The 54,166-nt window shown below is 64.0% G+C and carries 62 protein-coding genes and 1 tRNA gene (2 of these 63 cut by a window edge); 45 read left to right on the forward strand and 18 right to left on the reverse strand.

Annotated features, from left to right (window positions below):
* The 4 genes in view from KTQ36_RS05050 to KTQ36_RS05065 are tightly spaced (at most 59 nt apart) and all read left to right on the forward strand, a layout consistent with a single transcriptional unit that may run on beyond the window.
* On the forward strand, positions 1-556 hold the 3' portion of the coding sequence (locus KTQ36_RS05050; protein WP_218632628.1) for a metallophosphoesterase family protein. 335 nt of this gene lie to the left of the window's left edge; 556 of the gene's 891 nt are visible here — the last part of the coding sequence; its start codon lies beyond the left edge, outside the window; its stop codon occupies positions 554-556.
* Between the two features lie 51 nt (positions 557-607).
* Positions 608-1,453, forward strand: coding sequence for a carboxylating nicotinate-nucleotide diphosphorylase (gene nadC / locus KTQ36_RS05055; protein ID WP_218632629.1), 846 nt, complete (start codon positions 608-610; stop codon positions 1,451-1,453).
* 59 nt (positions 1,454-1,512) lie between these two features.
* Positions 1,513-2,919: an NAD(P)H-dependent flavin oxidoreductase gene (locus tag KTQ36_RS05060; protein ID WP_218632630.1), complete on the forward strand. Its 1,407-nt coding sequence runs from the start codon at positions 1,513-1,515 to the stop codon at positions 2,917-2,919.
* Positions 2,919-3,407 carry an SH3 domain-containing protein gene (locus KTQ36_RS05065; protein ID WP_218632631.1) on the forward strand — a complete coding sequence of 163 codons (489 nt, stop codon included), beginning with the start codon at positions 2,919-2,921 and terminating at the stop codon, positions 3,405-3,407. The genes KTQ36_RS05060 and KTQ36_RS05065 overlap by 1 nt, the downstream gene beginning before the upstream one ends.
* 52 nt (positions 3,408-3,459) lie before the next feature.
* Here KTQ36_RS05065 and KTQ36_RS05070 read toward each other — a convergent pair whose 3' ends face one another.
* The 4 genes from KTQ36_RS05070 to KTQ36_RS05085 form a co-directional block, all read right to left on the reverse strand.
* A complete protein-coding gene (locus tag KTQ36_RS05070) occupies positions 3,460-3,864 on the reverse strand; it encodes a hypothetical protein (protein WP_218632632.1) in 405 nt (134 codons plus the stop codon).
* Between the two features lie 92 nt (positions 3,865-3,956).
* Positions 3,957-4,382 (reverse strand): hypothetical protein, encoded by a 426-nt coding sequence (locus KTQ36_RS05075; protein ID WP_218632633.1) that lies wholly within the window; start codon positions 4,380-4,382, stop codon positions 3,957-3,959.
* Positions 4,383-4,495: 113 nt separating this feature from the next.
* Positions 4,496-4,915, reverse strand: a complete 420-nt coding sequence (locus KTQ36_RS05080; protein ID WP_218632634.1) for a hypothetical protein — start codon at positions 4,913-4,915, stop codon at positions 4,496-4,498.
* A 58-nt stretch (positions 4,916-4,973) separates the two neighbouring features.
* Entirely contained in the window at positions 4,974-6,155 is a 1,182-nt protein-coding gene (locus tag KTQ36_RS05085) for a thiolase family protein (RefSeq protein WP_218632635.1), read from the reverse strand.
* Between the two features lie 140 nt (positions 6,156-6,295).
* Between KTQ36_RS05085 and KTQ36_RS05090 the strand changes: the two genes are divergently transcribed.
* The 12 genes from KTQ36_RS05090 (at position 6,296) to cysQ (ending at position 17,477) form a co-directional block, all read left to right on the forward strand.
* The gene (locus KTQ36_RS05090) at positions 6,296-6,730 is read left to right on the forward strand and encodes a c-type cytochrome (RefSeq protein WP_218632636.1); all 435 of its coding nucleotides are present in this window, start codon (positions 6,296-6,298) and stop codon (positions 6,728-6,730) included.
* An 83-nt stretch (positions 6,731-6,813) separates the two neighbouring features.
* Entirely contained in the window at positions 6,814-7,965 is a 1,152-nt protein-coding gene (locus tag KTQ36_RS05095) for an acyl-CoA dehydrogenase family protein (protein WP_218633838.1), read from the forward strand.
* Between the two features lies 1 nt (position 7,966).
* A complete protein-coding gene (locus tag KTQ36_RS05100; protein WP_218632637.1) occupies positions 7,967-8,245 on the forward strand; it encodes a hypothetical protein in 279 nt (92 codons plus the stop codon).
* Positions 8,246-8,285: 40 nt separating this feature from the next.
* A complete protein-coding gene (locus KTQ36_RS05105) occupies positions 8,286-9,161 on the forward strand; it encodes a c-type cytochrome (RefSeq protein WP_218632638.1) in 876 nt (291 codons plus the stop codon).
* Positions 9,162-9,163: 2 nt separating this feature from the next.
* A complete protein-coding gene (locus KTQ36_RS05110; RefSeq protein WP_218632639.1) occupies positions 9,164-10,021 on the forward strand; it encodes a cytochrome c4 in 858 nt (285 codons plus the stop codon).
* A 39-nt stretch (positions 10,022-10,060) separates the two neighbouring features.
* Positions 10,061-11,665, forward strand: coding sequence for a carboxyl transferase domain-containing protein (locus tag KTQ36_RS05115; protein WP_218632640.1), 1,605 nt, complete (start codon positions 10,061-10,063; stop codon positions 11,663-11,665).
* A 38-nt stretch (positions 11,666-11,703) separates the two neighbouring features.
* Complete coding sequence (locus tag KTQ36_RS05120) at positions 11,704-12,297, forward strand: hypothetical protein (RefSeq protein ID WP_218632641.1); 594 nt, start codon at positions 11,704-11,706, stop codon at positions 12,295-12,297.
* 130 nt (positions 12,298-12,427) lie between these two features.
* On the forward strand, positions 12,428-13,414 hold the full coding sequence (gene bioB / locus KTQ36_RS05125) for a biotin synthase BioB (RefSeq protein WP_218632642.1): 987 nt from the start codon (positions 12,428-12,430) through the stop codon (positions 13,412-13,414).
* A gap of 32 nt (positions 13,415-13,446) precedes the next feature.
* The gene (locus KTQ36_RS05130) at positions 13,447-13,980 is read left to right on the forward strand and encodes a hypothetical protein (protein WP_218632643.1); all 534 of its coding nucleotides are present in this window, start codon (positions 13,447-13,449) and stop codon (positions 13,978-13,980) included.
* 39 nt (positions 13,981-14,019) lie between these two features.
* Entirely contained in the window at positions 14,020-15,876 is a 1,857-nt protein-coding gene (locus KTQ36_RS05135; protein ID WP_218632644.1) for an acetyl-CoA carboxylase biotin carboxylase subunit, read from the forward strand.
* 2 nt (positions 15,877-15,878) lie between these two features.
* Positions 15,879-16,658, forward strand: a complete 780-nt coding sequence (locus KTQ36_RS05140; protein WP_218632645.1) for an SDR family oxidoreductase — start codon at positions 15,879-15,881, stop codon at positions 16,656-16,658.
* 3 nt (positions 16,659-16,661) lie between these two features.
* Complete coding sequence (gene cysQ, locus KTQ36_RS05145; protein WP_218632646.1) at positions 16,662-17,477, forward strand: 3'(2'),5'-bisphosphate nucleotidase CysQ; 816 nt, start codon at positions 16,662-16,664, stop codon at positions 17,475-17,477.
* Here cysQ and KTQ36_RS05150 read toward each other — a convergent pair.
* Positions 17,452-17,745, reverse strand: a complete 294-nt coding sequence (locus KTQ36_RS05150) for a hypothetical protein (protein ID WP_218632647.1) — start codon at positions 17,743-17,745, stop codon at positions 17,452-17,454. The genes cysQ and KTQ36_RS05150 overlap by 26 nt on opposite strands.
* Before the next feature lie 158 nt (positions 17,746-17,903).
* Here KTQ36_RS05150 and KTQ36_RS05155 point away from each other — a divergent pair, with 158 nt between their 5' ends.
* The 4 genes from KTQ36_RS05155 to KTQ36_RS05170 all read left to right on the forward strand — a co-directional run bounded on the left by KTQ36_RS05155 (position 17,904) and on the right by KTQ36_RS05170 (position 20,127).
* The gene (locus KTQ36_RS05155; RefSeq protein WP_345777669.1) at positions 17,904-18,827 is read left to right on the forward strand and encodes a winged helix DNA-binding protein; all 924 of its coding nucleotides are present in this window, start codon (positions 17,904-17,906) and stop codon (positions 18,825-18,827) included.
* Positions 18,828-18,902: 75 nt separating this feature from the next.
* Positions 18,903-19,448, forward strand: coding sequence for a DUF2165 family protein (locus tag KTQ36_RS05160; protein ID WP_218632648.1), 546 nt, complete (start codon positions 18,903-18,905; stop codon positions 19,446-19,448).
* A 30-nt stretch (positions 19,449-19,478) separates the two neighbouring features.
* A tRNA-Val gene (locus KTQ36_RS05165) sits at positions 19,479-19,554 on the forward strand.
* Positions 19,555-19,605: 51 nt separating this feature from the next.
* Entirely contained in the window at positions 19,606-20,127 is a 522-nt protein-coding gene (locus KTQ36_RS05170) for a DUF421 domain-containing protein (protein WP_218632649.1), read from the forward strand.
* Here KTQ36_RS05170 and KTQ36_RS05175 read toward each other — a convergent pair.
* On the reverse strand, positions 20,124-20,687 hold the full coding sequence (locus tag KTQ36_RS05175) for a helix-turn-helix domain-containing protein (protein WP_218632650.1): 564 nt from the start codon (positions 20,685-20,687) through the stop codon (positions 20,124-20,126). The genes KTQ36_RS05170 and KTQ36_RS05175 overlap by 4 nt on opposite strands.
* A 105-nt stretch (positions 20,688-20,792) precedes the next feature.
* On the opposite strand from KTQ36_RS05175, the gene KTQ36_RS05180 reads away from it, so the two are divergent.
* Complete coding sequence (locus KTQ36_RS05180) at positions 20,793-21,275, forward strand: DUF6456 domain-containing protein (RefSeq protein WP_218632651.1); 483 nt, start codon at positions 20,793-20,795, stop codon at positions 21,273-21,275.
* Between the two features lie 3 nt (positions 21,276-21,278).
* Here the strand turns inward: KTQ36_RS05180 and KTQ36_RS05185 are convergent, their stop codons facing one another.
* From KTQ36_RS05185 to rpsF, 4 genes are all read right to left on the reverse strand, one after another.
* Complete coding sequence (locus KTQ36_RS05185; RefSeq protein WP_218632652.1) at positions 21,279-21,500, reverse strand: hypothetical protein; 222 nt, start codon at positions 21,498-21,500, stop codon at positions 21,279-21,281.
* A gap of 111 nt (positions 21,501-21,611) precedes the next feature.
* Entirely contained in the window at positions 21,612-22,358 is a 747-nt protein-coding gene (gene rplI / locus KTQ36_RS05190) for a 50S ribosomal protein L9 (protein WP_218632653.1), read from the reverse strand.
* Between the two features lie 11 nt (positions 22,359-22,369).
* Complete coding sequence (rpsR, locus tag KTQ36_RS05195; protein ID WP_218632654.1) at positions 22,370-22,594, reverse strand: 30S ribosomal protein S18; 225 nt, start codon at positions 22,592-22,594, stop codon at positions 22,370-22,372.
* Positions 22,594-22,947, reverse strand: a complete 354-nt coding sequence (rpsF, locus tag KTQ36_RS05200) for a 30S ribosomal protein S6 (RefSeq protein WP_218632655.1) — start codon at positions 22,945-22,947, stop codon at positions 22,594-22,596. Before rpsF ends, rpsR begins: the two co-directional genes overlap by 1 nt.
* A gap of 216 nt (positions 22,948-23,163) precedes the next feature.
* Here rpsF and KTQ36_RS05205 point away from each other — a divergent pair, with 216 nt between their 5' ends.
* The 7 genes from KTQ36_RS05205 to KTQ36_RS05235 all read left to right on the forward strand — a co-directional run bounded on the left by KTQ36_RS05205 (position 23,164) and on the right by KTQ36_RS05235 (position 30,876).
* Entirely contained in the window at positions 23,164-23,784 is a 621-nt protein-coding gene (locus KTQ36_RS05205) for a glycosyl-4,4'-diaponeurosporenoate acyltransferase CrtO family protein (protein ID WP_218632656.1), read from the forward strand.
* The gene (locus tag KTQ36_RS05210; protein WP_425600728.1) at positions 23,768-24,913 is read left to right on the forward strand and encodes an aromatic ring-hydroxylating oxygenase subunit alpha; all 1,146 of its coding nucleotides are present in this window, start codon (positions 23,768-23,770) and stop codon (positions 24,911-24,913) included. Before KTQ36_RS05205 ends, KTQ36_RS05210 begins: the two co-directional genes overlap by 17 nt.
* Positions 24,914-24,970: 57 nt before the next feature.
* Positions 24,971-25,894 carry an ACP S-malonyltransferase gene (gene fabD / locus KTQ36_RS05215; RefSeq protein ID WP_218632658.1) on the forward strand — a complete coding sequence of 308 codons (924 nt, stop codon included), beginning with the start codon at positions 24,971-24,973 and terminating at the stop codon, positions 25,892-25,894.
* A complete protein-coding gene (fabG, locus tag KTQ36_RS05220) occupies positions 25,894-26,631 on the forward strand; it encodes a 3-oxoacyl-[acyl-carrier-protein] reductase (RefSeq protein WP_218632659.1) in 738 nt (245 codons plus the stop codon). The genes fabD and fabG overlap by 1 nt, the downstream gene beginning before the upstream one ends.
* A 171-nt stretch (positions 26,632-26,802) precedes the next feature.
* Positions 26,803-28,740: a molecular chaperone DnaK gene (dnaK, locus tag KTQ36_RS05225; RefSeq protein WP_218632660.1), complete on the forward strand. Its 1,938-nt coding sequence runs from the start codon at positions 26,803-26,805 to the stop codon at positions 28,738-28,740.
* 71 nt (positions 28,741-28,811) lie between these two features.
* Entirely contained in the window at positions 28,812-29,948 is a 1,137-nt protein-coding gene (gene dnaJ / locus KTQ36_RS05230) for a molecular chaperone DnaJ (RefSeq protein ID WP_218632661.1), read from the forward strand.
* Positions 29,949-30,000: 52 nt separating this feature from the next.
* The gene (locus KTQ36_RS05235) at positions 30,001-30,876 is read left to right on the forward strand and encodes an MBL fold metallo-hydrolase (RefSeq protein WP_218632662.1); all 876 of its coding nucleotides are present in this window, start codon (positions 30,001-30,003) and stop codon (positions 30,874-30,876) included.
* On the opposite strand, the gene KTQ36_RS05240 is transcribed toward KTQ36_RS05235, so the two are convergent.
* The 3 genes from KTQ36_RS05240 to purB are packed head-to-tail and all read right to left on the reverse strand — an operon-like array spanning position 30,866 to position 35,307.
* The gene (locus KTQ36_RS05240) at positions 30,866-33,454 is read right to left on the reverse strand and encodes an HWE histidine kinase domain-containing protein (protein WP_218632663.1); all 2,589 of its coding nucleotides are present in this window, start codon (positions 33,452-33,454) and stop codon (positions 30,866-30,868) included. The two genes, KTQ36_RS05235 and KTQ36_RS05240, sit on opposite strands and share 11 nt — an antisense overlap.
* Positions 33,455-33,472: 18 nt before the next feature.
* Positions 33,473-33,991 (reverse strand): biliverdin-producing heme oxygenase, encoded by a 519-nt coding sequence (locus tag KTQ36_RS05245; protein WP_218632664.1) that lies wholly within the window; start codon positions 33,989-33,991, stop codon positions 33,473-33,475.
* On the reverse strand, positions 33,988-35,307 hold the full coding sequence (gene purB, locus KTQ36_RS05250) for an adenylosuccinate lyase (RefSeq protein WP_218632665.1): 1,320 nt from the start codon (positions 35,305-35,307) through the stop codon (positions 33,988-33,990). Before purB ends, KTQ36_RS05245 begins: the two co-directional genes overlap by 4 nt.
* Positions 35,308-35,490: 183 nt before the next feature.
* On the opposite strand from purB, the gene KTQ36_RS05255 reads away from it, so the two are divergent.
* Positions 35,491-35,916 carry a copper chaperone PCu(A)C gene (locus KTQ36_RS05255; RefSeq protein ID WP_218632666.1) on the forward strand — a complete coding sequence of 142 codons (426 nt, stop codon included), beginning with the start codon at positions 35,491-35,493 and terminating at the stop codon, positions 35,914-35,916.
* 10 nt (positions 35,917-35,926) lie between these two features.
* On the opposite strand, the gene radC is transcribed toward KTQ36_RS05255, so the two are convergent.
* Entirely contained in the window at positions 35,927-36,634 is a 708-nt protein-coding gene (gene radC / locus KTQ36_RS05260) for a RadC family protein (protein ID WP_218632667.1), read from the reverse strand.
* 89 nt (positions 36,635-36,723) lie between these two features.
* On the opposite strand from radC, the gene KTQ36_RS05265 reads away from it, so the two are divergent.
* The 3 genes from KTQ36_RS05265 to KTQ36_RS05275 are packed head-to-tail and all read left to right on the forward strand — an operon-like array spanning position 36,724 to position 40,483.
* Positions 36,724-39,879: an intermembrane phospholipid transport protein YdbH family protein gene (locus KTQ36_RS05265; protein WP_218632668.1), complete on the forward strand. Its 3,156-nt coding sequence runs from the start codon at positions 36,724-36,726 to the stop codon at positions 39,877-39,879.
* Complete coding sequence (locus KTQ36_RS05270; protein ID WP_218632669.1) at positions 39,876-40,112, forward strand: YnbE family lipoprotein; 237 nt, start codon at positions 39,876-39,878, stop codon at positions 40,110-40,112. The genes KTQ36_RS05265 and KTQ36_RS05270 overlap by 4 nt, the downstream gene beginning before the upstream one ends.
* A complete protein-coding gene (locus KTQ36_RS05275) occupies positions 40,112-40,483 on the forward strand; it encodes a YdbL family probable chaperone protein (RefSeq protein ID WP_218632670.1) in 372 nt (123 codons plus the stop codon). The genes KTQ36_RS05270 and KTQ36_RS05275 overlap by 1 nt, the downstream gene beginning before the upstream one ends.
* Here the strand turns inward: KTQ36_RS05275 and KTQ36_RS05280 are convergent.
* Positions 40,459-41,262 (reverse strand): PdaC/SigV domain-containing protein, encoded by an 804-nt coding sequence (locus KTQ36_RS05280; protein WP_218632671.1) that lies wholly within the window; start codon positions 41,260-41,262, stop codon positions 40,459-40,461. The two genes, KTQ36_RS05275 and KTQ36_RS05280, sit on opposite strands and share 25 nt — an antisense overlap.
* Before the next feature lie 155 nt (positions 41,263-41,417).
* On the opposite strand from KTQ36_RS05280, the gene KTQ36_RS05285 reads away from it, so the two are divergent.
* From KTQ36_RS05285 to KTQ36_RS05305, 5 genes are read left to right on the forward strand one after another with little or no spacing between them, the layout of a single operon-like run.
* Positions 41,418-41,738, forward strand: a complete 321-nt coding sequence (locus KTQ36_RS05285; RefSeq protein WP_218632672.1) for an AtpZ/AtpI family protein — start codon at positions 41,418-41,420, stop codon at positions 41,736-41,738.
* 25 nt (positions 41,739-41,763) lie between these two features.
* Positions 41,764-42,549, forward strand: coding sequence for a F0F1 ATP synthase subunit A (locus KTQ36_RS05290; RefSeq protein ID WP_218632673.1), 786 nt, complete (start codon positions 41,764-41,766; stop codon positions 42,547-42,549).
* 30 nt (positions 42,550-42,579) lie between these two features.
* Entirely contained in the window at positions 42,580-42,807 is a 228-nt protein-coding gene (locus KTQ36_RS05295) for a F0F1 ATP synthase subunit C (RefSeq protein WP_085217225.1), read from the forward strand.
* Between the two features lie 28 nt (positions 42,808-42,835).
* The gene (locus tag KTQ36_RS05300) at positions 42,836-43,330 is read left to right on the forward strand and encodes a F0F1 ATP synthase subunit B family protein (RefSeq protein ID WP_218632674.1); all 495 of its coding nucleotides are present in this window, start codon (positions 42,836-42,838) and stop codon (positions 43,328-43,330) included.
* A complete protein-coding gene (locus tag KTQ36_RS05305) occupies positions 43,323-43,868 on the forward strand; it encodes a F0F1 ATP synthase subunit B family protein (protein WP_218632675.1) in 546 nt (181 codons plus the stop codon). The genes KTQ36_RS05300 and KTQ36_RS05305 overlap by 8 nt, the downstream gene beginning before the upstream one ends.
* A gap of 97 nt (positions 43,869-43,965) precedes the next feature.
* Here the strand turns inward: KTQ36_RS05305 and KTQ36_RS05310 are convergent, their stop codons facing one another.
* Together KTQ36_RS05310 and paaZ are read right to left on the reverse strand one after the other, a co-directional pair.
* Entirely contained in the window at positions 43,966-44,397 is a 432-nt protein-coding gene (locus tag KTQ36_RS05310; protein WP_218632676.1) for a CBS domain-containing protein, read from the reverse strand.
* Between the two features lie 71 nt (positions 44,398-44,468).
* Positions 44,469-46,487, reverse strand: a complete 2,019-nt coding sequence (gene paaZ / locus KTQ36_RS05315; RefSeq protein ID WP_218632677.1) for a phenylacetic acid degradation bifunctional protein PaaZ — start codon at positions 46,485-46,487, stop codon at positions 44,469-44,471.
* Between the two features lie 143 nt (positions 46,488-46,630).
* On the opposite strand from paaZ, the gene KTQ36_RS05320 reads away from it, so the two are divergent.
* Positions 46,631-47,098: a PilZ domain-containing protein gene (locus tag KTQ36_RS05320; RefSeq protein WP_218632678.1), complete on the forward strand. Its 468-nt coding sequence runs from the start codon at positions 46,631-46,633 to the stop codon at positions 47,096-47,098.
* Positions 47,099-47,104: 6 nt separating this feature from the next.
* Here the strand turns inward: KTQ36_RS05320 and paaG are convergent, their stop codons facing one another.
* The gene (gene paaG, locus KTQ36_RS05325; protein ID WP_218632679.1) at positions 47,105-47,884 is read right to left on the reverse strand and encodes a 2-(1,2-epoxy-1,2-dihydrophenyl)acetyl-CoA isomerase PaaG; all 780 of its coding nucleotides are present in this window, start codon (positions 47,882-47,884) and stop codon (positions 47,105-47,107) included.
* A 110-nt stretch (positions 47,885-47,994) separates the two neighbouring features.
* On the opposite strand from paaG, the gene KTQ36_RS05330 reads away from it, so the two are divergent.
* The 7 genes from KTQ36_RS05330 to KTQ36_RS05360 form a co-directional block, all read left to right on the forward strand.
* A complete protein-coding gene (locus KTQ36_RS05330; RefSeq protein WP_218632680.1) occupies positions 47,995-48,504 on the forward strand; it encodes a DUF4402 domain-containing protein in 510 nt (169 codons plus the stop codon).
* A gap of 48 nt (positions 48,505-48,552) precedes the next feature.
* Entirely contained in the window at positions 48,553-49,560 is a 1,008-nt protein-coding gene (gene paaA, locus KTQ36_RS05335; RefSeq protein WP_218632681.1) for a 1,2-phenylacetyl-CoA epoxidase subunit PaaA, read from the forward strand.
* 54 nt (positions 49,561-49,614) lie between these two features.
* Entirely contained in the window at positions 49,615-49,896 is a 282-nt protein-coding gene (gene paaB / locus KTQ36_RS05340; protein WP_218632682.1) for a 1,2-phenylacetyl-CoA epoxidase subunit PaaB, read from the forward strand.
* Positions 49,896-50,747 carry a 1,2-phenylacetyl-CoA epoxidase subunit PaaC gene (gene paaC / locus KTQ36_RS05345; protein WP_218632683.1) on the forward strand — a complete coding sequence of 284 codons (852 nt, stop codon included), beginning with the start codon at positions 49,896-49,898 and terminating at the stop codon, positions 50,745-50,747. Before paaB ends, paaC begins: the two co-directional genes overlap by 1 nt.
* Before the next feature lies 1 nt (position 50,748).
* On the forward strand, positions 50,749-51,825 hold the full coding sequence (locus KTQ36_RS05350; protein WP_218632684.1) for a ferredoxin--NADP reductase: 1,077 nt from the start codon (positions 50,749-50,751) through the stop codon (positions 51,823-51,825).
* 78 nt (positions 51,826-51,903) lie between these two features.
* Complete coding sequence (locus tag KTQ36_RS05355; protein WP_255554283.1) at positions 51,904-53,070, forward strand: amino acid aminotransferase; 1,167 nt, start codon at positions 51,904-51,906, stop codon at positions 53,068-53,070.
* Positions 53,063-54,166: the 5' portion of an alpha-ketoacid dehydrogenase subunit alpha/beta gene (locus tag KTQ36_RS05360; protein ID WP_218632686.1), read on the forward strand. The gene runs 945 nt beyond the window's last position; 1,104 of the gene's 2,049 nt are visible here — the first part of the coding sequence; it begins with the start codon at positions 53,063-53,065; the stop codon falls past the right edge of the window. Before KTQ36_RS05355 ends, KTQ36_RS05360 begins: the two co-directional genes overlap by 8 nt.

A 54,166-nucleotide genomic window follows, 5' to 3' on the forward strand; every position in this document is an offset into this window, starting at 1 on the left:
CGGCATGGCGATGCTCGGCCTTAACACCGCACGCGGCTTGGTGATCAAGAATGGCGAGATCGACGCCGAGCAGATCGCGCACATGAAGGAAAAGTTTGCCGGTGCTTCCGACGATGCCCTGCGCGTGCTCGTGGTCCACCACCCGATGTTCGAGTTGCCGCGCGGCGACGAGCGATCGGACGCGATCAAGAACCAGGAGGCAGCGGTCTCCGCGACCGACGATGCCGGGGTCGACCTGATCCTGTCGGGCCATAACCACACCAGTTCGGTCCACCGCACCCTCGACCTGCCCAAGGGCGATGGCAGCGCGCTCGTGATCCAGGCGGGTACGGCCTTCTCGACCCGCATTCGCACCGAACCGCCAAGCTTCAACATCATCCGCGCCAACCGCTTCGATTGCAGCGTGAAGGTGCTCGGCTGGGACGGCGACCATTATGTCGATCGGCGCCAGCACCGCTTCGTGCGCGACGATGACGAGGCGCACTGGCAGCCGACCGATGCCAGCGCCGCCGAAGTCATCGCCAACGTTGCCAAGGCGTCGGAGAATGCGGACTAGGCAAAGACGCCTGCTGTCATTATCGCCCGATAGGACAGGGATAGTGACCGCATGATCGAACATTTCGACCTCGACGCCTATGTGCGCGAAACGCTCGCCGAGGATCTCGGCGTAGGCGGCGATGTCACGTCCAATTCGACCATCGAGAAGGACGCCGTCTTCGAAGCGGTGATGGACGCGCGCGAGCCGATGGTGATCGCAGGCATCGAAGTCGCTGCCGCCTTCTTTATCGCGCTCGACAAGGACGTGCAGATCGACCTGCTCGTCGCCGATGGCGACCAGGTCGAAGCTGGTGCGGACCTGATGCGACTGAAGGGCAAGGCGCGCGCGATGCTCGCGGCGGAACGCTCGGCGCTCAACACGCTGCAATTCCTGTGCGGGATCGCGACGCTGGCTCGACGCTACGCCGACGAGATTTCGGGGACGGGCGCGACCGTGCTCGACACGCGCAAGACCGTGCCGGGCCTGCGCGCGCTCAGCAAGTATGCCAGCCGCATGGGCGGGGCGGAAAATCATCGCCTGCGCATGGATGACGGACTGCTGATCAAGGACAACCACATCGCCGTGAATGGAGGCGATATCGCCAGGACCGTGGCTGCCGCCAAGGCCAAGGATCACGGGCTGCAGGTGCAGGTCGAGGTCGACCGGATCGACCAGATCGAGCCCGCGCTGGGTGCGGGCGCGGACCGCCTGCTGCTCGATAACATGCCGCCCGACGTGCTGCGAGAGGCGGTGGCGCTGGTCGACGGGCGCGTGCCACTCGAGGCGTCGGGCGGGATCAATCTCGACACCATCCGCGCGGTGGCGGAAACCGGCGTCGACTATATTTCCACCAGCCGGATCACGATGGGCAGCAAGGCCGTCGACATCGGGCTGGATTACGCCATTTCCAACTAGGACTGGCGCTTCATGGGGCAGGGGCCTAAGAGGGCCTCGACAAGATTCAGGAGAGCGAATTGTTCAAGGGTTTGAAGCCCATCCAGTATAACGGCAAGGAAGTCTGGCCGTTGATCGAGGGCGGCAAGGGCGTATCCGCAACCAACCATGCCAGCAGCGGCGCGTGGGCTGCCGCGGGCGGCATCGGCACCGTGTCTGCGGTCAATGCCGACAGCTACGATCCCGAAGGACGGATCATCCCGCAGGTCTACGAGGAAATGACCCGCCGCGGGCGTCACGAAGAGCTCAAGCAATATGCCATTGACGGCGCGTCGGCGCAGATCGAGCGCGCCTACGAGATTGCCGACGGCAAGGGCGCGATCAACATCAACGTCCTGTGGGAAATGGGCGGCGCAGAGCCGATCCTCCACGGCGTGCTCGAGCGCTGCAAGGGCATGGTCGATGGCGTGACGTGCGGCGCGGGCATGCCCTACCGCCTGTCGGAGATCGCCGCCAAATATGGCGTGAAATACCTGCCGATCGTATCGTCGGGTCGCGCCTTCCGCGCGCTGTGGAAGCGTGCCTATTCGAAATTCGCCGAAGGGCTGGCTGCCGTTGTCTACGAAGATCCGTGGCTTGCGGGCGGTCATAACGGCCTTTCCAACGCCGAAGATCCCAAGAAGCCGCAGGATCCCTATCCGCGCGTCGCCGAACTGCGCAAGATGATGCGCGAGGGCGGAGTGTCCGAGGAAGTGCCGATCGTCATGGCCGGCGGTGTCTGGCGGCTCGACGAATGGAACGACTGGATCGACAATGACGAGCTGGGCGGCATCGCCTTCCAGTTCGGCACCCGCCCGCTGCTGACACAGGAAAGCCCGATCCCGCCGGGATGGAAGGCCAAGTTGATGGAGCTGGAGGAAGGCGATGTGTTGTTGCACAAATTCTCGCCCACCGGCTTCTACAGCTCGGCGGTGCAGAACCCGTTTCTCCTCGAACTCGTCGCGCGCAGCGAGCGCCAGATCGCCTTCACCAAGGAAGAGGTCGGCGACCACAAGTTCGTGCTCGATGTGGGCGTCGGCAACCGCAAGAATTTCTTCGTGACCAAGGGCGACCTGCAGCATGCGCGCGAGTGGCATGGCGCGGGCTTCACCGAGGCGATGAAAACGCCCGATGACACGCTGATCTTTGTGACGCCCGAGCAAATGAAGGAAATCCGCAAGGACCAGGCCGACTGCATGGGTTGCCTGTCGCACTGCAGCTTCTCGAGCTGGGCGGATAACGAGAAGAACAGCACCGGTCGCCTCGCCGATCCGCGCAGCTTCTGCATCCAGAAGACACTGCAGGACATCGCGCATGGCGGGCCGGTCGACGAAAATCTGATGTTTGCCGGTCACGCGGCCTATCGGTTCAAGTCCGACCCCTTCTATTCGAATGGGTTCGTGCCGACCGTGAAGCAGCTCGTCGACCGCATCCTGACGGGCGCGTGATGCGGCTGGCAGCGCTCATTGCGGTGGCAGGACTCGCGGCCGGGACGGCGAGCGCGCAGCCCGATGTGCCCTATTGGGCATCGATCGCGAGCGGCAAGGCCAACATGCGCACCGGTCCCGGCAAGACCTATCCGGCGACCTGGGTCTACCAGCGCCGCGACCTGCCCGTGCGGGTGCACCAGCGCTACGACAATTGGCGTCGTATCGAGGGACCTGGCGGCGCCGAAGGCTGGATGGCGGTCGCGTTGCTTTCGGAGCGGCGCACCGGCATGGTCACCGGCGAGAAATTCATGGACCTGCATGAGCAGGCGGATGCGGATTCCCCGGTGCTTTACCAGGTCGAGCCGGGCGCAGTCGGACGCATCTCCGAATGCACCGGCGAATGGTGCCGCATTAGCTTCGTCGTCGGGCGCAAGCAGCGCGGTGGCGGCTGGATCGTGCAGGGCGCCTTGTGGGGCGTCGACGAAGGCGAAGTCATCGAAGACTGACGCGAAAAGGGCGGCCCCGAAAGGAGCCGCCCTTCTTCGTAATCTAACCTGATCAGGCAGGCGTGAAGTCGATCATGACGCTCTCGCCCGCAGCGTTGGTCATGCGGACGCGGCCGTCGACCGTGTCGCCTGGGGTCCAGCAGGATTCGCCGACCGCTTCGCCATCTTCGTCGAAGCAAAGCTGGCCATTATCGTTCATCATCCAGGTGCCGCTGACTTCACTGCCGTCTGCGGCGGTCTGCGTATAGGTGCCATCGCTGTTGGTGACCGTGGTGCCGAGGCTGTTGCCATCGGCGTCGTAAATAGCGTGCGTGCCGACATAGTCGGTGGTCATGTCGTTGTCGGCGGTCATCGCCGTGTCGTCGACCGTCAGCGTGTCGTCGGCGGGGGCTTCGTCGGCCCCGCCGCCACAGGCTGCAAGGGCGGCCACACCGGCCAGTAGAATCAACTTTTTCATTGTCGCTCTCCGTCGTGATTGTCCCCAAACAACGAAGGGGCCCGCCCATGTGTCCGTGCGGGCCCCTGCATTCTGGGTCGACGGGTGCGCGATCAGGCGCCGGGCATCGACAGTTCGGTATATTCGGCGCGGGTCACCGTGATGGTTTCACCGTTGCTGCCAGTCGTTTCCTGGCTCTCGCCGACATTGTGCGGCGCGACCGTCCAGCACACTTCGCCTTCATCGGTCATCGCACTGGTGAAACAGCCCTGGCCATCCTTCATGACCATCGTTCCATGGTCGAGATGTTCGCCATCGGTGGTCTCGGCGATGTAGTTGCCGTCGGCGTCGATAGTCTCGATCACCTCGTTGCCCTCGGGATCGGTGAAGGTCCACGTCGTGCCGAGCAGCGAGGTGTCACCCTCGGCGGGCGCCTCGGCTTCCATGGCGATGTCTTCGGCGGGCATTTCTTCTTCGGTGGCGGTGTCGCCGCACGACGCCAGCGCGGCCGCACCAGCAAGCAGGAACAATTTCTTCATGGTCTTCCCCCTTTCAGGAAGCGGGGCGTTTACCATCTTTATGTCGGGAAGGCGACTCGGAATGCGAAAGGCCGCGCGGATCGCTCCACGCGGCCTTCATCGGTTCCAGTACTTTACGCGTCGGCTTCGAGCCGTACGATCGTGCCGACCTCGTTGCCGTCCGGATCGACGCGGATCCATTCGCCTTCTTCGGTCATGCCTCCGTTGGGATAGCAAACTGCCGGGTCGTCGCCGTCGGGATCGAAGCAAGCCGTATCGCCGTCCATCGTCATCGTACCCGACACCTCGGTGCCATCGGCATCGACATAGGTGTAGGTGCCGTCTTCGTTGATGGTCGTGACGCCGGTTTCGTTACCGTCCATGTCGCGCAGCGAATAGCTGCCCGCCATCGGGCCGCCGTCGGGCGCGGTCGGTGCCTCTTCCTCGGCCATCGCTTCCATCGCGGCGTCTTCAGCGGGCGCTTCTTCTTCGACCGCCGTGTCCGCGCAGGCTGCGAGGCTGGCAACACCGGCCAGCAGGATCAGTTTCTTCATGGATGCTCCCCTCTTGAGTGAAGCGGGGCGTTTACCATGATTTATGTTAATCGGCGAGTCAGGCCATCTCGACCGCGATGGCGGTGGCTTCGCCGCCACCGATGCACAGCGTCGCGACGCCCTTCTTGAGGCCGCGCTTCTTCATCGCATTGACCAGCGTCACGAGGATACGCGTGCCGCTGGCACCGATCGGATGGCCGAGCGCGGTCGCACCGCCATTGACGTTAATCTTGTCGTGCGGGATGCCGATGTCCTTCATCGCGAACATCGCGACGCAGGCGAAGGCTTCGTTGACTTCCCACAGGTCGACGTCGTCGACCGACCAACCGGCCTTGTCGAGCACCTTGTGGATCGCACCGACGGGGGCGATCGTGAATTGGGCGGGCTCCTGCGCATGCGCGGCGGTGGCAACGATGGTCGCGACCGGCGCCTTCCCCATCGCTTCGGCCTTGGCCGCCGAAGTCACGATGACTGCGGCTGCGCCATCGGAAATGGACGAGCTGGTCGCCGCGGTAATGGTGCCGTCTTTGGCGAAAGCCGGGCGGAGCGTCGGGATCTTGTCGGGGCGACCGCGACCGGGCGCTTCGTCGGTGTCGACGACGGTCTCGCCCTTGCGGTCGGCGATGGTGACGGGCACGACCTCGTCGGCAAAGTCACCATTGTTGATCGCGCGCTGGGCGCGGGCGAGGCTTTCGATCGCATAGTCGTCCATGCTTTCGCGCGTCAGCTGGTACTCGTTGGCCGTATCCTGCGCGAAGGTGCCCATCGCACGTCCCTTGTCATACGCATCCTCGAGCCCGTCGAGGAACATATGGTCGTAGGCGGTGTCGTGGCCGATGCGCGCGCCGCTGCGATGCTTCTGGAGCAGGTAGGGCGCGTTGGTCATGCTCTCCATGCCGCCCGCGATGATGATGTCGGCATTGCCGGCACGGATCGCTTCGTCCGCCTGGATCACCGTCTGCATGCCCGAACCGCATACCTTGTTGACCGTTGTCGCCTGCACCGACTTGGGCAGGCCGGCCTTGAGCGCCGCCTGGCGGGCAGGGGCCTGGCCGAGCCCCGCGGGCAGCACGCAGCCCATATAGATGCGGTCGATGTCATCCCCGTTGACGCCCGCGCGCTCGACCGCGGCCTTGACGGCAGTCGCGCCCAGGTCGGTCGCTTCGGCGCCGCTCAGTGCGCCCTGCATCGCCCCCATCGGGGTGCGGGCATAGGAAAGGATGACGGTCTTGTCGGCCATGATGGTGGATTCCCTTTTCGGCAATTTCGATGTTGCACTGCACATAGTGCTTCGCGACCGCTTGTCCAAGGGTCTAAGCGGGGTTGCGTGGCGCGGCTGCGGCGGAATAGTCTCCGTCATCGAAACGAAGGAGCGAAGCGATGCGCACAGGGATTTCGTTGGCGAGTTCGATGCTCGTCTTTCTCGGGGCCGCGGCCTTCGCCCACCCCAAACATGCCGACCACCTCGAAAATGCGCAGGTGCTCCCCGCCGACACGCCCAAGGAAGAAGTCACCGCGCTGATGAAGCATTTCGCGCAGTCGCTCGGGGTGCGGTGCAGCCATTGTCACGTCGGCGAGGAAGGGCAGCCGCTTTCGACCTACGATTTCGCCTCCGACGCCAAGCCCGCCAAGCGGCGCGCGCGCCAGATGCTCGAATATACCCACATGCTCAACCAGGACCCGCGCCTTCCGGGCGAAGAGCGCGCCAGTCTCACCGACATGAGCGAGAATAGGGTCAACTGCTACACCTGCCATCGCGGCGAGCTGACCCCCGCGACCGTCATCCCGCAGCCCGGCGCGAGCGACGCAAGCTAGCCATCGCTTTCGCTAGTCTCTTGTCGCCCCCGCCGCGGCGATGCTAGGCGCGCGGCGAACAGGAGATCACAGCAATGAACGACATGCCCGGCCTCGACTTCCAGCTTGGGGAAATGGCGGACACGATCCGCGACACCACGCGCCGCTTCGCGATGGACAAGATCGAGCCGATCGCCGAGGAAATCGACCGCGAGGACAAGTTCCCGATCGACCTGTGGCCGCAAATGGGCGAGCTCGGCCTCCACGGCATCACCGTTCCCGAAGAGGATGGCGGGCTCGGGCTCGGCTATCTTGAACATGTCGTCGCGCAGGAAGAGATCGCGCGCGCATCGGCCTCGGTCGGGCTCAGCTACGGCGCGCACACCAACCTGTGCATCAACCAGATCGCCAAATGGGCGAGCCCCGAACAGAAAGAGAAATATCTCCCCGGCTTGATCAGCGGCGAGCATGTCGGCGCACTGGCGATGAGCGAGGCGAGCGCGGGCAGCGACGTCGTCTCGATGAAGCTCAAGGCCGACAAGGTCGACGGCGGCTATCGCCTCAACGGCACGAAGTTCTGGATCACCAATGGCGCCTACGCCGAAACGCTGGTCGTCTACGCCAAAACCGGCGAAGGCTCGCGCGGCATCACCACCTTCCTGATCGAGAAGGGCGACGAGGGGTTCTCGATCGGCCAGAAGATCGACAAGGTCGGCATGCGCGGGTCGCCCACCAGCGAGCTCGTCTTCGACGACTGCTTCGTCCCCGACGACCGCGTCATGGGGCCCGAAAATGGCGGCGTCGCGGTGCTCATGAGCGGTCTCGATTACGAGCGCACGGTGCTCTCGGGCATCCAGCTCGGCATCATGCAGGCCTGCCTCGACGTCGTCCTGCCCTACCTTCGCGAACGCACCCAGTTCGGCAAGCCTATCGGCAGCTTCCAGCTCATGCAGGCCAAGGTTGCCGACATGTATGTCGCGCTTAATTCGGCGCGCGCCTACGTCTACACCGTCGCCAAGAATTGCGATGCAGGCAAGACCACCCGCTTCGACGCGGCAGGCGCGATCCTGCTGGCAAGCGAAAGCGCGTTCAAGGTCGCGGGCGAGGCGGTCCAGGCGTTGGGCGGAGCAGGCTACACCAAGGATTGGCCGGTCGAACGCTACATGCGCGACGCCAAGCTGCTCGACATCGGCGCGGGCACCAACGAAATCCGCCGCATGCTGATCGGGCGCGAATTGTTGGGGGCGGCGGGCTGAATTGAGCGAGACCCTCCTCGACGTCCTGCAATATTACGGTGCCGCGGCTTCGACGTTGGCGGCGCTGATCGTGTCGCTCAACCTCGGGCGGCGCTGGACGGGCTGGGCGTTCGTCATCTTCGTCACCGCCAGCATCGCGCTGATCGGTTGGGGCTTCTTCCAGGAAGACAGCGAAGGCATCGGCTATCAGAATATCGCGCTGCTCGTGATCAACTGCGTCGGCGTCTACCGCTACCTCATCGCCAAGAAGCAGCCGAAAGAGCCTAGCGCTCAAACTTAACAGATGTTAGTTCTCTTCCCGACATTGGGGGAGAGAGCAATTGCGCGCATCGCACATCCTGCCGGCTTTCTTGTTACTTGGCGCGTGCAGCGCCGACGGGGTGCAGCACGACGCGACGATGTCGAGCGTCGATGCGGTCAGCTTCGATGGAGCAAACTACTCTGACGAGACTGGTAAGATTGCACATGGCGAGCGAGTCGCGGACCTTTTGGGATGCGCGAGCTGCCATGCACCGGACTATTCGGGCGTCAATTTCGGGGAAATGATCCCGTTGGTGGAAGGGCTTTGGGCCACCAACATTTCGCGCACCCTGCCCGATTTCTCTGAGGAGCAGCTCGAGGCCCTGCTCCGTGAGGGCATTCATCCCGAGCGTGAAATCTACCTGATGCCGTCACGCACGAGCCAGTTTCTGAGCGATGCCGACATGGGCGCGCTGATCGCCTATCTCCGTACGATCGAGCCCACTGGGGAGGCCACACCTCCGCCTCCCGAAGGTTTTGAGGATGCTGTCGCAAAGCGGCTTCCCGACGAATATTGGCGTGTGCAGGAATATGGTCGCGCGTTCTATCCCAATGCTGAAGAAGAAGCGCAGTTCTATGCGAAGTATCGCGCTCCGGCTGTGGCGGGAGAGCATGAGCGTGGGCGCTACATTGCGGCCGCGACGTGCACTAGTTGTCACGGGCCCGGGCTGGATGGCTACGGCGAAGAATTCGGGGCGATCGACGGGGTTTTGGATTATAACGACAAAGAGCTGCGAAAGCTTTTGGTCGACAGTGTCAATCGGGATGGTGAGACCGTTGCTGCCTGGTGGGGCACCGGGCACGAAGGCAGCAAGCTGACACAGGCGGAATTAAACGATGTGGAGGCGTATGTGCGGGCGTTGGCAAGGAGCCGCGTCCTAGACCAAGGGGATTGACGATGCGGAAAGTCGCACTGTTGTTGGCATGTGCCAGCCTGTTCGCGTGTAGTTCCGAGAGTAACGAACCGACCGAAACGACCGAAGCGGTACGGCCCGCCGCGGTGACGTTCGACGGCGCCGACTATGGCGATGACGAGGCCGCCAAGATCGCGCATGGCGACCGGCTCGCCAGCGTCCTTTTGTGCCGCGGGTGCCATATGCCCGACCTGACCGGCACCGACATGGGCAAGTATGATCCTGAATTATCGGGGGTGATTGCGTCCAACCTGACGCGGGCGGTGCCCGAGCTCGACGATCGCGCGCTGCACATGGTGCTGCGCAAGGGTACCCATCCCAAGCGCGACGATTTCTGGATGATGCCATCCAAGATCTATCAGCATGTCTCGGACGCCGACATGCAAGCGCTGATGGCCTATCTGCGGACGCTCGAGCCCGCAGGCGAGGAGCTGCCGCTCACCCAGCTCAACGAAGGGCTTCGGGCCGCGCACGAGGCGGGCGAGTTCCCGACCGTGGCCGAGGAAGTGGCGCTGCATCGCGAGACGCAGCCGCGCGATCTTGGCGCGACGCACCGCCTTGGCCGCTACGTGGCCACGACGGTTTGCGCCGACTGTCACGGCCCGGCGCTCGAAGGCAGCGGCGACTTCGCGCCCAACCTCATCGACATGGCACCGATGTATGGCGAAGAGGGATTGAACGCCTTGCTGACGACCGGCGCGGGGCTCGACGGTCGCGAACTCGACCTCATGGCCTTCGTCGGGGCGGAGCTGACATCCAAGATGACGGACAACGAACGCGCTGCGCTGGTCGCCTACCTGCTTTCGCTGTCCGAAGCGCAAATGGCCGAGGGGCCGCAATAGCGTTGGCAAATGGGGGCGGGCGCGCTAGGCCTCGCCCCCATGAGCGCACCGGTACTCGACAGCAAGGTCGACCTCGAGGCGCCCGACGCGAAAGCGCGGGCCAAGCATAATCGCGAACTGGCGGAGCGGCTGCGCGCCGACGTTGCCGAGGCCGCGAAAGGAGGCAGCGAACGCCATCGCGAGCGGCATCTGTCGCGCGGAAAGCTCCTGCCCCGCGACCGCGTAGAACGCTTGCTCGATCCCGGTTCGCCATTCCTCGAGATCGGGCAGCTTGCGGCCTGCGACATGTATAATGGCGAAGTGCCGGGCGCGGGGATGATCGCCGGGATCGGCCGCGTGTCGGGTCGCCAGGCGATGATCGTGTGCAACGACGCCACCGTGAAGGGCGGCACCTATTATCCGATGACGGTGAAGAAGCATCTGCGCGCGCAGGAGATTGCCGAGGCCAACCGGCTGCCGTGCATCTACCTCGTTGACAGCGGGGGCGCGAACCTGCCGCACCAGGCCGAGGTCTTCCCCGACCGCGACCATTTCGGGCGGATTTTCTACAACCAGGCCAATATGTCGGCAAAGCGCATCCCGCAGATCGCCTGCGTCATGGGTAGCTGCACCGCGGGCGGCGCCTACGTCCCGGCGATGAGCGACGAAAGCGTCATCGTGAAAGAGCAGGGGACGATCTTCCTCGCCGGGCCGCCGCTGGTGAAGGCGGCGACGGGCGAGGAGATTTCGGCCGAGGATCTGGGCGGCGGCGACCTGCATGCGCGCAAGTCGGGCGTGGTCGATCACCTTGCAGAGAATGACGAGCATGCGCTCACGATCGTGCGCGACATCGTCTCGACCTGCCCCGAGGGCGCGGAGAATGCGGACCTCAACTATCGCGAGCCGCGTCCGCCCAAATACGATCCCGAAGAGCTTTATTCGATCATCCCAGAGGACGTCCGCGCGCCCTATGACGTGCACGAGGTGATCGCGCGCATCGTCGACGGGTCGGAATTTCACGAGTTCAAGTCGCTCTACGGCCCCTCGCTCGTGTGCGGCTTCGCGCATATTCACGGGCTGCCGGTCGCGATCCTCGCCAATAACGGCGTGCTCTTTTCCGAAAGCGCGCGAAAGGGTGCGCACTTCATCGAACTTGCCGCGCAGCGTAAGATCCCGCTGCTCTTCCTCCAGAACATCTCGGGCTTCATGGTCGGCGGCAAGTATGAAGCCGAGGGCATCGCTAAGCATGGCGCCAAGCTCGTCACCGCGGTCGCGACCGCACAGGTGCCCAAGATCACCGTGCTGATCGGCGGCAGCTTCGGCGCGGGCAATTACGGGATGGCCGGCCGCGCCTACAGCCCCAACTTCCTCTTCACCTGGCCCAACAGCCGCATCTCGGTGATGGGCGGGGAGCAAGCCGCATCCGTGCTCGCCACCGTCCACCGCGACGCGGACAAATGGACCCCCGAAGAAGCGGAAAAATTCAAGGATCCGATCCGCCAGAAATATGAGGACGAAGGCAACCCCTGGCACGCCACTGCACGCCTGTGGGACGACGGCATCATCGACCCCGCGCAGACGCGCGACGTGCTCGGCCTGGCGTTCGCCGCCTGCCTCAACGCCCCCGTCGAAAGCCAGCCGCGCTTCGGCGTATTCAGGATGTAATAATTGTGGCTTTGGGAATTCCGGAGGGCGGTTCGCCGATGAGTTCGAGCGACAATGATGTCGTTCGCATCTACTTCGACGAAGAGAGGGCGAAGTCACGCGGTGACGCCGATCTTTTCGACGATGCAAATCTGTCAGCCACAATCTATCCTTGGAAATATGATCGCGGTCCAAGCATCGACGTTCATGATGCGAAGCAGCAGCTCGTTTTTCGGGTCTTTCGATCGCACGGCCCGTACGAGTTCGAAAAGCCCATCTCCTTCAAGATTTTTGACCTGGCTCGACAGGCTTGGAAACTTTCCGGCTCTTTCGTTCACCATGGGTCTTCGGATGGAGTCTACCGCATCGCGCTCACGTCGATTGAGCCATGGCCGGAGAATGGGACGTTCATTGAACGACTGAAAGATCGGATTCTCGATGGGTGCGATTTTCCGAGGCTGGTTCAATATGTCGTCGCTACCAAACGCGGGTTGCTCTCGGAGTGGGGCAAGGTCGTCTTTGCGAAAGACGAGCATCTTGCACGGTTTCACGACGATTTGAGGTCAGCGAAATTGACCGAGGATGGGATTGGTCGTGGGTTCGACTATGTGCCTTCTCTCGATAAGGTCGAGAAGAGCGAAGAAGGGTCTTGATGAAAAAAAGACTGACCATATTGAAAGCCTGCTCATCGCCAATCGCGGCGATATCGCCAGTCGAAAGCCAGCCGAAGTTCGGCGTGTTCCGAATGTAGGTCAGCCTAGAGTTTTCAAACGGGGATATTGCATGCGCACCAATTGGACCCGCGACGAGATCGCGGCGCTTTTCGACCTTCCGTTCACCGAGCTCGTCTTCCTTGCCGCCGAGGTGCATCGCGACCATCATGCGCAGGGCGAGGTGCAACTATGCACGCTTCTGTCGATCAAGACCGGCGGGTGTCCGGAGGATTGCGGCTATTGCTCGCAGTCCGCGCATGCCGCCAGCGGGGTGAAGGCCGAGAAGCTGGTCGATGTCGAGGCGGTCGTTTCCGCCGCGGCCGAGGCCAAGGCCGCCGGCTCACAGCGTTTCTGCATGGGGGCTGCCTGGCGCGAGCCCAAAGATCGCGACATGCCTGCGCTCACCGACATGGTCGCGCGCGTGAAGGCGATGGGGCTGGAGAGCTGCATGACGCTTGGCATGCTGACCGGCGATCAGGCGCGGGCGCTCAAGGAGGCGGGCCTCGACTATTACAACCACAATATCGACACCTCGCCCGAACATTATGACGAGGTGATCACCACGCGCACCTTTGCCGAGCGACTGGATACGCTCGAGGAAGTGCGCAAAGCGGGGATGGCGGTCTGCTGTGGCGGGATCGTCGGGATGGGCGAAAGCCGCTCCGACCGCGTCGGCTTCATCCACGCGCTCGCCACGCTCCCGCGCCATCCCGAAAGCGTGCCCGTGAACGCGCTGGTGCCGGTCAAGGGCACGGTGCTGGGCGACATGTGGGGCGAGGAGCGGCCGATCGACGATATCGAGTTCGTCCGCACCGTCGCGGTCGCGCGCATCGCTATGCCCAAATCGATGGTCCGCTTGTCCGCAGGCCGCGAAAGCATGAGCGAACCCACACAGGCGCTCTGCTTCCTCGCCGGCGCCAACAGCATCTTCACCGGCGACAAATTGCTCACCACACCCAACGCCGGCGACGGCAAGGACGCCGCGCTCTTCGCCAAACTCGGCCTGAAGCCGCTGGTCGAGGATGAACCGATGCGCTCTTGCGTATTAGCCGACTAACACGCTAAGCCTCTCCCAAACCGGGGAGTGTTATGACCAAATCGAAATCGCCGTTCCGAGACGTCTTCCTGACGACCATCGTCATCGGCGTCGTGATGCACCTCGTCCACGAAGCCTCGCACATGCTCGGCGCGATGACGTTCGGGGTCGGCGGGAGCATGGGGACCAACACCGTCAATTACGACGCGGACATGAGCGAGACGGCGCGACTGTGGGCGAGCATTGCGGGCCCTGGCTCGATGATCCTGATCGCCATTGCCGCGCGGGCGATGCAGTGGCGCTGGACCGCGATCATCCTCTACGTCGTCTTCATCCAGCGCAGCATGGCAGGGATCGTCACTTGGCTGGCAGGCCCCAATGACGAGGCGCGGATCGGGCAGATGCTGGGCTTGGGCGAATGGCCCGTCTTCGCGCTGACCATCGGGCTCAGCGGACTGCTGTTTGCGGCGCAATATGGGCAGGAACGGCTCGGCTGGCGCTTCCTGCTGGCGGGGTTTCTGGGGATGAGCGTCGCGCTGCCGCTGGTCGTCTTTGCCGACCCGATCTTGCCGCGGATCAATTTCTAGCTCTGGACCCGCGCTTGTGGGCGCTCTATCGGGCTAGCCATGATGAAAAGCCTGCTCATCGCCAATCGCGGCGAAATCGCCTGCCGGGTCATGCGTACTGCGCAGGCGATGGGAATACGCTGCGTCGCCGTCTATTCCGAAGCCGACGCCAAGGCGCTCCACGTGCGCATGGCGGACGAGGCGATCTGCATCGGTCCCGCGCCGAGCAGCGAGAGCTATCTCAAGGGCGACAAGATCATCGCCGCGGCCAAGGAAACCGGCGCGGAGGCGATCCACCCGGGCTATGGCTTCCTGTCCGAAAATGCCGACTTTGCGCAGGCAGTCATCGACGCCGGCCTGATCTGGGTCGGTCCCAAGCCCGACAGCATCCGCGCGATGGGTCTCAAGGACGCCGCCAAGAAGCTGATGGCCGAGGCCGGCGTGCCCGTGACGCCCGGCTATATGGGCGACGACCAGTCGGCCGACACGCTGGCCAAGGAAGCCGGTGCAATCGGCTACCCCGTGCTGATCAAGGCGGTCGCGGGCGGTGGCGGCAAGGGCATGCGCAAGGTCGACGACCCGAAGGATTTCGCCAACGCGCTGGAAAGCGTGAAGCGCGAGGCGACCAGCAGCTTCGGCAACGACGTGGTCATCCTCGAAAAATGGATCGAGAGCCCGCGACACATTGAGGTGCAGCTGTTCGGCGACAGCCACGGCACCGTGCTTCACCTGTTCGAACGCGACTGCTCGCTCCAGCGTCGCCACCAGAAGGTGATCGAGGAAGCGCCTGCGCCCGGCATGAGTGAAGAGACCCGCGCCGAGGTTTGCGCCGCAGCGGTCCGCGCCGGGGAAGCGGTCAATTACGAAGGTGCCGGTACGGTCGAATTCATCGCCGACGCATCCGAAGGGCTACGCGCCGACCGCATCTGGTTTATGGAGATGAATACGCGGCTCCAGGTCGAACATCCGGTGACCGAAGAGATTACCGGCGTCGACCTCGTCGAGTGGCAGCTGCGCGCCGCGTCGGGCGAAAAGGTGCCCATGGCGCAGGACGAATTGTCGATCGACGGTCACGCGATCGAAGCGCGCCTCTATGCCGAGGATCCCGCGACCGGATTCTTGCCCTCGACCGGCAAGCTCGACCATTTCGACCTTGGCGATGAAGGCCGCATCGAAACCGGCGTCGAAGAGGGCGATGTCATCAGCCCGCATTACGACCCGATGATCGCCAAGCTGGTGGCGTGGGGCGAGGACCGCGACGAAGCGATCCAGGGCCTTGCCGACATTCTCGACGATCTTGAAGTCTGGCCCGTGCGCACCAACGCGGCGTTCCTGCTGCGCGCCTCGACCCACCCCGACTTCGTCGATGCCAAGCTCGACACGAGCTTCATTGCCGATCACGAAGACGACCTCATCCCCGACGAGGGGCCGAGCGACGCGCATTGGCAGACCGCGGCGATGATCGCGGTTGCCGAGCCCGATCCGCAGCCGCTTGCCGGTTTCCGCATGAATGCCGCCCCGCGCACTTCGGTCGCGCTGGCGCACAAGGGCGAGACCCGAACGGTCGATCTGGCCGATGTCGAGGATACGCTGGCCGGTGCCGGTTTCGACGATGGCGAGCGCGTCGTGCTGTTCGTGGGCGGCGAAGCGACCGAGTTCTCGCTGTCGACGCGCGGCGGCGCGGCTGGCGCGGCGGGAGACGGTGCCATCGTCGCGCCGATGCCCGGTAAAGTGACCAGCGTCGACGTTTCGCAGGGCGACAAGGTTGCCGCCGGGCAACGGTTGCTCACCCTGGAAGCGATGAAAATGGAACATGGCCTCACCGCACCGTTTGACGGCGTGGTGAGCGAACTCAATGCGAGCGAAGGCGCACAGGTCCAGGTGGACGCGCTGCTCGCCAAAGTGGAAAAGGAATAGACATGGACGTCAATGGAGTAGCCGCCGTCGTCACGGGCGGTGCATCGGGCCTCGGTGAAGCCACCGCGCGCAAGCTCGCTTCGCAAGGGGCGAAGGTCGCGATATTCGACCGCAACGCCGAACGCGGCGAGAAAGTCGCCGAGGAAATCGGCGGCACCTTCTGCGAAGTCGACGTGACCAGCGACGACAGCGTCGCGGCGGGCTTCGAGAATGCACGCGCCGCCAACGGGCAGGAGCGGATCCTCGTCAACTGCGCGGGCGTTGCCAACGCTGCCAAGACGGTCGGCAAGAATAAGGAAACGGGCGAGCGCCTGCCCTATCCGATGATCCAGTTCGAACTGGCCATCAACATCAACCTCATCGGCTCGTTCCGCTGCATCGCGCATTCGGCGCACGGGATGGTCGGCCTCGACCCGCTAGAGGATGGCGAGCGCGGTTGCATCATCAACACCGCGTCGGTCGCGGCCGAGGACGGCCAGATCGGGCAGGCGGCCTATTCGGCGTCCAAGGGCGGCGTGCTGGCCATGGCGCTCCCGATCGCCCGCGACCTGATGGGCGACGGCATTCGCGTCAACACGATCCTGCCGGGCGTCTTCAAGACGCCGATGGTCGCGATGATGCCCGAAAAGGTGCAGGACGCGCTGGGCGCGCAGGTCCCGTTTCCCAAGCGTCTGGGCAAGGCGGAAGAATATGCCGACCTCGCAGCCTTTATCTGCGAAACGCCCTATCTCAACGCCGAGAGCATCCGTCTCGACGGCGGCATCCGCATGGCGCCGCGTTAAGCCATGACCGTTGCAAGTGAGGCGCTGCTCGAGAGTTTGGGCGAGGCAGCGCGCGAAGCCGGCGAGGCCATCCTCGAAGTCGTCCGCCGTGGGTTCGATGTCGAGCATAAGGGCGACGACAGCCCGGTGACCGAAGCCGATCGCGCAGGCGAGGCGGTGTTGCTGGCGGCGCTGGCGCGCCACGCGCCGGGTGTGCCCGTGGTTGCCGAAGAACAGGTCGCCGCCGGCAAGGTGCCGGCCCACGAAGGCACCTTCTTCCTCGTCGATGCGCTCGACGGGACGAAGGAATTCATCCGCGGCGGTGACGATTACACGGTCAATGTCGGCCTGATCGAGAATGGCGTGCCGAGCATGGGGGTGATCTTCTCTCCGGCCGCGCAGCGCTTACATCTGGGTCTGGTCGGTACGGGGGCGTGGGTCGAAGGCGCCGGACCGCGGCGCCCTATCGCGGTCCGCGAGCTTGGCGACGAGCGCGTCGCCGTCGCCTCCAAGTCGCATCTCAGCCAGGAAACGGTCGACTATCTCGCCCAGCTGTTCGGCGGACGCGATTGCGAACGAATTTCGATCGGATCGAGCCTCAAGTTCACGCTGGTCGCCGAAGGCCGCGCGGACGTCTATCCGCGCCTGTCGCCGACTTGCGAATGGGACGTGGCCGCCGGTCATGCCATCCTGCTCGCGGCGGGCGGCAAGGTCGACGGGCTCGACGGCCAGCCGCTAGCCTATGACAAGAAAGCCTATTTCAATCCGGGCTTCGTCGCGACCAGCGGGTGGCAGGCGCCGGCGATCGGCCCCTTCATGACCCCCGCGACGGACGCCTGACCCGCTCGATCGGCGTCAGGCTTCGTGGCTGGGGCAACGGGTCGAGATTGCCAGACCAGTGCGCCAGCTGACCGAAAATCTCTTCCCGTTCGCGATTGTGCGGCGTCTGCTGGAGCGCGTCGAGCTCGTCCCGGGCGCGCGACAGTCGCGAGCGGAGCAAGTCGGTATCGCGCCCGTCGTGATTTTCCAGAACGCTTTCGCAGCGTTCGATGACGGCCTCGATCTCGGCGAGTCTTTGCGATCGGGTCTTTGGAATCTGTCTCGGCATGGCCAATTGGTGCCACGGGCCGCCTTGTCGTCATTTTGAGGATCGGTTCGAAACGGATCCATCAATCGCTTGTTGGCTTTGGCGCAGCCACCGCTCTATAGAGGAGGCGCTCGGTTCACTGGTCGGCGGCACGCGTCGACCTATGGAGTTTCCTGTTCGTGAACGAGCCTTTCGTCCATTCCCGATCCATCGATTCACAGTCACGCCCCGCATTGGTCGCCACCGACGAGGCGTCACTCAGCCGCGCGATGGGTGCATTCGAGGCCGCCGGCGTGTCCCCCGCAGAGACTCACCTGATCGGAGACATCGGCATCGACCAGCTTGCCGGTCACGCCGTCTGGCTCGAAGTCGGGGAGGACCAGGGAGACCGGCTCGATCGCTGGCTCATGGCCTTCAGTGCCTTCGCGGACCAGTCCAACCTGCCCGCGCGCGTCTCGGTCGTCTCGCCCTTGCTCGACATCGTCGCTGCCCAGATCGACAGTGACGTCGAGATTATCGTGGCCCCCGGACCCGTCGAGCGCGCGGCGGCCGTCGCCACGCTTCAGGCCGAGGCTGCACTGCGGAGCCTCGGCTACGAAACTCGCGGGGTGGAGGATCAGGCGCGGCTACGCCATTTGTCGGAAGAAGTGTCGAGGATCGCGGCCGCGCTGTCGCACCTGACCGCGCAGGAGAATGGGGCCGGGGGCTTCGGGGACCAGCGGCCTCGACCGGCTGTGTCGCGGAGTGATGCCGCGCCGCCAAGCGTCTCGGTCGAGCGCGTGCGCGAGACCATCCGTGCGCGCCGGCTGCGCGAGCGATTTTTCGACGCCGACTATTTTGCGGACCCGGCATGGGACATGCTGCTCGACTTGTTCGCCGCGCAGCTCACTAACCAGCGCGTGCCGGTCTCGGCACTCTGTCTTGCCGCCGCCGTCCCCGCGACTACGGCATTGCGCTGGATGAAGACCCTGACCGACGCCGGCCTGTTCATCCGGCGGGCCGATCCTCGAGATGGGCGGCGCGTCTTCATCGAGCTGTCGGATTCGGCCGGCGAGGGCATGCACCGTTATTTCGCGGAACTGGACGGGATTTCAGCGGCGTAACCTCAAAAACGACAACGGATTGTGAATCAGGCGTAACGAGTTTATCCTGTCCGGAATTGGGGGAGGGTGATTGCCATGCGCATTCGCTACGTCAAAATCTTGCTGGTCGTGGTCGCGGCGCTCCAGGCGCTGATCATTGGCCTGACCAAGCTTGCCAACCTGGAAAGTGCGAAGGCCGCAGTCGCGGAGATGTTCGCGCCCAAGGTCGGCGCGCTCTCCGGCATACTCGGTTCGGTCACCGATGCAGGCGCCGTCTCCGCCATCACTTGGACCATCATCATTCTTGAAGTCGGTGCCGGCGCGCTGGCGCTTATCGGCGCGGTCCGCATGACGATGAGCCATGATGGGACGGTCGCGGCATTCGAAGCCTCGAAGCGTATCGCGCTCGTCGCATTGGGGGTCATGCTGCTCACCTGGCTCGGCCTGTTCCAGACCATTGGCGGGGCGCTGTTCCAGATGGGGCAAAGCGATGTCGGCCGCGCGATCCTGGCCGACAATTTCCTGTTTGCGATGACCAGCGGCCTCGTCCTCTTGATCGTCGCGCAGCCCGAACCGCCCCATGCCGACCGCGATCCGCACGATCGCCGCCTGCGCGAGGCGAAAGGAGACTTGGCGCGCTGATCCCCAGCCGCTAAAGAGCCGCTCCGATACGGGCGGTTAGCTCAGTTGGTAGAGCATCTCGTTTACACCGAGAGGGTCGGCGGTTCGAGCCCGTCACCGCCCACCATCGCACCCACGAAATTCGGGAACTTTCGCTCGTGCGCGCCGCTGGTGCGGCATGATTGTTGCAGATCCGACCATTGACCTCATTGCCCGGGGCATGATCCTCGCCATGGTCGCCCTGCTCTGGGTGGTCATGCAAATCCGCGTCGTCGGGTTGCGCTCGTTGTCGAAGATGACGAGCTTCGACTTCGTCATGACCGTCGCGCTCGGCAGCCTCGTTGCCGGTGCATCGCAGGCCAAGGACTGGGCGGGCTTCGTCCAGCCGCTCGTGGCGATGACGGGCCTGTTCCTCGCGCAGTGGGCGGCGGCGCGCCTGCGCAAGTCGTCCGATGTCGCCGAAAATCTCATGCAGAACGAGCCGGTGCTGCTGATGCGCGACGGCAAGTTCAACCGCGATGCCATGCGCCGCACCCGCGTGACCGAAAGCGACCTACGCGCCAAGCTGCGCGAGGCGAATGTGCTCGATTATCGCGAAGTCCGTGCAGCCGTGTTAGAAACCACCGGCGACGTGACGGTCATGCACGGGCCGCACCTCGATGAAGAATTGCTCGAAGGCGTCGCGACGAAGGTGGACTAGAGTTTTCGCACCAGCGTTTCGGCCATCGCGATCCAGGGCGGGTCGGTGACGACCTGCTGGCGCCCGCCGGCGGTGATGGGAAGCAGCAGGAACTTGTCGCCGTCGCGGTCGATCATGCGACCGAACAAGAAGCGACCTGCGGGACGCGGGACGAGCACGTCCTTGTTGAGCGCCTTGCCGAAATCGTCTCCTGCCATCTTGCGGCACCAGATCTCGTCGCCTGCGCGATAGTCGCCGACGCCGGTGGCCACGGTGATCGCGACCTGATCGGACGAAGGCGAGGGGGGCAGGACGATGGCTGCCTTTTCGGGCGCGTGCACCCCGTGGGGCCCAAGGATCGCCGCCACGCCGACATCTTCGCGCCTGGGATGGTCGACCAACTCAGCGCTGTCGACACCGAGCGCGTTCGCGATGCGGTTGAGCCAGTCGACCGAGAGCGTGCGCATCCCCGTCTCCAGCCGCCCGATCGTCTGCGCGGTCGTCTTGGGCTCGCACTTTTCGGCAACCTGGCTGAGCGTCATGCCCTTGGCTTTGCGAACCTCGCGGATGCGGCTGATCATCGTTGTCCCCCTTAGCAGATAACCAAATCGGTTTTTCTTCTGTCCTACATACGAGCCTTCATGGCAAGTGCAAATCGACTCGCAACCCGGATGGAAGGATCGCAAATGGGAAAACGCTTGCTGGAAGAACGCTCGTTCGAGGGCGCCGTCGTGGGGCGCAAGGTCGCGCAAGGAACGCGGCGCAGCGTTACGGTCAACCACGCGGAAAGCCCGCTCGACTGGCTTCGCTCGCGCGGACACGTGACCGAGCGGCACTTCATCGCCGGCGAGCGGCTACGGATCGATTATGAGCGCGCCCAGCTCGCCCCGCGAACCACCATGGCGTGGGACGCCGCCCCAGTCTCGCACGGTCGTGGCGGCGCGTCGAGCGCGCCCGAAGCGCCGATCGGCCAGCTCGACGCCAAGCGCCGCTTCGACGCTGCCGTGGCCGAAGCGGGCAAGGGGCTTGCCGACATATTGTGGCGGGTGGTGTGCGCGGGCGAGGGGATGCGCGATGCCGAGAGCGCACTCGGCTGGCCGGCGCGCTCGGGCAAGCTGGTGCTCACCCTCGCGCTCGACCGGGTCGCGGATTTTTACCGCATCAAGTGACCGTCAGTCGGTCTTATGCTCTTTCTCGAGCCCAGCGCGCGGACCGCCCTGGCCGTCTTCCTGATACTCGACCGCATCGAAATTCTCGGTGTCGAGCGCGTCGATCTTGTCTTCGTTGAGCAGCGCAGGCGCTTCCTCGTTGGACGTTTCTTCCGAACGCGCGCCGCCATAATCGGCCTGTCCGGTGTTGGTCGGTTTCTTCTGTTCCAGCTTGTCGTCGCTCATGATGTCTCCTTTCGCAACACCAACGGGCGGCCCCGCATCCGCGTTCCGGACAGCAAAAAGGCCGCCGGGACGATCCCGACGGCCTCTTTGTTTCTGCGATGAAAGAGAGGCTTAAGCCTTCTCTTCCTCGTCACCTTCGGCAGCAGCCTCTTCGGCTTCGACTTCGGCGGCAGCCTCGTCGGCGTCCGCTTCGGCTTCGGCTTCACCGGCGTCCGCATCGGCGTCGTCAGCCGCAGCTTCGGCAGCCGGATCGGCGAGCTCGATGGTGCCGTCTTCGCCGACCACCTGGCCGGGCTCGAGAACGACGTCTTCATCGACACCGGCTTCGATCGCGGTTTCGAGCAGTTCGGCCTGCTCTTCTTCCGCCATGCGCGCGATGATGTCGACGCCTTCGGCCTGCAGTTCGGCTTCCTCGGGCGAGCGGGCGACGTTCGCCTGCACGGTGACCGAGACTTCCGGGTGCAGGACGATGACGACGTCGTGCATGCCGATGGTCTTGATCGGGCGGACCAGCTGGACCTGGCTCTTTTCGATCTTGTGACCTTCTTCGGCCATGCCGGCGACCATGTCGCGGGTCGAGACCGAACCGTAAAGCTGACCGGTGTTCGAGGCCTGGCGGATCAGGACGAGCTTGGTGCCGTCCATCTTCTCGCCAATCTTCTCGGCTTCGGTGCGCTTTTCGGCATTTTCTTTTTCGATACGATCGCGGTTCGCTTCGAACACGGCCTTGTTGGCGTCGTTCGCGCGCAGCGCTTTCTTGTTCGGGAGCAGGTAGTTGCGGGCATAACCGTTCTTGACGGTTACGACGTCGCCGATACCACCCAGCTTTTCCACGCGTTCAAGCAGGATCACGTCCATGGTTCGTCTCCTTACTTAACGATGTAGGGCAGGAGGCCGATGTGGCGAGCACGCTTGATCGCCTTGGCGAGTTCGCGCTGCTTCTTGGCCGACACGGCGGTGATACGCGAGGGAACGATCTTCCCACGCTCGGAGATGAAACCCTGGAGAAGCTTCACGTCCTTGTAATCGATGACCGGAGCATCTTCGCCCGAAAAGGGGCAGCTCTTACGGCGACGGAAAAACGGACGAGCCATTAGTTGCGCTCCTTCTTGCCGCGGCGTTCGCGGTCCTTGCGCATCATCACCGAGGGACCGTCTTCGTGGGCGTCCACGCGAATGGTCATGTAACGGATGACGTCTTCGTTGATGCGGGTCTGGCGTTCCAGCTCTTCGACTGCCGCAGGCGGCGTGTCGAGACGCATCATGACGTAGTGCGACTTGCGGTTCTTCTGGATCTTGTAGGCCATCGACTTGAGGCCCCAATTTTCGGTTTCGACCACCTTGCCGCCATTGTCGGCGATGATCTTCCCGGCTTCCTCGGTCAGGTTGTCGACCTGCGCTTGCGCAAGGTCCTGACGCGCGAGGAAGATGTGCTCGTAGAGCGCCATATTTCTTCTCTCATGTTGGCCGATCGTTGACGCGGCACCATGCCGACGCCCCTCCGGCTATCGTCTCGTATTCAATCGTTTGCGTGAACCCGGCAGGCCGGGACGACGCGGCAAAATTCCGAACGGAATCGCTTCCGACCGGTCTTGCGAGGCGCCCATTGCCGGAATTCACGGCCTATGGCAAGCCCTTGGGCCAATGCAACGATGGGGAGCGGGGTGTTGATTGCAGAACAGACTCACGACGCAATCCGGTTGGCTGCGCGGTTCAACAATCTCATGTTCGGGCTCTTCGGCGCGTGGTTGGCGCTTGTCCTGATGTTCTGGTTGCGCGCTTGGGGGCCGTTGCTTCCATTCGACGAAGCACCATTGCAGGCATCGGCCCCGATATGGTTCGCGGTCAGTGTAGCAGCAGCGGCAATCGCGGCGAAACTCCCGAGACGTTACTATCTGCCGCGGCGAGCCGAGATCGATGGGGGCATCTATCGATCAATGGGCGTCCCGCAGTTTCGGGCGATGATCACCGATGGCGATTTCATCAACGCGTTCGTCCGCCGGCGTCATCCCGGATATCGCGTCCACCGTGGCTCGGACGCTCTCGCCTCGCTCGTCGCGCGGGGCATGCAATCAGAACGATCGCATCACGCCTTGCTTTGGTTCGGACTGGGGACGTCAATCTGCGCGGCCGTCGGGGGATGGCACGGCTGGGCGGCCCTGATCGGGTTGGGGAATCTTGTCGGAAATTTCTACCCGGTCATACTCCAGCGTTATACGCGTGGGAGAGTGTGGCGAGTGCGACCGATGGCGGTTCGCCAGGCCCTGGGTGTGGACATTGGCTGAGCCGGATCTTCGACTAGACCCGCTCGAGGATCTGAGCCTGCCGGGCTGGGTGTATCACGACGCCGACTTTTTCGAGGCCGAGAAGGCGGCATTCCTTCGCAAAGCGCCGCAGGTCGTCTGCCACGTCAGCGAGATCCAGCAGCCGGGCGAGTGGCGCAAGCTCGACTATCTGGGCGAGAGCGTGATCGTCATTCGCGGCGATGACAGGACCGTCCGCGCTTTCCACAATGTCTGCCGCCATCGCGGCTCGCGGCTGGTCGACGATGAGGGCGGTTGCGACCGCGTCCTGACCTGCCCGTATCACGGCTGGAGCTACGGGCGGGATGGCGCGCTTCGCGGGGTGCCGCACCGCGAGCAATATCCCGGGCTCGTTTCCGAAGACTGGGCGTTGAAGCCTGTCGCAGTCGAGGAATGGCAGGGCTTCTATTTTGTGACGCTCGAACCCGGCGCGCCATCGGTGGCCGAGACGATGGCGCCCTACGAAGCCGAGATCGCGCCCTATCGCTTTGCCGAAATGGCCCCCATCGGCCGGGTCACGCTGCGCCCGCGCCGCCTCAACTGGAAGACGATTGCCGACAATTATTCCGACGGTCTGCATATCCCGGTCGGCCATCCCGGCCTTACCCGCTTGTTCGGCAAGGATTACCGGATCGAGGCGGGCGAGCATGTCGACCGGATGGAGGGCGACTTGCGCGATACGCCGTCGGCCAATCCGTCCGAGCGCGCCTACCAGCAATTCCTGCCCGACGCCGCGCACCTACCTGACAGCCACAAGCGCAAATGGCTCTATTTCAAGCTGTTCCCGAACGTCGCCTTCGACATCTATCCCGACCAGGTCGATTTCATGCAGTTCCTGCCCGTCTCCGCGACCGAGACGGTGATCCGCGAGATCAGCTACGCGCTCCCCGACGATCGCCGCGAGATGAAGGTCGCGCGCTACCTCAACTGGCGCATCAACCGACAGGTCAACGCCGAGGATACGATGCTGGTCGAGCGCGTACAGGCAGGCATGGAAAGCGGCGCCTACGAACCAGGGCCGCTGGGAACCAGCGAAGTCTGCCTGCGCAGCTTCGCGCGTCGCCTGCGCCGTGAGCTCCCGCAAGCGCGGGGGGCAGCACCTCCCGCCTAGCCAAACGCCTTCCGCCGCGCTAACCGCAGCGCCGAAAAAGAGGGAGTATCGACTACGATGCGTGCATTCATCTTTCCGGGTCAGGGCAGCCAGAAGGTCGGCATGGGCGCCGAGCTCGCGGACGCCAGCAGCGCCGCTCGCGACGTCTTCGGTGAGGTCGACGAGGCGCTTGGCCAGCATTTGTTCAAGCTGATGGTCGAGGGGCCGGCGGACGAGCTGACCATGACCGCCAACGCCCAGCCCGCCATCATGGCACATTCGATTGCCGTGCTGCGGACCATGGGCATCGACCTTGCGGATAAGGCCGACTTCGTGGCGGGACACAGCCTTGGCGAATATTCCGCGCTCGCCGCTGCCGGCACGTTCGAGCTGGCCGAGACCGCCAAGTTGCTGCGTATTCGCGGCGATGCGATGCAGGCCGCCGTGCCGGTCGGCGTTGGCGCGATGGCCGCGCTTCTGGGCGTCGATATCGAGAAGGCCGAAGAAATCGCTGCAGCCTGCGCCGAGGGCGAGGTGTGCGAAGTCGCCAACGACAATGACCCGGGGCAGGTTGTCCTGTCGGGCCACGCCTCGGCCATCGACCGCGTCGTCGAACGCGCCAAGGACATGGGTGCCAAGCGCGCGATCAAGCTGCCGGTCTCGGCGCCGTTCCACTGCTCGCTGATGCAGCCCGCTGCCGACCGCATGGCCGAAGCGCTTGGCGGGGCCAGCATGCATGCGCCGTCTGTCGCGCTCTATGCCAACGTCACCGCCGCGCCGACGAGCGATCCCGACGCCATCCGCGACCAACTGGTCAGCCAGGTGACCGGCCGCGTGCGCTGGCGCGAAAGCGTCGCCGCGATGGCCGACGCGGGCGTCACCCAGTTCGTCGAAGTCGGCGGCAAGGTTTTGGGCCCCATGGTCAAGAAGATCGCGCCGGACGCCGAAACGGTGAGCCTCGTCACCATGGAAGATATCGAAACATTCGCGAAGGAAGTCTGATGTTCTCACTCGAAGGCAAAACAGCGCTGATCACGGGCGCATCGGGCGGGCTCGGTTCCGCGATCGCCAAGGCACTGTCGGCGCAGGGCGCGCGGCTGGCGCTGTCGGGCTCCAACAAGGACAAGCTCGAGGCGTTCGCCAAGGGCCTGGGCGGCGATCACGTCACGCTGGTCTGCAACCTGTCGGACGGCGAAAGCGTCGACGCGCTCGTGCCCGCCGCCGTCGAGGCGCTCGGCAAGCTCGACATCCTCGTCAACAATGCCGGCATCACCCGCGACAACCTCGCCATGCGGATGAAGGATGACGAGTGGAACGACGTCATCAAGGTCAATCTCGAGGCTGCCTTCCGCCTCATGCGCGCGGCGGTGAAGCCGATGATGCGCGCGCGCGGCGGGCGGATCATCAACATCAGCTCGGTGGTCGGCGAAACCGGCAATCCGGGCCAGATGAACTATGTCGCCTCCAAGGCCGGCATGGTCGGCATGTCGAAAGCGCTCGCACAAGAAGTAGCCAGCCGCGGCATCACCGTGAACTCGGTCGCCCCGGGCTTCATGACCAGCGCGATGACCGACGCGCTCGACGACAAGCAGAAGGACGCGATCCTGTCGAAAATCCCGATGGGCGCGATGGGCTCGGGCGACGATATCGGCGCCGCGGTCGCCTTCCTCGCGTCGGACGAGGCGGGCTACATCACGGGACAGACGCTGCACATCAATGGCGGCATGGCGATGCCATAAGAGCACCGACTTTTTTATCCTGGGGGCCCTGCAAGCGATTGCGGGGCCCTTACTTTTTGGCTCGCCCAACCCTTGATGGCGAAAAAGCCACACCTATATCGCGCCAGAGTTTGAAACATGCGGACGGCCGAAACGCCGTCTCAACAGGGGCTGAAGAGAGGGAATTTTTCTATGGCCAAAGTAATTGGTATCGACCTGGGCACGACCAACAGCGCGGTCGCCGTGATGGAAGGCGGCAAGCCCAAAGTCATCGAGAATAGCGAAGGCGCGCGCACGACCCCGTCGATCGTCGCGTTCACCAAGGACGGCGAACGCCTCGTCGGGCAGCCGGCCAAGCGCCAGGCGGTCACCAACCCCGACAACACCGTGTTCGCGGTCAAGCGCCTGATCGGCCGCCGCTTCGACGATCCCATTACGAAGAAGGACACCGAGCTGGTGCCCTACGAAATCGTGAAGGGTTCGAACGGCGATGCATGGGTCAAGGCGGGCGGCGAAGACTATTCGCCCTCGCAGATCTCGGCTTTCATCCTCCAGAAGATGAAGGAAACCGCCGAAAGCTATCTCGGCGAAACCGTGACCCAGGCGGTCATCACCGTCCCGGCCTACTTCAACGACGCGCAGCGCCAGGCGACCAAGGACGCCGGCAAGATCGCGGGCCTTGAAGTCCTGCGTATCATCAACGAGCCGACCGCGGCCGCGCTCGCCTATGGCATGGACAAGGAAGACGGCAAGACGATCGCCGTCTACGACCTTGGCGGCGGTACGTTCGACATCTCGATCCTGGAAATCGGCGACGGCGTTTTCGAAGTGAAGTCGACCAACGGCGACACCTTCCTCGGTGGTGAAGATTTCGACGCCGCGATCGTCGAATATCTCGCCGACAAGTTCGAAGAGAAGGAAAAGATCGACCTTCGCAAGGACCGCCTCGCGCTCCAGCGCCTCAAGGAAGCGGCCGAAAAAGCGAAGATCGAACTGTCCTCGGCGCAGACGACCGAGGTCAACCAGCCCTTCATCACCGCCCGCATGGAAGGCGGCAGCTCGACCCCGCTCCACCTCGTGGAATCGATTTCGCGTGCCGATCTCGAAAAGATGGTCGGCGACCTCGTCAAGCGGACGCTCGAGCCGACCAAGAAGGCGCTCAAGGATGCCGGCATGAAGGTCGACGAAATCGACGAAGTCGTGCTCGTCGGCGGCATGACCCGCATGCCGCTGGTGCGTGAAACGGTCGAGAAATTCTTCGGCAAGAAGCCGCACACCGGCGTGAACCCCGACGAAGTCGTCGCCATGGGCGCGGCGATCCAGGCGGGCGTGCTGCAGGGCGACGTCAAGGACGTGCTGCTGCTCGACGTGACCCCGCTGTCGCTGGGCATCGAGACGCTGGGCGGCGTGTTCACCCGCATGATCGATCGCAACACGACGATCCCGACCAAGAAGTCGCAGACCTTCTCGACCGCCGAGGACAATCAGAATGCGGTGACCATCCGCGTCTTCCAGGGCGAGCGCGAAATGGCGACCGACAACAAGATGCTGGGCAATTTCGACCTCGTCGGCATTCCCGCCGCCCCGCGCGGCGTGCCGCAGATCGAAGTCACCTTCGACATCGACGCCAATGGCATCGTCAACGTCTCGGCCAAGGACAAGGGCACGGGCAAGGAACAGCAGATCCGCATCCAGGCCTCGGGCGGTTTGTCGGACGACGACATCGAGAAGATGGTGTCCGAAGCCGAGCAGTTCGCCGAAGAAGACAAGAAGCGCAAGGAGGCGGCCGAGGCGAAAAACAACGCCGAAAGCCTCATCCACGCGACCGAGAAGCAGCTCGGCGAGCATGGCGACCTGGTCGACGAAGCGACCAAGACCGAGATCGAAAACGCGGTCAAGGAAGCCAAGGAAGCCGTCGAAGGCGGCGACGCCGAAGCGATGAAGGCCAAGACCGAAGCGCTCAGCGCTGCCGCAATGAAGCTCGGCCAGGCGATCTATGAGAAGCAGCAGGCCGAAGGCGGCCCCGAAGCCGGTGAAAATGCCGACGCGGGCGATGCCGAAGCCAAGGCGGAAGACGACGACGTCGTCGACGCCGAATTCTCCGAAGTCGACGAAGACGAAAAGGCCTAAGGCCACATGAAGGGCGGCGTGAAGCGAAACGCTTTACGCCGCCCTTTGTCATGGGCGCGGGGATTTAGGGCATGACTGTCCAGACCAACTATTACGAATTGCTGGGTGTCTCTCGTGACGCCGACGGGCCGACCATCAAGTCGGCCTATCGTCGTCTGGCGAAGGAATATCATCCCGACCGTCACGGCGGCTGCAAGGACCAGGAGGCCAAGTTCAAGGCCGTCAACGAGGCCTATGACTGCCTCAAAGATCCGCAGAAACGCGCCGCCTACGACCGTTTCGGCCATGATGCGTATCAGCAGGGCGCGGCGGGCGGAAACCCGTTTGGCGGCGGTCAGGGCGCGCAGGATTTCTCCGACATTTTCTCGTCCATCTTCGGCGACTTCATGAACGAGGCCGCTGCGCGTGGCGGCGGGCGCGGGCAGGCGGCTGCCGGCCGCGGTTCGGACCTGCGCTACGATCTCGAATTGTCGCTCGAGGAAGCTTTTGCGGGCATCGAAAAGACGATCACGATCGAGGCGCTCGCGCCGTGCGAACCGTGCGAGGGCAATGGCGCCAAGGGCGAGAGCAAGCCCGAAACCTGCGCCCAGTGTGGCGGTGCGGGCCGGGTACGTGCGCAGCAGGGCTTCTTCCTGGTCGAACGCACTTGCCAGCGCTGTCTGGGCACCGGCCTGTCGATCGCCGACCCCTGTCCGCAGTGCGAAGGCGACGGTCGCGCGCTCAAGAAGCGCAAGGTCAGCGTCGATATTCCTGCGGGCGTCGATGAAGGCACGCGCATCCGCGTCGCGGGCGAGGGCGAGGCAGGGGTGCGCGGCGGACCGCCGGGCGACCTCTATCTCTTCGTCCACCAGAAACGGCACCCGATCTTCATGCGCGACGGCACCACGCTGGTCGCCGAATGTCCGGTCAGTTTTACGACCGCAGCGCTCGGCGGCGAGATCGAGGTGCCAGGCGTCGACGGCGAGAAGATCGAGGTCCGCATTCCGCCCGGCACTCAATCCGGCGAAACGATCCGCAAGCGCGGGGCGGGGATGAGTATCCTGCGCCAGAAGGGACGCGGTGACATGGTCGCGCGCATCCTCGTCGAAACGCCGACCAAGCTGTCGAAGGAGCAGAAGGACCTGCTGCAGCAGTTCCGCGAAACCGAGACGGGTGAGGAATGTCCAAACGCCAAGGGCTTCTTCTCGCGCATCAAGGACATGCTCTAGCCAAAGCGTGCGAAGGCGCTAGGCTGGCTCCCTGAAAACAGGGAGAAAAACCATGCGCTTTGCCTTGCTCGCCTCCGCGTTCCTCTTCGCGAGCCCCGCGCTCGCGCAAGACGACCGCTTTGCCAATGTCGAGATCGAGGTGGTCGAAGTCGCCCCCAACGTCGCGGTGCTGTTCGGGCAGGGCGGCAACATCGCGCTCTCGCATGGCGATGACGGCAACGTCCTGATCGACGACCAGTTCGCGCCGCTCGTGCCCAAGATCGTGGCCGCGGTCGAAGGCATTTCGGACGGCCCCGTCCGCTTCGTCATCAACACCCACCACCATGGCGACCATACCGGCGGCAACGAGGCGATGGCAGAGGCCGGTGCGCTGGTCATGGCGCATGATAATGTCCGCAAGAATATCCTCGCGCGGCTGGCGGAGAATGGCGACACGAGCGGCACGCACGGTTCGCTCCCCGTCATCACCTTCGACAGCAGCGTCGACCTGCACTGGAATGGCGAGACGATCGACATCGTCCACGTCCACCACGCCCATACCGATGGCGACGCGCTGGTATTCTTCACCGGCAGCAAGGTGCTCCACATGGGCGACACCTATTTCAACGGCGTGACCTGGCCCTATATCGACACCGGCAATGGCGGATCGATCGACGGGCTGGTCAAGGCGATCGCTTCGGCACTGGCGCGGATTGACGATAGCTGGACGGTCATCCCGGGCCACGGCCCGGTCGCCACGCACGACGATCTCCATGCTTATCACGATATGCTCAAGACGCTTCGCGACGGCGTCGCTGCGGCCATCGCTGCCGGTGAAACGCTGGAGCAGGTGCAGGCGCGCGATCTCACCGCCGGCTACGACGTCGAGGACGGCTTCATTTCGGGCGATAAGTTTATCGAGGTGCTCTACAACCAGCTCAGCGATTGAGCCATTCGCTCACACGCTTGCTGACGGACGCGATCGTATAGGGCTTTTGCAGCACCAGACGGTCGCAATGTTTGTCGGGCAACTGCGCTTGCTCGCCATAACCTGTCGCAAAGACGAACGGCGTGCCGCGCTTTTCCAATTCGTCCGCAACCGGATAGCTATTTTGGTCGCCCAGATTGATGTCGAGCAGGGCGAAGTCGATTTCTTCGCGCTCGAGCGTCGCGAGCGCGCCAGCGACGGTGCCCTCGGTCACGACCCGATCCGCTCCCAATCGCATGACGATATCTTCGGCGTCGAGCGAGATGATGAGGCTGTCCTCGACCAGCAGCAGCGTCTTGTCCTTGAAGATGTCGTCGACGACCGGCTCACGCAGCTTGTGGCCTTCATCGCTGATGACCGCGGCTTCGGGCACCGGCTCCATCTTCCTTTCCTCGTCGACGCTCAGATGGCGTGCCGGGATGCGGAAGCAGGCCCAGAAGCCTTCCTTGCGATAATTGAGGTCTGACGAGCCGCCCAAATCGTAGGGAACGCTATGTTCGATGATGGTCGTGCCGAAGCCCTGGCGCGACGGTTTGACGACGACCGGGCCTTCTTTTTCCTGCCAGTCGATGACGAGGTCGCCATTATTGTCGATGCGCCAGTCGACCTCGACGCACCCGCTGTCCGACAGGCTGCCATATTTGGCGCTGTTGGTGACCAGTTCGTGGATCACCAGCGCCATCGTCGAATAGGCCTGGGGCTTGAGAAGAACGTTGGGACCGCTGGTCGTGAGGCGATCCTTCTGATGCACGAGGAAAGCCGCGACCTCGGCGTCGATCAGGCCCTTGAGCGGCGCGGGGCCCCAATGGTCGTCGGTGATCTGGTTGTGCGCCCGGGCCAGCGCGTGCACGCGCCCGTCAATCTGCGCGACGAAGTCCTCGATCGAGGTTTCCTCGGTCGGCTTCGCCTGGCGGATCAGCCCGCGGATCAGCGAGAGGATGTTGCGAACCCGGTGATTGAGTTCTGCGATCAGCAACTCCTGCCGGTCGTTCGCCGCCTTGCGTTCCTGATTGGCCTCGTCTGCGAGGCGCAGCACGACTTCGATCAAGGTTGCGCGGAGCGTTTCGGCGACGCGGGTCTCGCTCGGGGTAAACGGCGCTGACTTGCCCTCGACCAGTTCCTTCCATTCCGCAAAGCTTTCGCGCGGGGTGAGGCGCGCGCCGTTGGGGCCATAGCTGACCGGCTTGTGCGGATCGCCGCCCCAGCGCACCGAGCGAATGCGCTCTTCACGGAACAGCACGACATAGTCGCGCGGCGTCCGGCTGATCGGGATGGCCAGCAGCCCTGCCGCCGTGTCTGCATGGTCGACCGCGTCGGGGACCAGCGAGGCGATATGGTCGGTCGCGTATACCTTGCCGCGCGCGGTGGTATTGAGCATCCGCACGATCGCTTCGAACTGCTTGGCGTCGGGGGTATGGCCCGACAATGCCTGGTTGCCGTTGATGAACACGCCGACACCATCGGCGGGGATGGCGCTGGTGAGAATCTGCGACAGCCATTGCGGGTCGTTGAGCAGGCTCTCGTCAGACGCGACCGAGCCCAGCAGGTGATCCGACACGTCGCGGGCACGGCGCTCGTAATCCACCATCTCCTGCCGCTGCCGGCTTTCGATCCGCATCGCGAACATCTGCGCGAACAGCTCGCACACCGCGCGCCGCTCGAAGGCAGGGCAGCGCGGCCCCGAATAATGATGGCAGGCGATCAGGCCCCAGAATTTTCCGTCGACGATCAGCGAGATCGACATCGAGGCGGTGACGCCCATATTCTTGAGATATTCGATGTGGATCGGGCTCACCGCGCGCAGCACCGACAGCGACAGGTCGAGCGGCTTTCCTTCCGCATTCTTCTGCGGAACGATCGCCACAGTGTTGGCCGACACGTCGACGATCATGCGCAACAGGTTGCGCTGATAAAGTTCGCGCGCCTGCTTGGGGATATCACTCGCCGGATAATGCATGCCCAGAAAGCTGCCGATGCCCGACTTGGCGGCCTCGGCGACGACCTCGCCCGATCCGTCCTCGTCGAACTGGTAGATCATGACCCGGTCGAACCCGGTCAGCGCGCGCACCTGTCGTGCACCTTCGCGGTAGAAACTTTCGACGTCCTCGGTCTTGTCGAGCCGCCCGATCATCCCGCGCACCGTGCTCATCGCATCGCCATGGTCGCGCTCGCGCGCCGGCTCGCCCTCGACCACGATCGTCCCGTCGATCATGTGGATGGCGACATCGAATGGCTGCCCATTCTCGACCAGCGGAATTGCGAACAGTCGTTCGACGTCGTCGGGTCCTCGCAGCAGCGCCAGCCGGTTGCGCAGCGCATGGATCGCTTCGCCCGAGAAAAGCTCCTGCGCATTCTCGCCAATCACCCCATCGGGCGCCGCGTCGAAATATTCGGAAATGTTGGCGGACACGCACTGGACCATCCAGTCCGACGACAGCGCCACAAGGAACCCGATCGGCTGGATCGCGCCCAGCAGGTGGATCGGCTCGCGGTCGCAATTGGTCAGGTCGACCTGGAAATCGTCACTATGCTCGTTCATGCCCCACCATTTTTCGGCTTATTTCGCCGCACGCAGAAAGGTTTCGAAGACCGCATTGGCTGATGCGACCGCTTGAACGCGGTCAACGTCTTCGTGCAGCAATCGTTCAATTTCCGCAACGAATTGCGGCCAGCGCAGCGCTGGGTCGTGATCGAGATAGGCGTGGGGTAGCCCAGCCCCCACCGCGCGTTTGAGCACCGTCCCACCCAGCCGCGACCCTTCGAGCACATAAGCCCCGCCACAGATCGCGGCGTCGCTCTCGAAATCCGGCGGCGTCATCGGCGCCGGCATCTCCAGCCCCAGCGCCTCCAGATCCTCCCTCAGCCACCGCGCCCGCACCATCTCGCGCCACTGCGGGAACAGCCGCTCGGCCCCCGCCTCGGTCAGCGCTTTTTCGATCGGCACGAACGCCGCCGCGTGCGCCAGCAGGAACGCACCATAATCTCCGCGATCCGACAGGTCGTACGCCGAAAAATGCGCATCGAGCGCCTCGTGGGCCTCGTGCGTCTCTTCTCTTAACCGTGCACGTGCGCTCAAGCGCCGAACACCCGCTCGAAGATCGTGTCGATACGCTTCAGGTGATAGTCGAGGTCGAAACTCTCCTCGAGCTTTTCGGGCGAAATCTTCGCGGTCACTTCCGGATCGGCCTTGAGCAGGTCGAGCAACTGCTGCTCGCCATCTGACTCCCACACCTTCATCGCATTGCGCTGGACGATGGCATAGCTCTCCTCGCGGCTCAGCCCCGCCTGCGTCAGCGCCAGCAGTACCCGCTGCGAATGGATGAGCCCGCCCATCCGGTCCATGTTCTTGCGCATCCGCTCGGGGTAGACGAGCAGCTTGTCGATGACGCCGGTGAGGCGCCCGAGCGCGAAGTCGAGCGTAATCGTCGCATCGGGCCCGATGAAGCGCTCGACCGATGAATGCGAAATATCGCGCTCATGCCACAAGGCGACATTTTCCATCGCCGGCACCACCGCGCTGCGCACCATTCGCGCCAGGCCCGTCAGATTCTCGGTCAGGATCGGGTTGCGCTTGTGCGGCATCGCGCTGCTGCCCTTCTGCCCGGGCGAGAAATATTCCTCCGCCTCGAGCACTTCGGTGCGCTGCAAATGGCGGATTTCCACCGCCAGCCGCTCGATCGAGCTGGCGATGACGCCCAGCACCGCGAAGAACATGGCGTGGCGGTCGCGCGGGATGACCTGCGTCGAGGTCGGCTCGGGGGTCAGCCCCAATTCCTTGGCGACATGCGCTTCGACGCGCGGGTCGATATTGGCGAACGTGCCGACCGCGCCCGAGATCGCACAGGTCGCGATTTCCTCGCGCGCCGCCTTGAGCCGCGACAGGTTGCGGTCGAACTCGGCATAGGCCTGCGCCATCTTGAGCCCGAACGTGACCGGCTCGGCATGGATGCCGTGGCTGCGCCCGATCGTCGGGGTCAACTTGTGCTCCATCGCGCGCCGCTTGAGCGCCTCGAGCAATTTCTCGAGATCGGCGATCAAAATATCCGCCGCCTGCTTCAACTGCACCGCAAGGCTCGTGTCGAGTACGTCGGAGCTGGTCATGCCCTGATGGATCCAGCGCCGCTCGGGCCCGACCTTCTCGCCCGCCCAGGTGAGGAAGGCGATCACGTCATGCTTGGTCACCGCCTCGATCTCGTGGATCGCCGCAACGTCAATCTCGCCCAGCACGTCGTCGTCATAGGCCTTGCGCAGCGTCTTGGCGTCCTCGGCAGGGATCATCCCGATCTCGCCCATCGCCTCGGCAGCGAAAATCTCGATCGCCCACCAGATGCGGTAGCGGTTCTCGGGCGTCCAGATGGCGGACATTTCGGGGCGTGCGTAGCGCGGGACCATGGTCGAATATTCCTGATTGCAAGCTTTGTGCGGGCGCTAGCAGGAACGTCGGGCGGATACCATGGGCGTCTTGACCGAATGCGAACTCGATGGCACTCGAATGATCAATCAAATGGATGGAGGGGCAATATGCGTGTCTTGATTTCTGCCGTGGCAGTCCTGGGCTTGGCTGGATGCACAACCATGAAAACGCCAGACAATAGCGCCCTCCGCGTCGACCGCACCATCGTCGTCGCGACCCAGTCCGCGGGCCCGCAAAGCATGACCGCCGCCTATGCGCGCTTCGCCAACCCCGGCGCCGCAGACCGTCTCCTGGCAGTGACCTGCGACTGCGCCGATCGGGTCGAGCTCCACCACATGGTCGGTGAGGGAGAGGCGCGGAAGATGGTGACCGAAGAGGAGTTTTCGATCCCCGCCAACGCCACTTCGGTGATCGAACCGCCGGGTCTCGAGTGGCACATGATGCTCGTCGGGCTGAAGGAGCCGCTGCCGGTGGGCGAAGCGGTGTCGATGACCATGCAATTCGAGATTGCTGGCACCCGCTCACTGGATTTCGTGGCCGTAGAGAGCAGCGCCGATGCATGGCGCGCAATGGACGAAGGCGACTAGCCTCGCTCTCCTAAAGGTGGCCCTGCGCCCTGAGGCTGGCATGCCCGTCGCCCCCGATCACAAGATGATCGTGCACCGACAGTTTGAGCGGCCGCGCCGCCGCCAGCAATTCCTGGGTCAGCCTGATGTCCTGCCGTGACGGCGTCGGGTCGCCCGACGGGTGGTTGTGCACCAGGATCAGCGCCGCCGCCTGCAAGTCGAGCGCCCGCTTGACGATCTCGCGCACGTGGATCGCGCTTTCGTCGATCGTGCCCGTCCACATCGCATCGTTGGAAATAAGCCTGTTCTTGGCATCGAGGAACAGCACGCGCACTTCCTCGGTTTGACGGTGCGCCATCGCGACCTTGAGATAGTCGAGCAGCGATTGCCCGTCCGAAATCACCGGCTGTTCGGCGACCTTGGCTTCCAGCAGACGCCGCGCGGTCAGCTCCGCAATCTTGAGCGCGCCAAGCTGGGCAGGGGACACGCCCTCGCGTCGCAGCACTTCGGGCGGCGCACCCAGCAGCCCGCCAATCCCGCCGAATTGGTCGAGCAGCTCTTTGGCACGGCGCTTGGTGTCGCCGCGCCGATTGTGGAGCGCGAGAAGATATTCGACCGGTTCATGGTCGAGGAGGCTGTTGTCACCGCGATAGATCCGCTCGCGCAGTCTCTTACGGTGACCGTGATGGGCATCGACCTCGGATCCGGCTACGAGATCTTGTCTCGGGTCGTTTGCCATGAGACCAACCGTTAGGGCAGCGCAACGACCCGTGCAAGAAGCGGGTTTGTTGCGGGAACGTAAGCGCTTCTGGGGGTTTGGACTTGGCAATGAGTGAAGAGTCCCCCCTCGTCTGGCACCGTCGCAAGGGCTGGCGACGTGCGCGAATGTCCTTCGTGGGCATTCTCTTCCTCCTCGTGATCGTCATCGTCGCGGTGTGGCTGTTCCGCAAACCGCTGGCCGACGACGCCATCGAAAAAGAACTGGAAAAGCGCGGCGTACAGGCGAGCTACGAGCTCGACCGGGTCGGATTACGCACCCAGCGCCTTCGCAACATCGTGATCGGCGATCCCGATAATCCCGACCTGGTCGCCGACTTCGTCGAGGTGAAGACGCGGATTTCGATCACCGGCTCGGTCAATCCGTATCGCATCACCGCGCGTGGAGTTCGGCTGAAAGGCCGTTGGGGCGAGGACGGGCTGCAATTTGGCGAGCTCGACAAGCTCATTCCCGAGGGCGATGGCGGCCCGTTCGAATTGCCCAACGTCGCGGTCGACCTGGCCGATACTCAGGTTGGCCTCGCGACGCCCTATGGGCCCGTCGGCCTCGCGATCGCCGGCAAGGGCCACCTCAAGGGCGGCTTCAAGGGCATGGTCGCGCTGTCGTCCTCGCAACTGGCGCAGGGCGACTGCCGCGCCGACGAGGTCAAGGCCCGGCTGTCGCTGGCGATCGATGCCGGGCGTCCCAACATCGACGGACCGATCCGCGCCGACAGCCTCGCTTGCGGCGACGCCTTCGCATTGGCCTCGCCGATCCTCACCCCCGACCTGGAAATCGGGGTCGACTTCGACGCCGTCTCGGGCGCGGTGCTGCTCGAAGCTGCCTCGGGTCGCTTTGGTGACGGCAATCGCTCCGGTCCGCTGGTCGCGCGGCTGGCCGCCGACGGACCGTTCGACAATTTGCGCGGCGACATGTCGGCTCGGCTCGACAGGGCGGAATTTGCCGGTGTGACCGCAGGCGCGCTGCGGCTCGAGGGCGATTACCGGCTCGATACCGAAGAGATGGATTATCGCGTCGAGGGCCAGTTGCGCCTCGCCGACGGTTCGATCGCGGGCGATACTGCACAGAACCTTGCCGACGGCATGGCGGGGCTGGTCGGCACGCCGCTCGAACCCGTCGCGCGCAAGCTCGCCCGCGCCATCGTCGTCAATGCGCGCGATTTTGCGGGCGAGGCCGACTTTATCGCCGATGACGAAGTCGGGCTTCAGGTGCGCAGCGCCACCGTCGCCGCCGACGCAGGCGGGCGGCTCACCATGGCAGGCGGGCGCGGGGTCGTCATTCCGCTGGGCGAGGGCGACCGGATCGTCGATACCGCGGTCCAGGTCGAAGGCGGCGGGCTCCCCGACATCCGCCTCACGCTCGAAGACGATGGGTCGGGCCTCATCGCCGGGCGCGGCGAAATCGCGCCCTATCGTGCCGGCGGCGCACTTGCCTCGTTCGACGACCTGTCCTTCCGCCAGCGCGCCGACGGCTGGCTGTTGTTCGACACCGATGCCACCATCACCGGGCCGATCCCCGACGGCTTCGTCGAATCGCTCCGGCTGCCAGTTGACGGGCGCATCGGCCCGAATGGGCAGTTAGAGTTACTGTCGGGGTGTCGCAACGCGACATTTCGTCGCTTCGGTCTCGGCTCGCTCACGCTCGAAAACAGCACGATCGAGGTCTGCAGCGAGGGCAACGCGCTCTTCTCCCGCGCCCGAGGGCTCAACTTCTCGACCGGCGCGCTCGACTTGGGCGGCTCGCTCGGCGGCAACCCCTTCCGCCTGACCGCCGACAGCGGCGGCGTGATCCAGGAAGAGGGCTTCACCCTGACCAACGCCTCAGTCACGATGGGCGACCCCGACAGCCCTGTCGTCATCAATGCCGAAGAGATCAAGGGCGCAGTCGCGGGCGGCCTTGCCGGCACCTTTTTCAATGCCGACGCCACGATCGGATCGGTCGTGGTCGGCATCCGCGAAGCGACCGGCTTCTGGCAGGCCGAGGGCAGCGACCTTTACATCCAGGGCGAGCTAACCGCCTACGACCGCAACGACGAAGTCCGTTTCTATCCCCTGATCAGTGAAAATGTTCGCTTCCAGATGGTCGACGGCATGATCGATGCCACCGGCACGCTTCAGCATCCCTATAGCGGCATCAAGATCATGGACGTCGCCGTGACCCACAATCTCGACACCGGCTATGGCGATGCGCTGCTCGACCTGACCGACGGAGTGGCGTTCGACGAAAATCTCCAGCCTGAAGAGCTGACCCCGATCACCGAGGGCGTGATCGCGCTGGTCGTCGGGCAGATCAATGGCACGGGCGAGATTGGCTGGGGCGGTGAGAAGACCGTCTCGACCGGGACCTTCAACATCGTCGATACCGACCTTGCCGCCAGCTTCGGTCCGGTGACGGGCCTTAACGGCACGATTAATTTCTCCGACCTCCTCAACCTCGAAACGCCCCCGAACCAGCTATTCACGGTCGACATCCTCAACCCCGGTGTCCCGGTGGGCGAGGGCGTGGTGACCTATCAGCTGCTCGGCGAGCAGCTGGTCAAGATCGAGCGCGGTATCTGGCCGTTCATGGGCGGCGATCTCATCCTGCGCGAAACGATCATGGATTTCGGTCGCCCGTCGGCCAAGCGCCTGACCTTCGAGGTGCTGGCGTTCGACGCGGAGCTGTTCGTCCAGCGGCTGGAATTCGACGACACGGTCTACATCACCGGCATTTTCGACGGCGTTTTCCCGATGATCTTCGACGAGGATGGCGGACGGATCGTCGGCGGACGCCTCGATGCGCGCGAAGGCGGCGGCATCATCGAATATAAAGCCGGGACCGAGGATCTGGGACTGGGCGCGAAGCTTGCCATGTCGATCATCCGGAGCTTGCGCTACGGCGCGATGATCGTGCGGCTCGATGGCGAGCTCGACGGCGAATTTGCCACGACGCTCGACATCGACCAGGTGCGGCTGGGCGAGACGACCGCGGCGCGCATCCTGCGCCAGGTCAGCGACGTGCCCGTCAATTTGGATGTGGAGATTAACGGGCCGTTCCGCGCGCTGATCGCGACGCTGCAGAGCTTCGACGACCCGCAAACGCTCATCGCCGACATCCTGCCCGGACCGCTCGAGGATATTCCCGGCGCCGCGATCGAAGTGATTCGCAAGGAAGACGAACGCGAGACCGAAGCCGATGACATGCCTACCGAGGAGGAAGTGAAATGAAGACCAAGCTGCTCTTGAGTGGACTGGCGGCGATCCCGCTCGCCGGCTGCATCAGCGTCGATCCGCCCGACAAGCCGATCGACATCAATCTCAATGTGCGGATCGAGCAGGAAGTGCTCGTGCGTCTGGACCAGGAAGTCGACGCGCTTATCGCCGACAATCCGGAGGCCTTCCCGGACAGCGATCCGGACACCACCACCACCGTCGAAGATTTGCCGGAAAACAGCGAATAATGCTCGCCCTGACCCTGTCCGCCCTCCTCGCCGTCCAGCAAACCGCCACTGCGTCCGATCTCGTCGTCGACGGCATCCGCACCGGCCGGGTCGGCGAGCGGTACGATGGCTATCTCGATTTCGTCAGCACCCCCAGCGCATCGCTCCGCCGCGCGGTCGGAGCGATCAATATTCGCCGCCGCGCGCTCTACGCCGACCTTGGCGGCCGCACCCGCATCGCCCCGCGCGAAGTCGGGATGACGACGGCATGCAAACTCCTCCTCCGCGTCCCCGAAGGCGGCGCCTACCAGCTGGCCGATGGCGAGTGGCGCACGCGCACGGCGGAAACACCGCTCGTGCTGCCGACCTATTGCCCGAAAGATTCGCGGTAAGGCTCGGCGATCGCCGCGACCCGGTCGGGAAGCATGGCGAGATCGATGCGATACTCGCCTTCGGCCCAGGACCCCGCGACATAAGGATCGGCGATCAGCCGCACGATCTTGAACCGGCCATCGCCATCCCCGTCCACCGGGACGATCGTAATGGCATCGAGGTCGGGACAGTCGGCGAACATGCTGTCGTCAGGCACATCCCCGACCCGCTGCCGTCGCTCGGCTGCCAGCTTTTCGCAAAATTCCTTCCGCAACGCATTGTCGCGACCATCGGCATTGCCGAACAGGACGGCGGCATCGACTGGTTTTTCGGTGACCCGGTCCCAGAACAGGCTGCTCGTGCCGCGATTGCCGTGCGCGCCGCCGGTATAGGTCTCGATGGTGGCCAGCAGGCTGAGGAAGCGCCGGTGATTGCCCAGCACCTCGTAGACGGTGTGCGACCGCATGGGTACGGGCGTGCCGCCCAGCTCGGCGCGCATTTCTGCTTCGTTCTCCGCAGCGCGCACGATCTCCCTGCGTGCCCGATCGGCCTTGTCGTCGAGCATGATCTTGAGGCGCGGGATGGCGGCGGCGGCCTTGGGGTACGCGAAGCGGAAGTCGATCCGCTCGTCCTCAACCCGCATATCTACGGCCTCGGCATCCGGATTTTCGGGCACGTTGACGGGCACGCCCTCGGCCATGCGCGCGAAATCCTCGTCCGACAGCCGCGCCTTGTCTTCGTCGGCGCAGGCGGCAATGGTGAGGGCGGCACAGGCGATGGCGAGGGTCGATCTGCTCATGAAAGACCAATCAATTCGTGTCACAGACGTTCCCATCGGTTGACACTAGGGTCCCCCCTTCATAAAGGGGCGGCGCCTAGGCGGGTTCGTGGACGAACCCATGCTTCTCGCGCCAGCCTTTCCAAAGGGTTGGCGCTATTCGCAAGGAGAGAAACATGGTCGAAAACGAGCCCGGGCAGGGACCGCTGAAGACCCCCGAGGATGCGCGGATCGATTCGCTCGAGGAGCGACTTGAACGTGCGCAACATCGGGAAGCGGAGCGAACGGGGAGCCGGACGCCCAAAGCCGACGAGAACGAGCGGCTGGGCAACAAGGTTCTTTCGCTCTTGATTGGCGGACTTGCCGGCGGCGCGTTGGTCGGATGGGTGCTCGATCGCCTGTTCGGGACCGGCAACCTGCTTCTGGTCGTCATGATGGTGCTTGGGGTCGTTGGCGGCTTCTGGTCCATCTTCAAGATTGCAAACACGCCCAAATAGGGCGTTCGAGATTACGGGATTTCTAGTGGCTGACGAGTCCGGCAAGATCGATCCGATGTACCAGTTCGAAGTCCATCCGCTCTTGGGTCAGGAGTGGCAGGTCGCTGGCTACAACATCGCTTTCACCAACAGCGCCGCCTGGATGCTGCTCACGCTCGTCGTGCTGTGGCTGTTCATGCTCGGCGGGATGAAGCGAGAGCTGATCCCGGGTCGCTGGCAGATGGCCGTGGAAGGCTTCACCGGCTTCATTACCGACATGATGGACACCAATATCGGCAAGGGCGGGCGTCGTTTCGTGCCCTACGTCTTCTCGCTGTTCATGTTCATCCTGTTCGCCAACCTGCTTGGCATGCTGCCCACCGCTCTGGTCGGCGTCCACGCCTTCACGGTCACCAGCCACCTGACGATCACCGGCATCCTCGCCATCGTCAGCTTCGCGATCGTGCTGGTCGTCGGTTTCGCCAAGCACAAGCTGCATTTCTTCAGCCTGTTCGTGCCGCACGGCACGCCGCTGCCGATGATCCCGCTCATCTTCGTGATCGAGCTGGTCAGCTTCATGGTCCGCCCCTTCAGCCTCGCGCTGCGACTGTTCGTCGCGATGACCGCGGGACACATCCTGCTGAAGGTGCTGGCGGGCTTCGTCATCAACGGGGCGGCCGCCGGTGCGGGCACCGCGCTGATCGTGTCGGTGCCCAGCTTCATCCTGATGATCGGCATCACGCTGCTCGAGATCCTGGTGGCTGCCATCCAGGCCTATGTTTTCGCCCTGCTCACGTCGCTGTACCTGAACGACGCGATCAACCTTCACTAATCACACGAATTTCAACTGGGAGTTTTTATCATGGACGCAGAAGCTGCAAAATTGCTCGGTGCCGGTCTCGCCGCGATTGGCGTTGGCATGGCCGCCCTCGGCGTGGGTAACGTCTTCGGCTCGTTCCTCGAGAGCGCGCTGCGCAACCCGGCCGCCGCTGACGGCCAGCAGGGTCGCCTGTTCATCGGCTTCGCCGCTGCCGAACTTCTCGGCCTGCTGGCGTTCGTCGTCGCGATGATCCTGCTCTTCGTCGCGTAACAACACTTAGCTTTCTAGGGGTCGGCCAATGCCGCAGATCGCCCAAATCGGCGAAATCTACGCATCGCAGCTCTTCTGGCTCGCGATCTTCTTCGGGCTCATCCTGATCGTCATCGGATACGGCATGCTGCCGAAGATCCAGGCGACGGTCGATGCGCGTGACGAAAAGATCGCGGCCGACCTCAAGGAAGCCGAGGATGCCCGCGCCCGCGCGGACGCCCTCGAAGAAGACTATCGCGCAGCGCTCGATGCCAGCCGCGCCGAGGCGAACAAGCTCGCTTCGGAAGCCAAGGCGACCGCTGCGAAGAAGACCGAGGCGAGCCTCAAGCGCGCCGACACTTCCATCACCAAGAAGCTGGACGCTGCGGCGGCCGAGCTGGCCGAAGCGCGCGCTGCGGCGATGAAGGAAGTCGAAGCCGTGGCCGCCGAAGCGGCGCAGGACATGGTCGCCAAGATTGCCGGCCTCAAGGTCGACAAGCAGACCGCTGCCGCCGCCGTCGCGAAGGAATTGACCCATGGCTGATGGTGCCATCACCGGCGAAGCCGTGATCGAACCCGAAGTCGCAACGCACGCGGAATCGAAGGGTTATTTCACCGACGGTGCCGTGATCGTTGCGCTGGCGATGATGGTCGTCATCGCGCTGATGCTCTGGAAGAAGGTTCCGGCCGCGATCGGCAAGAGCCTCGACGACAAGATCGCGGCAATCCGCGAACAACTCGACGAAGCCAAGACGCTGCGCGAAGAAGCCGAAGCGCTCAAGGCCGAGTATGAGAAGAAGGCCAAGGCCGCGACCAAGGACGCGAAGGCGATCGTCGCCCGCGCCGAGGAAGAAGCCGACGCCATCGTCAAGAAGGCCGCCGACGACGCCAAGGCGCTGGTCGCGCGCAAGAAGGCGATGGCCGAAGCCAAGATCGACGCCGAGAGCCGCCAGGCGATGGCCGAGATCAAGGCCGCTGCCGCCAACGCGGCTTCCGCTGCCGCTGCCAAGATCATCGCCGAGAAGGGCGACGAGGCGATGGACGCGAAGCTGACCGACGACGCGATCTCGTCGATCAATTAGAGTTTTCCGTCGGGAGAGGACGGACCAAAAGAGAAGGCCCGGAGGCAAGCGCCTCCGGGCCTTCTTCGTCACGAGGGGGGCATGAACCCCGCGTCGCTTACGACTGGTTATGCAATTCGCTGCGTTCGCTTACGCCTTCGAGCGCGGCGCTGCTGGCACCTTCCTCGCTCGAGCGTGCGAGGTCGCCAAGACTGACGACACCGACGAGCTTGCTGTTGTCGTCGATCACCGGCAGACGGCGGACCTGATGGTCGGCCATCTTGTGTGCGATCGTATCGATATCGTCGCTTTCGCGGGCGATCACGAGATGGTCGGTCATGAATTCGCTGACCGAGCAACTCGGGTCGCGACCTTCGGCAACGGCACGCACCGCAATGTCACGGTCGGTAATCATGCCGAGCACGGTGTCGCCATCACAGACGGGGAGCGAACCCGTATCTTCCTTGAGCATGAAGCCGGCCGCTTCCTTGAGGCTGCAATCGGGTTTCACGACCTTGTAGTCGCTGGTCATCACTTCGCGGATCTGCATGTTGAGCACTCCCTCTTTTTCGTTTTCATTCAACGACATAAACGATAAGAGAGTGGGCCGCGTTCCAGCGATCAGGGGGTGTTTTCGGTCAGGAGGTCATAAGTTGCGACGAGTTCGTCATCCTGGTTGAAAATCTCGACTGCCCACTTCACGACACCCGTCTCGTCCGACTTGATCGACTTGGATCGCACCGTCAGTTCGACGCGCATCGAATCGCCCGGATAGAGCGGGGTGAGGAAACGCAGATTCTCGAGCCCGGTATTGGCGAGCACCGGCCCCGGCGGGGCGTAGACGAACAGGCCGGCGGCGAAGCTGAGGATCAGATAGCCGTGGGCAACGCGCCCTTCGAAGATGGGAGAGGCCTTGGCCGCTTCCTCGTCCATGTGCGCGTAGAACTTGTCGCCGGTGAATTCGGCAAAATGCTCGATATCTTCCACCGTCACCGTGCGCGCATCGGTGTAGAGCGTGTCGCCGATTTCCAGTTCGCTCATGGTGAGCTTGAAGGGATGCGTGTCGAGCTTCCGCTTGGGGCCGCCCGGAATGTACTGCTGCGCGATGGCGGCGATCATCGACGGGGTCGACTGGATCGCGGTGCGCTGCATGTAGTGATGGACGCCGCGCACGCCGCCCATTTCCTCGCTGCCGCCCGCACGACCGGGGCCGCCATGGACGAGGACGGGGAGGGGCGAGCCGTGACCGGTTGATTCCTTGGCGTTGTCGCGATTGATGACCAGCATGCGCCCGTGGAAGGCCGCGGCGCCGCGGATGAACTCGCCCGCGATTTGCTCGTCGTAGGTGAAGAGCGAGAGCGCAAGACTGCCCATGCCCCGATTGGCGAGCGCGATGGCGTCGTCGATATCCTTGTAGGGCATGACGGTGGCCACGGGGCCGAATGCCTCGACCTCATGCACCGCGTCCGCCGCCCACGGGTCGTCCGCACGCAGCAGGGTGGGGGAGATGGCCGCGCCACCCTCCGGCCCGACCGCGGCATCGGGGTCGCCATGCACGATCCGCGCGCCGCCCTCGACCAGTTCGGCGATCTTGGCGCGCACGTCGTCGCGCTGCGACGTCGACACGAGGCAGCCGAGTTGCGTTTCCTTCTCGCGCGGGTCGCCAGCAGCGATATCGGCGAGCTTGCCCGCAATCGCGCCCTGGACGGCGTCGAGATGTTGGGCGGGCGCCAATATGCGGCGGATGGCGGTGCACTTCTGACCCGCTTTGGTGGTCATCTCGCGCACCACCTCGGCGATAAACAGGTCGAATTCAGGCGAGCCCGGCGCGGCATCGGTGCCGAGCATCGAGGCGTTGAGGCTGTCCTGCTCGGCCACGAACTGGACGCTTTCGCGCAGCACCGTGGGATGGTTCTTGAGCTTGCCCGCGGTGGCCGCCGACCCGGTGAAGCTGACGACGTCCTGCCCGGTCAGATGGTCGAACAGATCGCCGACACCGCCGACGATCAGCTGGACCGCGCCTTCGGGTAGCTTGCCCGTCTCGATCAGGATGCGGAACGCGGCTTCGCACAGATAGGCGGTCGCAGTCGCCGGTTTGACGATGCAGGGCATGCCCGCAAGTAGCGTCGGTGCCATCTTCTCGAGCATGCCCCAGACGGGGAAGTTATAGGCGTTGATGTGGACGGCCGCGCCCTGATGCGGGGTGAGGATATGCTGGCCGACGAAGGTGCCGCCCTTCGACAGCGGTTCGAGCTCACCGTCGAGCAGCACGTGCGCGTTGGGCAGCTTCTTGCGGCCGGTCGAGGAGTAGCTGAGCAGCGTCAGCGCGCCACCATCGATGTCGATCCACCCATCGCCCTTGGTGGCACCGGTATGCGGGTTGAGCGCATAGAGCTCGTCCTTGCGCTCCATGATGGCGAGGCCCAGGTCCTTAAGCATCCACGCGCGCTCGTGGAAGGTCATCTTGCGCAGTGCGGGGCCACCGACATTGCGCGCATGGTCGAGCATGGCCTTGAAATCGAGCCCGTCCGAGCCGGTCGACGCGATGGTCGATCCGTCGATCGCGCTGGGAATTTCGCGCACGCCCTCGCCGCGGGTCCACGCGTCGCGCGCATAGTTGAGCAGTTCGATCGTCTTCATTGCAGTCTCCTGTTCGGGGCGAGCGATAGACCAAGGCGAGCGCGGGGCCAACCTTGCGCGAAATGCTCCGCTTTGGAGGGTTTGGCGAGGAGCGCGTAACCGGCTCTGGCCAAGATGCCGCCTTCCGACGCTGGAGGGCTAAGATGCGCCAGAGAGAACCGAGGACGAGGGTCCGGCTTCCCGCGCGCCTCAACGCGGGGCGACGCTGGTGCGACGCGACCATCCACAACCTGTCGCGCACGGGCATCATGTTCAGCGCGGACGAAGGGCTCGACGGCGGCGAATATCTCGAATTGCGGCGCGGCAAGCATGTCATGATTGCGCGGATCGTCTGGAGCGACGGCAGCTTTTGCGGAGCGCGGATGCAGGACCCGATCTGCGTCGCTGACATCGTCGCGGACCGGCCGACGCCCAAGCGCCCTAATGCGTCGGTGGAGCGTCGCCGCCTGCCGCGCGCGCAGGCTGCCGAACGCAGCCGCGCGACCGGACGCCTGCTCGATTATTGCCTATGCGCTGCGGCGTTGATGGCGGGGGCAGGCGTGCTGGCGACCAGCGCCTACGATGCGCTCGCCGGCTCATTGCGCGCGGTCGAGACCGGCCTGAAGCGCTGAGGCGGCTTACTTGCCCTTGAACTCGGGTTTGCGCTTTTCGAGGAAGGCGGCGACGCCTTCCTTATAGTCTTCGGTATAGCCGAGACGGCGCATCTCGTCGCGCTGCAGGTCGAGTTCGGCATCGAGGCTGCGGCTCGCGCTGGTTCGGATCAGCTTCTTGGTCGCCGCTAGCCCCAGCGGCGGGAAGTTGGCGAGCTTTGCCGCCAGCTCGTCGACATGCGTATCGAGCTGGTCGTCCTCGACCGCTTTCCAGATCAGCCCCCAGTCGGCCGCCTGCTCCGCGCTCAGCGGCTCGTCGGTCAAGGCGAGGCCCAGCGCGCGCGCCTGCCCGACATGGCGCGGCAAATGCCAGCTGCCGCCGCTGTCGGGAATGAGGCCGAGTTTGGCGAAACCCTGGATGAATTTGGCCGATCTGGCCGCGATGACGATGTCGCAGGCCAGCGCGATATTGGCGCCGGCACCTGCCGCTACGCCGTTGACCCGCGCGATCACCGGCTGGTCGATCGTCGCCAGCGTCCGGATCAGCGGGTTCCAGCTTTCCTCGACCGTTTCACCAAGGTCGACCGCTTCGCCCGGCGCGACATTGCGATCGTTCAAATCCTGTCCGGCGCAGAATCCGCGCCCTTCGCCCGTCAGCACGACGACGCGCGCATCGTCGAGCTTGTATAGCGCGTCGCGCAATTCGGCATGCATGGCGCGTGTAAAGCTATTGAGGCGGTCGGGGCGGTTGAGCGTGATGCGGGCGACGTGGCCGTCACGCTCGAAGCGGATGCTTTCATAGGTCATGGGGTAGGGGCGTAGGCCCGCCCGGCATGGGTGATCAAGCCCGCCGCTATGGTTAAGTCAAAATTTACCCTGTTGGCCTAGACCCGGCATGTTCGAACGAAAAGCATGCCATGAATCGCCTTTTTACCCTCCTGACAGCGCTACTGGGCGCGGCGCTCCTCGCCGGGGCGCCGACGAGCGCGCATGCGCAGCAGGTGACCAAGAATGCGAAGGTCAAGGTCAACATCAAGAAGCCGCTGGTGATCACGCTGGTGCAGGACCTGGAGATGGGCAATATCGTCCTGCCGACGGGGCCGGGCAGCCATACGGTCACGCTTGCCCAAGACGGGACGTTGACTTGCCCGGCGGCACTGACCTGCTCGGGGGTTGTCCAGCCTGCCGCCTACAACCTGACCGGCTCGCACAAGCAGAGTGCCACGATCCAGGCGCCGGACTTCGATCTCGTCAACGCGGCGACCGGCGATGCCATCCGCTTTTACCCCGATGCGCCGGCGACCGTGCAGCTTCCGAACTCGGGCAACAGGGGCGTCGATTTCAATGTCGGTGGCAGCATCACGATCCCCTCGACCGCCGAGGGTGCTTACGAAGGCACGATCACCATCATCGCAGACTACGAATAGCCCTTCGTCTGCATTGAAAATTGCCCTATTCGCGCCTATCTAGGCGGCATGTACACGACCGAACTCGACAAGCAGCCGAAGCCCGAAAAGGGCGCGAAAGTCACCTCGATTGACGGTAACGAGCCGCAAGAGCTCGTCGATGCCTTCGAAGCGCGCGTGGCCGCGGACGAGTTTATCGAGCCCAAGGACTGGATGCCCGAAGCGTATCGCAAGACGCTGGTCCGCCAGATCTCGCAGCACGCTCATTCGGAAATCGTCGGCATGCTCCCCGAGGGCAACTGGATCACGCGCGCGCCGTCGCTGCGCCGCAAGGCGATCCTCCTGGCGAAGGTTCAGGACGAGGCGGGCCACGGCCTCTACCTCTACTGCGCCGCCGAAACGCTCGGCACGAGCCGCGAGGAGATGATCGAGGCGCTCCATTCGGGCAAGGCGAAGTACAGCACCATTTTCAACTACCCGACGCTCACCTGGGCCGACATCGCCGCGATCGGCTGGCTGGTCGATGGCGCGGCAATCATGAACCAGGTGCCGCTGCAGCGCACCAGCTACGGCCCCTATGCCCGTGCGATGGTCCGCGTGTGCAAGGAAGAAAGCTTCCACCAGCGTCAGGGTTATGAGGCAATGACCGTGCTCGCGCAGGGCACCGAGGAGCAGAAGCGCATGGCGCAGGATGCGCTCAATCGCTGGTGGTGGCCGAGCCTCATGATGTTCGGTCCGCCAGACGACAAGTCGCCCAATACCGAGCGCTCGATGCGCTGGCGGATCAAGCGCGAAACCAATGACGAGCTGCGCCAGAAGTTCGTCGACATCACCGTCCCGCAGGCCGAGTTTCTCGGGCTGACCGTCCCCGACGAAGACCTCGCTTGGAACGAGGAAAAAGGCGGCTACGATTTCGGCGACATCGACTGGGAAGAATTCTATGCGGTCGTGCGCGGCGAAGGCCCGGTTGCGAAGGAGCGCATGAAGGCGCGCCGCGACGCCTGGGAACAGAATGCCTGGGTCCGCGAAGCCGCCGACGCGCACGAAGCCAAGAAGCGCGCCGCCGCAGCCGCCTAGACAAAGACCCGCCGACGCGACTAAGCCCGCTCACGAAATTCGACGGGAGTAATCATGTCAGACTGGCCGCTTTGGGAAGTGTTCGTTCGCGCCAAAGGTGGGCTTTCCCACCGTCACGTCGGCAGCGTTCATGCACCCGACAAGGACATGGCGATCAACCACGCCCGCGACACCTATACGCGCCGCATGGAAGGCGTGAGCCTGTGGGTCGTGAAGTCCGACGACATCGTCGCCAGCGACCCCGAGGAAGCGGGCCAGATCTTCGAGCCCGCTAAGGACAAGATTTATCGCCACCCGACATTCTACGACATTCCTGACGAGGTGAAGCACATCTGATGCCGAGCCTTCCGACCATTTCACCCGAAGAAGAAGCGAAGGCCGAGGCCGAGGACGGTCAGACGACCGGTAGCTTCGACGCGCCCACGACGGGCAGCCGCGATGCAGAAACGATCGCCTATTATCTGATGCTGGGCGACGACGCGTTGATCCTCGGTCAGCGCCTGTCGGAATGGTGCGGCCACGCGCCGTCGGTGGAGGTCGACCTCAGCCTTGCCAACATGGGGCTCGACCTGATCGGCCAGGCGACCAACTACCTCAATGGCGCGGCGGGCGCGATGGACGGCGACAAGGACGCCGATGCGCTCGCCTTCAAGCGCGACGTGCTCGATTTTCGCAATTGCCTGATGGTCGAGCAGCCCAATGGCGACTTCGCGCAGACGATGGCGCGGCAGTTTCTCTTTTCGACCTGGCAGCACATGCTGCTCCAGCGACTGACGCAGTCGAAGGACGGGCATCTCGCTGCCATCGCCGCCAAGTCGGTCAAGGAAGTCGCCTACCATCGCGAACTGGCGACCGACTGGGTCGTGCGACTGGGTGACGGGACCGAGGAGTCGACCCGCCGCATGACCGAAGGGCTCGACTGGAACTGGCGCTTCATCCCCGAGCTGTTCGACGTCGACGAAACGCTCCAGAAGGTCATCAATCAGGGCATCGCCGTCGATCCGCGCGAATTCGAAGACGAATATCGCTCGGCGCTCGCCGAAGCGCTGGCGCAGGCCAAGCTGGCCGTCCCCGACGACCAGCGTCCGATCCTGGGCGGACGCAAGGGCCATCACAGCGAACATCTCGGCCACCTGCTGGCAGTGATGCAATATCTGCCGCGCACCTATCCGGACGCGGAGTGGTAGGATGAGCGATCATTTCCACACGCTGACGGTGCGCGAGGTCGTGCCCGAAACCGACGATGCCAATTCGGTCGTGTTCGATGTCCCCGCTGAACTGGCCGAGACGTTTGGCTTTAAGGCGGGCCAGCATCTGACGCTGAAGGCCGACATCGACGGCGAGGATATTCGCCGCAACTATTCGCTTTGCGTCGCGCCGCACGAGGGGCTGACGAAGGTGACCGTCAAACGGATCGCGGGCGGGGTCATGTCCAACTGGGTCGGCGATCACCTCAAGGCCGGTGACGCGATCGAGGTGCTGCCCCCGCATGGCAGCTTCACCTACGACTTCTCGCCTGAAGCACCGCCTCGCCATTATGTCGCCTTTGCGGGTGGGTCGGGCATCACGCCGATCATGAGCCTTGTGCGCACCGCCTTGAGCGTCGAGCCGCAAGCGCGCTTCACGCTCTTCTACGGCAACCGCGACAGCGCGAGCGTGATTTTCCTCGACGGCCTGTCGGACCTGAAAGACCGCTATCTCGGCCGCTTCGAACTCTATCATTTCCTCTCGGACGAGGCCGGCGACATCGACCTCTTTAATGGCATGCTGGATCGCGAGACGTGCGATGCGGTGATCGACCAGCTGGTGCGCGATCCCAAGGACGTCGACGCCTATTTCATCTGTGGTCCCGGCCCGATGATGGATGCCGCCGAGGCAGCGCTGCAGGACTCTGGCGTCGCGCAGGACAAGATCCACATCGAACGCTTCACGGCGGGTCGACCGTCGGCCGCCGAGGCCGCGCAGATGCAGGCCGCGGCGCAGCAGGCTTCGGGCAAGGCGATGTGGGTCACGCTCGACGGGCGTGCGCGCAAGGTCGAGTTTAACGGCGACAACATCCTCGATAGCGCGCGAGAGGCGGGGCTTCCGGCCCCCTACGCATGCAAGGCGGGCGTGTGCGCGACGTGCCGCGCCAAGGTGACGGAGGGCGAGGTCGAGATGGGCGCACGTTATGGCCTCACCGACGAGGAAATCGCCAGCGGCTACGTGCTGACATGCCAGTCGGTGCCCAAGGGCGAAGGCGTGAAGGTCGATTACGACGCCTGATTTTTGCGACTTGGCGCTTTGCGCTTCCCCATTTTTCCCGCTAGACCGCCGCGCATGACGGAAAAAACAGGGGGCCTGTTGTCCGGCCTCGAAGCAATCAAGCCGGATTCGCTGCTCCAGCTCATCCAGATGGCCAGTGCCGACACGCGACCAAACAAGATCGACGTCGGTGTCGGTGTCTACCGCACCTCGAACGGCGCCACGCCGATCCTTTCGGCGGTGAAAAAGGCCGAGAAGATCCTGTGGGAACGCCAGGAAACCAAGGCCTATCTCGGGATGAGCGGCGACAAGGTCTATGCCGAATTGTTGAAGCCCATCGTGTTCGGGCAGCATGCCGATGACGAAGGACTGATCGGGCTGCAGACGCCGGGCGGCTGCGGCGCGCTGACGCTGGGCTTCAAGCTGGTCAAGGCGGCGCGGCCCGATGCGCGCGTACTGGTCGGCACCCCGACCTGGGCCAACCACCAGCCGGTGATCGAGGGCGCAGGGCTCAAGATCGTCGAATATCCATACTACCTGAAGGAAGAGACGCGCATCGATTTCGATGCGATGATAGCAGCCTTCGATGCCGCGCGTCCGGGTGATGTCGCCCTGCTCCACGGCTGTTGCCACAATCCGACCGGTGCCGACCTCGATGCCGGCCAATGGGCCAAGGTGCGCGCCAAATGCGCCGAAAAGGGCATCATCCCCTTCGTCGACATCGCCTATCAGGGGCTTGGCGACGGACTGGACGACGATGCCGAAGGCCTGCGCGGGCTGATGGGTGCCTGCGACGAAGTCATCGTCGCGCAAAGCTGTGACAAGAATTTCGGCGTCTATCGCGACCGCGTCGGTTGCCTGTTCGTCAAGGCGGGCAGCGACGAGACGGCCAACATCGTCAAGAGCCACATCATGCAGATCGCGCGCGAAATGTGGTCGATGCCGCCCGACCACAGCGCGGCTGCCGTCCGGATCGTTCTCGAAAATGACGATTTGCGCGCCGAGTGGCTCGACGAGCTCTCGATCATGCGTGGTCGCATCAAGGACTTGCGCAAGCGGATCGCGTCGAAAGACCCGCGTCTGGCCTATATCGGTGAGCAGAAGGGCATGTTCTCGATGATGCCGCTGACGCCGCAGCAGGTCGACACGCTGCGCGACGAGCACGCCATCTACATGGCGGATAGCGGCCGCTTCAATGTGTGCGGTATGGCCGATGAGGACGTCGATCGCTTCTGCGACGCCGTGCTGGAGGCGATGGATGGCTAGCGTGCTCGACCGCGACAAGACTTCTGCCGACGAGCCTGCCTTTAGTTGGGAGGATGTCGCGCGCCTCGTCCTGACGAGCCGCGAGATGGACCGGCTCGAGGAAGAGGAACTCGTCCCCGCCAAGAAGGTGCTCTACCAATTCTCCGCGCGCGGCCACGACATGGCGCAGGTCATGCTCGGCCTGCATTTGCGCGATGGCGACGCGGCGTGCGGCTATTATCGCTCGCGCCCGATGCTGCTGGCGCTGGGCGTCGATCTTGCCGATGCGCTAGGGTCGGGCATGGGCCGTGAAGGCGGCTATTCGGACGGGCGCGATATCGGCGTCGTGTTCAACTATCCCAACCCGGGCGGGGCGCACGCGCTGCCCATGTGCGGCGGCGTCGGGGCGCAATATACGCCCGCAGCGGGCTGGGCGCAGTCGATCACCTACAAGGCGAAGGTGCTGGGCGAAGAAGACGATGGCGCGGTTGCGGTCGTGCTGGGCGGTGACGCGAGCTGTGCCACAGGCGGCTTCTGGTCCGCGCTGACCATCGCGACGACGCAGCAACTGCCGTTGCTCTTCTACGTCGAGGATAATGGCTACGGCATTTCGGTGCCTTCGACCTACCAGACGCCGGGTCAGGACATCGCGGCCAACCTTGGAAGCTTCAAAGGCCTGGAAATCTTCAACGGCGACGGCACCGAGCCCGAAGAGGCCGCCGACCTGATCGCCAAGGCCTTCGCACATGTGCGCGGGCGCAAGGGGCCGGCGCTGTTGCGCCTGACCGTCCCGCGCCTCGAAGGGCATAGCGCGCAGGACACGCAAACCTACAAGTCGGACGATGAGATCGCCGCCGAATGGGCACGCGACCCGCTGCCCAAGCTCAAGGCCAAGGCCAACAACCTCGACTGGGACATGATCGAAGCGTCGGTCGCCGCCGAGGTCGACAAGGCGCGCGAAGAGGCCGAGGCGAGGGGCGTTTCCGACCCTGATGACGTCGCCAAGAGCGTCTTTTTCGAAGGCGAACACGCCAAGGTGGGCGGGCAGGCGGGACTGTCGCTCGACGGCACGCACGAGGACCCGCGTCCCGAAGGTCAGCGCATCAACATGGTCACC

The organism is Sphingomicrobium clamense (assembly GCF_019264355.1).
GTDB lineage: Bacteria > Pseudomonadota > Alphaproteobacteria > Sphingomonadales > Sphingomonadaceae > Sphingomicrobium > Sphingomicrobium clamense.

What these genes read in the sequence shown, in the direction of transcription:
- nadC (WP_218632629.1), top strand. Translation starts at nt 608, where the DNA reads ATGATCGAACATTTCGACCTCGACGCCTATGTGCGCGAAACGCTCGCC.
- KTQ36_RS05065 (WP_218632631.1), top strand. Translation starts at nt 2,919, where the DNA reads ATGCGGCTGGCAGCGCTCATTGCGGTGGCAGGACTCGCGGCCGGGACG.
- KTQ36_RS05070 (WP_218632632.1), bottom strand. Translation starts at nt 3,864, where the DNA reads ATGAAAAAGTTGATTCTACTGGCCGGTGTGGCCGCCCTTGCAGCCTGT.
- KTQ36_RS05075 (WP_218632633.1), bottom strand. Translation starts at nt 4,382, where the DNA reads ATGAAGAAATTGTTCCTGCTTGCTGGTGCGGCCGCGCTGGCGTCGTGC.
- KTQ36_RS05080 (WP_218632634.1), bottom strand. Translation starts at nt 4,915, where the DNA reads ATGAAGAAACTGATCCTGCTGGCCGGTGTTGCCAGCCTCGCAGCCTGC.
- KTQ36_RS05085 (WP_218632635.1), bottom strand. Translation starts at nt 6,155, where the DNA reads ATGGCCGACAAGACCGTCATCCTTTCCTATGCCCGCACCCCGATGGGG.
- KTQ36_RS05090 (WP_218632636.1), top strand. Translation starts at nt 6,296, where the DNA reads ATGCGCACAGGGATTTCGTTGGCGAGTTCGATGCTCGTCTTTCTCGGG.
- KTQ36_RS05095 (WP_218633838.1), top strand. Translation starts at nt 6,814, where the DNA reads ATGCCCGGCCTCGACTTCCAGCTTGGGGAAATGGCGGACACGATCCGC.
- KTQ36_RS05110 (WP_218632639.1), top strand. Translation starts at nt 9,164, where the DNA reads ATGCGGAAAGTCGCACTGTTGTTGGCATGTGCCAGCCTGTTCGCGTGT.
- KTQ36_RS05115 (WP_218632640.1), top strand. Translation starts at nt 10,061, where the DNA reads ATGAGCGCACCGGTACTCGACAGCAAGGTCGACCTCGAGGCGCCCGAC.
- KTQ36_RS05120 (WP_218632641.1), top strand. Translation starts at nt 11,704, where the DNA reads ATGAGTTCGAGCGACAATGATGTCGTTCGCATCTACTTCGACGAAGAG.
- bioB (WP_218632642.1), top strand. Translation starts at nt 12,428, where the DNA reads ATGCGCACCAATTGGACCCGCGACGAGATCGCGGCGCTTTTCGACCTT.
- KTQ36_RS05130 (WP_218632643.1), top strand. Translation starts at nt 13,447, where the DNA reads ATGACCAAATCGAAATCGCCGTTCCGAGACGTCTTCCTGACGACCATC.
- KTQ36_RS05135 (WP_218632644.1), top strand. Translation starts at nt 14,020, where the DNA reads ATGATGAAAAGCCTGCTCATCGCCAATCGCGGCGAAATCGCCTGCCGG.
- KTQ36_RS05140 (WP_218632645.1), top strand. Translation starts at nt 15,879, where the DNA reads ATGGACGTCAATGGAGTAGCCGCCGTCGTCACGGGCGGTGCATCGGGC.
- cysQ (WP_218632646.1), top strand. Translation starts at nt 16,662, where the DNA reads ATGACCGTTGCAAGTGAGGCGCTGCTCGAGAGTTTGGGCGAGGCAGCG.
- KTQ36_RS05150 (WP_218632647.1), bottom strand. Translation starts at nt 17,745, where the DNA reads ATGCCGAGACAGATTCCAAAGACCCGATCGCAAAGACTCGCCGAGATC.
- KTQ36_RS05160 (WP_218632648.1), top strand. Translation starts at nt 18,903, where the DNA reads ATGCGCATTCGCTACGTCAAAATCTTGCTGGTCGTGGTCGCGGCGCTC.
- KTQ36_RS05170 (WP_218632649.1), top strand. Translation starts at nt 19,606, where the DNA reads ATGATTGTTGCAGATCCGACCATTGACCTCATTGCCCGGGGCATGATC.
- KTQ36_RS05175 (WP_218632650.1), bottom strand. Translation starts at nt 20,687, where the DNA reads ATGATCAGCCGCATCCGCGAGGTTCGCAAAGCCAAGGGCATGACGCTC.
- KTQ36_RS05180 (WP_218632651.1), top strand. Translation starts at nt 20,793, where the DNA reads ATGGGAAAACGCTTGCTGGAAGAACGCTCGTTCGAGGGCGCCGTCGTG.
- KTQ36_RS05185 (WP_218632652.1), bottom strand. Translation starts at nt 21,500, where the DNA reads ATGAGCGACGACAAGCTGGAACAGAAGAAACCGACCAACACCGGACAG.
- rplI (WP_218632653.1), bottom strand. Translation starts at nt 22,358, where the DNA reads ATGGACGTGATCCTGCTTGAACGCGTGGAAAAGCTGGGTGGTATCGGC.
- rpsR (WP_218632654.1), bottom strand. Translation starts at nt 22,594, where the DNA reads ATGGCTCGTCCGTTTTTCCGTCGCCGTAAGAGCTGCCCCTTTTCGGGC.
- rpsF (WP_218632655.1), bottom strand. Translation starts at nt 22,947, where the DNA reads ATGGCGCTCTACGAGCACATCTTCCTCGCGCGTCAGGACCTTGCGCAA.
- fabD (WP_218632658.1), top strand. Translation starts at nt 24,971, where the DNA reads ATGCGTGCATTCATCTTTCCGGGTCAGGGCAGCCAGAAGGTCGGCATG.
- fabG (WP_218632659.1), top strand. Translation starts at nt 25,894, where the DNA reads ATGTTCTCACTCGAAGGCAAAACAGCGCTGATCACGGGCGCATCGGGC.
- dnaK (WP_218632660.1), top strand. Translation starts at nt 26,803, where the DNA reads ATGGCCAAAGTAATTGGTATCGACCTGGGCACGACCAACAGCGCGGTC.
- dnaJ (WP_218632661.1), top strand. Translation starts at nt 28,812, where the DNA reads ATGACTGTCCAGACCAACTATTACGAATTGCTGGGTGTCTCTCGTGAC.
- KTQ36_RS05235 (WP_218632662.1), top strand. Translation starts at nt 30,001, where the DNA reads ATGCGCTTTGCCTTGCTCGCCTCCGCGTTCCTCTTCGCGAGCCCCGCG.
- KTQ36_RS05240 (WP_218632663.1), bottom strand. Translation starts at nt 33,454, where the DNA reads ATGAACGAGCATAGTGACGATTTCCAGGTCGACCTGACCAATTGCGAC.
- purB (WP_218632665.1), bottom strand. Translation starts at nt 35,307, where the DNA reads ATGGTCCCGCGCTACGCACGCCCCGAAATGTCCGCCATCTGGACGCCC.
- KTQ36_RS05255 (WP_218632666.1), top strand. Translation starts at nt 35,491, where the DNA reads ATGAAAACGCCAGACAATAGCGCCCTCCGCGTCGACCGCACCATCGTC.
- radC (WP_218632667.1), bottom strand. Translation starts at nt 36,634, where the DNA reads ATGGCAAACGACCCGAGACAAGATCTCGTAGCCGGATCCGAGGTCGAT.
- KTQ36_RS05265 (WP_218632668.1), top strand. Translation starts at nt 36,724, where the DNA reads ATGAGTGAAGAGTCCCCCCTCGTCTGGCACCGTCGCAAGGGCTGGCGA.
- KTQ36_RS05270 (WP_218632669.1), top strand. Translation starts at nt 39,876, where the DNA reads ATGAAGACCAAGCTGCTCTTGAGTGGACTGGCGGCGATCCCGCTCGCC.
- KTQ36_RS05275 (WP_218632670.1), top strand. Translation starts at nt 40,112, where the DNA reads ATGCTCGCCCTGACCCTGTCCGCCCTCCTCGCCGTCCAGCAAACCGCC.
- KTQ36_RS05280 (WP_218632671.1), bottom strand. Translation starts at nt 41,262, where the DNA reads ATGAGCAGATCGACCCTCGCCATCGCCTGTGCCGCCCTCACCATTGCC.
- KTQ36_RS05285 (WP_218632672.1), top strand. Translation starts at nt 41,418, where the DNA reads ATGGTCGAAAACGAGCCCGGGCAGGGACCGCTGAAGACCCCCGAGGAT.
- KTQ36_RS05295 (WP_085217225.1), top strand. Translation starts at nt 42,580, where the DNA reads ATGGACGCAGAAGCTGCAAAATTGCTCGGTGCCGGTCTCGCCGCGATT.
- KTQ36_RS05300 (WP_218632674.1), top strand. Translation starts at nt 42,836, where the DNA reads ATGCCGCAGATCGCCCAAATCGGCGAAATCTACGCATCGCAGCTCTTC.
- KTQ36_RS05305 (WP_218632675.1), top strand. Translation starts at nt 43,323, where the DNA reads ATGGCTGATGGTGCCATCACCGGCGAAGCCGTGATCGAACCCGAAGTC.
- KTQ36_RS05310 (WP_218632676.1), bottom strand. Translation starts at nt 44,397, where the DNA reads ATGCAGATCCGCGAAGTGATGACCAGCGACTACAAGGTCGTGAAACCC.
- paaZ (WP_218632677.1), bottom strand. Translation starts at nt 46,487, where the DNA reads ATGAAGACGATCGAACTGCTCAACTATGCGCGCGACGCGTGGACCCGC.
- KTQ36_RS05320 (WP_218632678.1), top strand. Translation starts at nt 46,631, where the DNA reads ATGCGCCAGAGAGAACCGAGGACGAGGGTCCGGCTTCCCGCGCGCCTC.
- paaG (WP_218632679.1), bottom strand. Translation starts at nt 47,884, where the DNA reads ATGACCTATGAAAGCATCCGCTTCGAGCGTGACGGCCACGTCGCCCGC.
- KTQ36_RS05330 (WP_218632680.1), top strand. Translation starts at nt 47,995, where the DNA reads ATGAATCGCCTTTTTACCCTCCTGACAGCGCTACTGGGCGCGGCGCTC.
- paaA (WP_218632681.1), top strand. Translation starts at nt 48,553, where the DNA reads ATGTACACGACCGAACTCGACAAGCAGCCGAAGCCCGAAAAGGGCGCG.
- paaB (WP_218632682.1), top strand. Translation starts at nt 49,615, where the DNA reads ATGTCAGACTGGCCGCTTTGGGAAGTGTTCGTTCGCGCCAAAGGTGGG.
- paaC (WP_218632683.1), top strand. Translation starts at nt 49,896, where the DNA reads ATGCCGAGCCTTCCGACCATTTCACCCGAAGAAGAAGCGAAGGCCGAG.
- KTQ36_RS05350 (WP_218632684.1), top strand. Translation starts at nt 50,749, where the DNA reads ATGAGCGATCATTTCCACACGCTGACGGTGCGCGAGGTCGTGCCCGAA.